The organism is Pseudomonas sp. NFIX10 (assembly GCF_900111955.1).
In the GTDB taxonomy this organism is placed as follows: domain Bacteria; phylum Pseudomonadota; class Gammaproteobacteria; order Pseudomonadales; family Pseudomonadaceae; genus Aquipseudomonas; species Aquipseudomonas fluorescens_AA.
In genome coordinates this window covers 1-57,671 of sequence record NZ_FOKH01000002.1, presented here as the reverse complement: position 1 = coordinate 57,671, position 57,671 = coordinate 1, and the positions used below count along the sequence as shown (strand labels likewise).

Sequence of the window (57,671 nt, the reverse complement as noted above, 5' to 3'; positions counted from 1 at the left end):
GTCGCTGATAAGATTGCGGCTTGTCTTTGCCCACCTGTTGAACATCTTGTGACGACCGCCGACCTCTCTCCCGATCTGCCTGCGCAAGGCCCCGCCGAAGCGGACAAACCCTGGTTCGTCTACTTGGTGCGGGCCGCCAATGGCTCGCTGTACTGCGGCATCAGTGATGACCCGGTGCGGCGCTTCGCCAAGCATCAAAGCGGCAAGGGCGCGCGCTTCTTCCTGTCCAGCCCGGCGGTGGCCCTGGTGTATACCGAGGCCTGTCGCGACAAGGGCGAGGCCCTGCGCCAGGAGCGACTGATCAAAAAGCTCAAGAAAAGCGCCAAGGAATGCCTGGTGGCCAGTGCGCTGTCGCTTCATCAGCCTGGTTGATAGGCCTTTATCAGGCCGGTAGGCTGGCCCGGTCAGGCGCGCTAAGCTGCAAGACTTCATTCCTGCAGTGGCGAATCTCATGTCAGAGCTGATTCTTCATCATTACCCAACGTCTCCTTTCGCGGAAAAGGCCCGGCTGTTGCTGGGCTTCAAGGGCCTGTCCTGGCGTTCGGTGAGCATACCGCCAATGATGCCCAAGCCTGACCTGACGGCACTGACAGGCGGCTATCGCAAGACGCCGGTATTGCAGATTGGCGCGGACATCTATTGCGACACGTCCCTGATCGCCCGACGGCTGGAGCAGGAAAAAGCCTCGCCGGCCCTGTTCCCCGAAGGCCGGGAAATGCTGGCTGCGTCCTTTGCCGCCTGGGCCGACTCGGTGGTGTTTCAGCATGCGGTGAGCCTGGTGTTCCAGCCTGAATCGGTGGCGGTGCGTTTCGCCAAGCTATCGCCTGAAGCCATCAAGGCGTTCATCAGCGACCGCGCCGGGCTGTTCAGTGGCGGTACGACCACGCGCTTGCCTGTCGAGCAGGCCAAGCACCAGTGGCCGACGATCATGGCGCGCCTGGAGCAGCACTTGCAGCGCGAGGAGGGCGATTTCCTGTTGGGTGATCCGTCGATTGCCGACTTCGCCATGGCCCATCCGCTGTGGTTCCTCAAGGGCACCCCGGTGACCTCGCCGCTGGTGGACGCGTATCCGGCCGTTTCGGCATGGTTGGCACGGGTGCTGGGTTTCGGCCATGGTGCGTCGAGCCAGATAAGTGCCGAAGAAGCTTTGGACGTTGCCCGCAACGCGACACCGGCCGCGCTGCCGGATGAGTCATTCGAAGAGCCGAACGGGTTCACGGCAGGGCAGCAGGTGACCATCGCCGCGACGGACTATGGCGTTGATCCGGTGGCAGGGGAGTTGTTGTTTGCGGGTAGCGAAGAGTTGATTCTGCGTCGCGAAGATGAGCGTGGCGGGGTGGTGCATGTGCACTTTCCGCGGTTCGGGTTTCGGATCGAGGCTCGCTGAGCGACGAATGACCTGTGGGAGCGAGCTTGCTCGCGATGGCGGCGACACATCCAGCATTGATGCACGCCGATCCAACGCTATCGCGAGCAAGCTCGCTCCCACAGGGGATTTGCCACGATGACTAGATGGCAGACAAGGCCTTGAGAATATTCTCCGGCTCGTACCCACGAATCAACGTGCCATTCACATCGAGAATCGGAATTCCCCGGCCGCCCAGTGCCTCGTAGGCCTTGCGTGCTTCGGCATCTTTCTCGATATCGAACTCGCGAAACGGCACGCCTTTCTCATCCAGGAACCGTCGGGTGGCCTTGCAGTAGCCGCACCAGTCGGTGGCATACAGCACCACGCGGGCATTGCTGCGAATCTGTTCTGAAACCATCTGCGACGGGTTGAACACCCGCTCGATCTTGCCCCAGTTCTGGTAAGCCACCACCACCAGCAGAACCAGCAGGCATTTCTTCAGCACCCCGGCGAGCATTTAGTTACGGCGCTTGAGCTGATCAGTCAAGGACGTCGGCAACCCCTTGATGATCAACGTACCGGCTTCCTCGTCATATTCGATCTTGGAGCCCAGCAAGTGCGCTTCGAAGCTGATGGACAAGCCTTCGGCGCGGCCGGTGAAGCGACGGAACTGGTTGAGGGTGCGTTTATCCGCCGGGATTTCCGGCGACAACCCGTAGTCCTTGTTGCGGATGTGGTCGTAGAAGGCTTTCGGGCGATCTTCGTCGATCAACTCGGACAGTTCTTCCAGGCCCATGGGCTCGCCGAGCTTGGCCTGGCTGCTGGCGTAGTCCACCAGGGTCTTGGTTTTTTCCCGGGCATCGTCTTCCGGCAAGTCTTCGCTTTCGACGAAGTCACTGAAGGCCTTGAGCAGGGTGCGGGTCTCGCCGGGGCCATCGACGCCTTCCTGGCAGCCGATGAAGTCGCGGAAGTACTCCGAGACCTTCTTGCCGTTCTTGCCCTTGATGAACGAGATGTACTGTTTCGATTGCTTGTTGTTCTGCCATTCCGACACGTTGATCCGCGCCGCGAGGTGCAACTGGCCCAGGTCCAGGTGGCGGGACGGGGTCACGTCCAATTCATCGGTCACCGCCACGCCTTCGCTGTGGTGCAGCAGGGCGATGGCCAGGTAGTCGGTCATGCCCTGCTGGTAATGCGCGAACAACACGTGGCCGCCCACCGACAGGTTGGACTCTTCCATCAGTTTTTGCAGGTGTTCCACCGCCACTCGACTGAACGCGGTGAAATCCTTCCCGCCGTCCAGGTACTCCTTCAGCCAGCCGCTGAACGGATGTGCCCCGGACTCGGCATGGAAAAAACCCCAGGCCTTGCCTTGCTTGGCGTTATAGCTTTCGTTGAGGTCGGCGAGCATGTTCTCGATGGCCGCGGACTCTGCCAGTTCGGAGTCGCGGGCGTGGAGCACGGCAGGGGTGCCGTCGGGTTTTTTGTCGATCAGGTGGACGATGCAATGACGGATCGGCATGGATTTCTCGGCTGATGAAAGAGAGGAGGGCGTGCTCCCCGAAAAAGGCCCAGTGTACCGCAATCACTGGTTTTGGAACCCTGCAAAGGCCTTTTCAGGCCCGTCCGACTGCCTATATGCATTTTTTTAACGTTTTAGCGCAAGAAAGCTGACCAAATGGGTAGCTAGAGGCGGATATTTCAGAGGCGTTGTGCTAGTTTTGCCCGGTCTTACGCGAAGTCACTGCGTTAAGCGTGCATTCAGCATTTGTCAGGTCGAACCAAACCCGGTTTTCGGCATCTATTACCCCGATCCGTCGTGGTGATTGCCGAGGGTGCCTGATCCAGAGAGATCGGGCTCGATGGCTGACACTGCACTCTGCAATCCATATGAATTTGATAGGGAAGGAACACTACATGGCTCTTACTAAAGACCAACTGATCGGCGATTTGTCTGAAGCTGTAGACGCACCAAAAGCTACTGTGCGTGCTCTGCTGGACCAACTGGGCCAAATCGTGGCTGATCAGCTGGAAAATGGCGGCGAAATCACTCTGCCAGGTGTTGGCAAGCTGAAAGTCACCGAGCGTCCTGCCCGTACCGGCCGTAACCCTTCGACTGGCGCTGCCATCGAAATCGCTGCCAAGAAAGTGATCAAGCTGGTTGTGGCCAAAGGCCTGACCGACGCGGTCAACAAGTAAGATCGCTGTAAAAAAAACCGTGCCTCGGAGCGATCCGGGCACGGTTTTTTATTGCCTTGGAAAAGTGGTCTGTGGCGCTATGCCGATTCAGCCCTTGCGAACCCAACGCGACTGGCGCCACGCCTGTTGCTGCGCCTCGGTCTGGAAGGTCCAGGCCACGAAACGGCTCTGCTTCTGGCCCTGGGACATCTCCACCACGTGGCTGTGCAGCGCCCCGGCCTTTTTCAGCGCGGCCTGAATCGCCGGCAGGTTCGACGCCTTCGACACCAGGGTACTGAACCACAACACTTGCCCGGCCACCTGGGCACTCTCGCCGACCAGTTGCGTCACGAACCGGGCTTCCCCACCCTCGCACCACAACTCCGCGGCCTGGCCGCCAAAATTCAGCACTGGCAGCTTACGCTTCGGATCGGCCTTGCCCAGTGCCCGCCACTTGCGCTGGCTGCCCTTGGTGGCTTCTTCCAGGGAGGCGTGGAACGGCGGGTTGCACATCGTCAGGTCGAACCGTTCGCCATTCTCCAGCAGGCCTAGGAGGATCTGCTTGCGGTCGGCTTGCTGGCGTAACTGGATGGCCTTGCTCAAGCCGTTGGATTGGACAATGGCCTTGGCCGAGGCGATGGCGGTCGGATCGATCTCCGAGCCAAGGAAGTGCCAGCGGTAGTCGCTGTAGCCAATCAACGGATAGACGCAGTTGGCGCCAGTGCCGATGTCCAGCACCTTCACCGCCGCTCCCCGAGGGATTTCGCCGTCGTTATGACTGGCGAGCAGATCGGCGAGGAAGTGCACATAGTCCGCGCGACCAGGCACTGGGGGGCACAAGTAGTCGGCTGGAATGTCCCAATGGGCGATGCCATAGAAGGATTTGAGCAGCGCCCGGTTGAATACCCGCACCGCGTCGGGGCTGGCGAAGTCGATGCTTTCCTTGCCGTACGGATTGAGGATCACGAACTTGGCCAATTCAGGCGTGGACTTGATCAACGCCGGGAAGTCGTAGCGGCCCTGGTGACGGTTACGCGGGTGCAGGCTGGCCTTCTCTCGCGGCGCCACAGGTTTGGCCTCGATGGCGGGCTTGGGCTTCTGGCGGACAGGTTTTGGGGAGCGAGGGGCAGTCATGGGCGGGTCGATTCGGGGATGGCTCAAAAAGTGGCGGGTATTGTCCCACATCCAGCCTGGTCTTGATGACTGCACAGTTCAAATGTGGGAGCGAGCTTGCTCGCGATGGCGGCGACACATCCAGCATTGATGCAAGCTGACCCTCCGCTATCGCGAGCAAGCTCGCTCCCACAGGAGGGCAGCACGAGGAGGAAAGTGCCAGGCAGAAAAAAGGAGGCCGCCAGGGCCTCCCTCTTCAGTGACGAACCGCTGTTACAGGCTGGAGATCCGCCCATGCTGTTCGGCCAGCTTGCCCAGGGCCTGCTCGGCCTCGGCCAGTTTGGCCCGTTCCTTCTCGATGACTTCGGCCGGAGCCTTGTCAACGAAACCGGCATTGGACAGCTTGCCGCCGACCCGCTGGACTTCACCCTTCAGACGCAGGATTTCCTTGTCCAGGCGCGCCAGCTCGGCGGCCTTGTCGATCAGGCCGGCCATCGGCACCAGTACTTCCATCTCGCCGACCAGTGCGGTGGCGGACAGTGGCGCTTCTTCGCCAGCCGCCAGCACCGTCACCGACTCGAGCTTCGCCAGCTTCTTGAGCAGCGCCTCGTTTTCGTTGAGGCGGCGCAGGTCTTCGGCGCCAGCATTCTTCAGGAACAGGGTCAGCGGCTTGCCTGGGCCGATGTTCATTTCGGCACGGATGTTACGCAGGCCCAGCATGAAGGTCTTGAGCCATTCGATGTCGTCCTCGGCTGCCGGATCGATGCGGGTCTCGTTGGCCACCGGCCACGGTTGCAGCATGATCGTCTTGCCCTGGATGCCCGCCAGCGGTGCGATGCGCTGCCAGATTTCCTCGGTGATGAACGGCATGAACGGATGCGCCAGGCGCAGGGCCACTTCCAGCACGCGAACCAGGGTGCGACGGGTGCCGCGCTGGCGCTCGACCGGTGCGTTTTCGTCCCACAGCACCGGCTTGGACAGCTCCAGGTACCAGTCGCAGTACTGGTTCCAGATGAACTCGTACAAGGCTTGTGCGGCCAGGTCGAAACGGAACTGGTCCAGTTGGCGGGTCACTTCGGCTTCGGTGCGTTGCAACTGGGAAATGATCCAGCGATCGGCCAGGGTCAGCTCGTAGGTTTCGCCGTTCTGGCCGCAGTCTTCGCCTTTATCCAGCACGTAGCGCGCGGCGTTCCAGATCTTGTTGCAGAAGTTGCGATAGCCTTCGACGCGCCCCATGTCGAACTTGATGTCGCGACCGGTGGACGCCAGCGAGCAGAAAGTGAAACGCAGGGCATCGGTGCCGTAGCTGGCGATGCCCTCGGCGAATTCTTCGCGGGTGGCCTTCTCGATCTTCTTCGCCAGTTTCGGCTGCATCAGGCCGGAGGTGCGTTTCTGCACCAGGGTTTCCAGGTCGATGCCGTCGATGATGTCCAGCGGGTCCAGGACGTTGCCCTTGGACTTGGACATCTTCTGGCCCTGGCCGTCGCGCACCAGGCCGTGGACGTAGACCGTCTTGAACGGCACTTGAGGCGTGCCGTCCTCGTTCTTCACCAGGTGCATGGTCAACATGATCATCCGGGCGACCCAGAAGAAAATGATGTCGAAACCGGTGACCAGCACGTCGGTGGAGTGGAATTTCTTCAGGAACTCGGTCTGCTGCGGCCAGCCCAGGGTCGAGAAGGTCCACAGGCCCGAGCTGAACCAGGTGTCGAGGACGTCGTTGTCCTGCGCCAGGGCGACGTCCGGACCGAGGTTGTGCTTGGCGCGGACTTCGGCTTCATCGCGACCGACATAGACCTTGCCCGATTCGTCGTACCAGGCAGGGATGCGGTGGCCCCACCACAGCTGACGGCTGATGCACCAATCCTGGATGTCGCGCATCCACGAGAAATACATGTTTTCGTATTGCTTGGGCACGAACTGGATGCGGCCGTCTTCCACGGCGGCAATCGCCGGCTCGGCCAGCGGCTTGGTGGACACGTACCACTGGTCGGTCAGCCACGGCTCGATGATGGTGCCGGAGCGGTCGCCTTTCGGGACTTTCAAGGCGTGATCGTCGACGCTGACCAACAGGCCGGCGGCCTCGAATGCGGCGACGATCTGCTTGCGCGCTTCGAAGCGGTCCAGGCCGGCGTATTCGGCCGGCAGCGTGCCGTCGACGCTTTCGTTCAGCGTGCCGTCGAGGTTGAACACCTGGGCCGCCGGCAACACGTTGGCGTTCTTGTCGAAGATGTTCAGCAGCGGCAGGTTGTGGCGCTTGCCGACTTCGTAGTCGTTGAAATCGTGGGCCGGGGTGATTTTCACGCAGCCGGTGCCGAATTCAGGGTCGCAGTAATCGTCGCCGATGATCGGGATGCGCCGGCCAACCAGGGGCAGTTCGACGAACTTGCCGATCAGGGCCTGGTAGCGCTCGTCGTTCGGGTTCACCGCCACGGCGGCGTCACCGAGCATGGTTTCCGGACGCGTGGTGGCGACGATCAGGTAATCCTTGCCTTCGGCGGTCTTGGCGCCGTCGGCCAGGGGATATTTAAGGTTCCACAGGAAACCTTTCTCGTCGTGGTTCTCCACTTCGAGGTCGGAAATGGCCGTGTGCAACTTGGTGTCCCAGTTGACCAGGCGCTTGCCGCGATAGATCAGCCCGTCTTCATGCAGGCGCACAAAGGCTTCCTTCACCGCTTCCGAAAGACCGTCGTCCATGGTGAAGCGCTCGCGGCTCCAGTCCACGGACGAGCCGAGGCGACGGATCTGGCGGCTGATGTTGCCACCGGACTCGTCTTTCCATTCCCAGACTTTCTCGAGGAATTTCTCGCGGCCCAGGTCGTGGCGATTCTGGCCTTGGGCTTCGAGGCGGCGTTCCACCAGCATCTGCGTGGCGATACCGGCATGGTCGGTACCCGGTTGCCATAAGGTGTTGCGACCTTGCATGCGACGGAAACGGATCAGGGCGTCCATGATCGCGTTGTTGAAGCCGTGGCCCATGTGCAGGCTGCCGGTGACGTTCGGCGGTGGGATCATGATGGTGTAGGAATCGCCCGCGCCTTGCGGAGCGAAATAATTCTCGGACTCCCAGGTGTTGTACCAGGAAGTTTCAATGGCGTGCGGCTGGTAGGTCTTATCCATGCGCGGCGGGACCTTATTGGCATTTATTCAGGAAAAGCCGGGAAGTATAGCGGGCGGGGCTGGTGCAAGCCACAGGCGCAGAGAGTGTGAGCACTGCCGAGTCCTGTGGGAGCCGAGCTTGCTCGCGATAGCGGCGGCACATCCGACAATGATGCAGGCTGACCCGCCGCTATCGCGAGCAAGCTCGGCTCCCACAAGGTGTCCACTGTGAGGCAGGAAAACTACTCGTAGTGGCTCAGCAACCGTTCCATCCGCGCATCCAGCCGGCGCTTGATCTCGGTTTCGATGTGCGGGGCGAAGTCGTCGATGACGTCTTGCATGATCAACTGCGCCGCAGCGCGCAACTCGCGGTCCAGGTGCAGCAGGGCGTCGGGGCCCTTGGCTTCGGCCTTGGCGGCAGGCTCGGGTTCGGGCTGGCCGTGGATCGGATCGAACAGCAGGGGAATCTGCTCGTCATGCACCGGCTCGGGCACGACCGTGTCGGTCAACAGCGGTGGTTGCAGGTTGTCGTCGCCGAGCAGTTGGCGGATCGACTCGAGGTCATCCAGCAGGTGCGCGGGCTTTTGTGGCGATTTTGGAGTGTCCATCGTAGGGCTCAGAGTCGCTGTAAACGGTGGTCTTGCAGAGGATAGCCCTGTTCGCGGTAGAAACGGAAACTCTCCCGCGCGGCTTGTCGGATGGCCGGGTCTTCCACCACCACTTCCGCCACACGGGCGAAGCGCTGGGCAAAGGCCGGTACTTTCAGGTCGAGGTTGACCAACAGGTCCTGGTGCTGGCCGCAGTCATCTCCCAGCCCCAGCACGATCAGCCCCTCGGGTTCGCTTTCGGCCGGGCCGTGGGGCACGAAACTCTCGCCCTTGAACGCCCATAGGCGTGCGTCCAGGTCGTCGCGCTGGGCGGCATCGCTGCAATGCAGGTAGATACGGTGCCCCATCCGCCAGGCCTTTTCGACGAGCTTGCAAGCGAAATCCAGCCGCGCCGACGGATCGGCGCTGGGCAGGATATAGAAATCGACTTTGGTCATTGCGGTTCCTGAGCCGCCGCTGGCGCCACCCGAGGGCGACGCCAACGACGGTCATTGGTGTCAGGCCTTGGCGCGGTCCAGCAGGTACTGGGTCAGCAGGGGCACTGGGCGTCCGGTGGCGCCTTTGTCCTTGCCGCCGCTGGTCCAGGCCGTGCCGGCGATGTCCAGGTGCGCCCAGTTCAGGTTCTTGGTGAAGCGCGACAGGAAGCAGGCCGCGGTGATGGTCCCGGCTTTCGGGCCGCCGATGTTGGCGATGTCGGCGAACGGGCTGTCCAGTTGTTCCTGGTACTCGTCGAACAAAGGCAACTGCCAGGCGCGGTCGTCGGCTTGTTGGCCGGCGCTGAGCAATTGGCCGATCAGTTCGTCGTTGTTGCCCAGCAGGCCTGAGGTGTGGGCACCGAGGGCGACGACGCAGGCGCCGGTCAAGGTGGCGATGTCGATCACCGCTTGCGGCTTGAAGCGCTCGGAGTAGGTGAGGGCGTCACACAGCACCAGGCGGCCTTCGGCGTCGGTGTTGAGGATTTCCACGGTCTGGCCGCTCATGGTGGTGACGATGTCGCCCGGACGCGAGGCCGTGCCGCTGGGCATGTTCTCGGCGCAGGCCAGGATGCACACCAGGTTGATCGGCAGTTGCAGTTCGAGCACGGCGCGCAGGGTGCCGAACACGCTCGCGGCGCCGCCCATGTCGTACTTCATTTCATCCATGCCGGCGCCTGGCTTGAGGCTGATGCCGCCGGTGTCGAAGGTGATGCCCTTGCCGACCAGCGCGTAAGGCTTCTCGGACTTCTTGCCGCCGTTGTATTGCATGACGATCAGGCGTGGCGGCTGGGCGCTACCCTGGCCGACGGCATAGAACGAACCCATGCCCAGGTCCTTGATCTTCTTCTCGTCGAAGACTTCGACCTTCAGGCCCTTGAACTCCTTGCCCAGTGCCTTGGCTCGTTCGCCGAGGAACGTCGGGTGGCAGATGTTCGGCGGCAGGTTGCCCAGGTCACGGGTGAAGGCCATGCCGTTGGCAATCGCGGTGGCGTGGGTCACGGCGCGCTGGACTTCAGCCTGGGCGGCCTTGATGGTCAGCAGGGTGATTTTCTTCAGGGCGCGGGGTTCGGCTTTCTGGCTCTTGAACTGGTCGAACTGGTATCCGCCGTCCACCAGGGTCTCGGCCAGCAGGCGGTTCTTGCCATAGCTGTCGCGACCCTTGACCACCAGCTCGTCCAGCGCCAGGACGGCATCGGCACCGCCCAGGCCCTTGAGGGTGCCCAACACGCCGGCGATGATTTTACGGAACGGGCGGTCGCCCAGTTCGGCGTCCTTGCCCACGCCCACCAGCAGCACCCGATCGGCCTTGAGGTTGGGCAAGCTGTGCAGCAACAGGCTCTGGCCGACCTTGCCGGCCAGGTCGCCGCGCTTGAGCACGGCGCTGATGGCACCGCCGCTCAGGCTGTCGAGCTGGGTGGCGACGACGCCGAGCTTGCGGTTTTCACCGACGGCAACCACCAGCGTGGCGGTTTTCAACGTTTCTGGGCTGACGCTTTTTACAACCAGTTCCATGTCCGGATCCCTGAGTGAATGGTCAAGAGGCCAGGCGCCGACACAATGGCGCGCTGAGCGAGCTTCTTCTATATACAAAGAAGCGCCGGTGCTTGCCGGCGACAAAGGCCGCAGTTTGAACCCCGGCGCCCGGGCCTGACAAGCCTCGACGGCGCTAACTTTTGGCTTTAAGCACCGGTTTAAAGCGTGCGAAGTGACAGGCGCCTCCAATCACAGGATAATGCGGCTCTTTTTTCGGCGGTTCGCGTTGGCGGACCGGCTCGATACGTTTGCTTGTTTGGCCGCCTAAGGGTTTGTATGAAAAGTCGCCGAGCGGCGATCAGGCAAGGCGAAAACAGGCGAGGAAGCGGAGTTGACTGGCTGTCAATGAGCATTCCGAGCCTGTTTTCAACGCTGCATGATCGTCGCGCAGGCACTTTTCATACAAAACCCAGCCTGACAACCCTGGAGTGTCTGGTGTGATCGTCTTTCGTTATCTATCCCGCGAAGTCCTGCTGACCCTGAGCGCCGTGAGCGCCGTGCTGCTGGTCATCATCATGAGCGGACGCTTCATCAAATACCTTGCCCAGGCGGCCTCCGGTGCCCTGGATCCGGGCTCCCTGTTCCTGATCATGGGGTTCCGCCTGCCGGGCTTCCTGCAATTGATCCTGCCGCTGGGGTTGTTCCTCGGCATTTTGCTGGCCTATGGGCGCCTGTACCTGGACAGCGAAATGACCGTGCTGTCGGCCACCGGCATGAGCCAGCAACGGCTGTTTCGCATGACCCTGTTCCCGGCCACATTGGTGGCGCTGGTGGTGGCCTGGCTGAGCCTGAGCCTGTCGCCCCAGGGCGCCAACCAATTCCAGCTGCTGATCAACCAGCAGGACGCCATGACCGAATTCGACACCCTGGTGCCAGGGCGTTTCCAGGCCCTGCGCGACGGGACGCGGGTGACCTACACCGAACAGCTCTCGGATGACCGGATCGACCTGGGCGGCGTCTTCATTACGCAAAAGAACCTGTCTTCGGACACCAAGAAGGACCGTGGCATTTCCGTGCTGGTGGCCGAGAAGGGCCGGCAGGAAATCAACCCCGACGGCAACCGCTACCTGATCCTGCACAACGGCTATCGCTACGATGGCAAGCCGGGGCAGGCCGACTACCGGGCCATCAAGTACGACACCTATGGCGTGCTGTTGCCCAAGCCCGAGGTCAGTGACGAAGTCACCGATCGCGATGCGATGCCGACCGCCAGCCTGCTGGGCAACCAGGACATTCGTGCCCGCACCGAGCTGCAATGGCGCCTGTCGTTGCCGCTGCTGGTATTCATCGTGACCCTCATGGCGGTCCCGCTGTCGCGGGTCAACCCGCGCCAGGGCCGTTTCCTCAAGTTGCTGCCGGCGATTCTCCTGTATATGGCTTACCTGACCATCCTGATTTCCGCCCGCGGCGCCCTGGAGAAGGGCAAGATCCCGCCGACGCTGGGCTTGTGGTGGGTGCATGGCATCTTCCTGGCCATCGGCCTGGGGCTGCTCTATTGGGAACCGCTGCGCCTGAAACTGGCCAGTCGTCGCAGCGCGCTGGAGGTGGCCCGTGGTTAAACTCGACCGCTACATCGGCAGCAGCGTGTTCATGGCGATTCTCGCGGTGCTGGGGATCATCCTTGGCCTGGCGACCCTGTTTGCCTTCATCGATGAAATGAGCGACGTCAGCGACACCTATACCCTGACGGACGTGGCGAGCTACGTGCTGCTGACCGCACCTCGGCGCCTGTACGACATGCTGCCGATGGCGGCGCTGATCGGCTGCCTGATCGGCCTGGGCAGCCTGGCCAGCAACAGCGAACTGACCATCATGCGCGCCGCAGGCGTGTCCATTGGTCGGATTGTGTGGGCGGTGATGAAGCCGATGCTGGTGCTGATGCTGGTGGGTGTGTTGATCGGCGAATACATCGCCCCGGCCACCGAAAACACCGCCCAGGCCAACCGTTCCCTGGCCCAGGGCGGCGGTGATGCGCAAAGCGCCAAGCACGGCCTGTGGCACCGCCAGGGCGACGAGTTCATCCACATCAACTCGGTCCAGCCCAATGGCATCCTCTATGGCGTGACCCGCTATCGTTTCGACGACCAGCGGCACATGCTGTCAGCGAGCTTCGCCAAGCGCGCGAATTTCGCCGAGGACCACTGGCAACTGAGTGATGTCACCACCACCCTGTTCCATGACAAACGCACCGAAGTGGTCGCCGCCCCGCAAGAGCGTTGGGACGTGTCGATCAGCCCGCAGTTGCTCAGCACCGTGGTGATGGCGCCGGAGTCGCTGTCGATTACCGGTTTGTGGGGCTATATCCACTACTTGGCGGACCAGGGCCTGAACAATGGCCGCTACTGGCTGGCTTTTTGGGTCAAGGTGTTGCAACCGCTGGTCACCGCCGCCCTGGTGTTGATGGCCATTTCCTTCATTTTCGGCCCGTTGCGTTCGGTGACCCTCGGTCAACGAGTGTTCACCGGTGTGCTGGTGGGCTTCACCTTCCGTATCGCCCAGGATCTGTTGGGGCCGTCGAGCCTGGTGTTCGGTTTCTCGCCGCTGTTTGCGGTGCTGGTCCCCGCGGCTGTCTGCGCATTGGCCGGGGTCTGGCTGTTGCGTCGGGTGGGTTGATCGCACGCGTAGCGAGGGGGCTGTGAGGGCTGGGCTGTGTGGGAGCAAAGCTTGCTCGCGATACGGGCGATGCGGTCTTTCGGAAATCGAGGTGGCTGTTTCGCGAGCAAGCTTTGCTCCCACTCGCGCGGTGTATCAGGTACAATTCCCGGCTATTTTTCGGCGGGCCATGCCTGCAGCCTTTTTGAGTGTTGATCCGTGAGTGATTTGAGTCATATCCGCAATTTCTCCATCATCGCCCACATTGACCATGGCAAGTCGACGCTGGCTGATCGCTTCATCCAGATGTGCGGCGGCCTGGCCGAGCGTGAAATGGAAGCCCAGGTCCTGGACTCCATGGACCTCGAGCGTGAGCGCGGGATCACCATCAAGGCCCACAGCGTTACCCTCTATTACAAGGCTCGCGACGGCGTCACCTATCAGCTGAACTTCATCGATACCCCCGGCCACGTCGACTTCACCTATGAAGTCAGCCGGTCGCTGGCGGCCTGTGAGGGCGCATTGCTGGTGGTCGATGCCGGCCAGGGCGTCGAAGCCCAGTCGGTTGCCAACTGCTACACGGCCATCGAGCAGGGCCTGGAGGTCATGCCGGTGCTGAACAAGATCGACCTGCCCCAGGCCGATCCGGACCGCGTGAAGGAAGAAATCGAGAAAATCATCGGCATCGACGCCACCGACGCGGTCACCTGCAGCGCCAAGACCGGCCTGGGCGTGGATGAAGTGCTCGAGCGCCTGGTCACCACCATTCCCGCGCCAACCGGCAACATCGAAGATCCGCTGCAAGCGTTGATCATCGACTCCTGGTTCGACAACTACCTGGGCGTAGTCTCCCTGGTACGCGTGCGCCATGGCCGCGTGAAGAAGGGCGACAAGATCCTGGTCAAGTCCACCGGCAAGATCCACCTGGTGGACAGCGTCGGGGTCTTCAACCCGAAACATACCGCCACCGTCGACCTGAAGGCCGGTGAAGTGGGCTTCATCATCGCGGGTATCAAGGACATCCACGGGGCGCCGGTCGGCGACACCCTGACCTTGAGTTCCACCCCCGACGTCGATGTGCTGCCTGGTTTCAAGCGCATCCAGCCGCAGGTCTATGCCGGCCTGTTCCCGGTCAGCTCCGACGACTTCGAGGATTTCCGCGAAGCCCTGCAAAAGCTGACCCTGAACGACTCGTCCCTGCAATACACCCCGGAAAGCTCCGACGCCCTGGGTTTCGGCTTCCGCTGCGGGTTCCTGGGCATGTTGCACATGGAAATCATCCAGGAGCGCCTGGAGCGCGAGTACGACCTGGACCTGATCACCACGGCGCCGACGGTAATCTTCGAGCTGCTGCTCAAGAACGGCGAAACCCTCTACGTCGACAACCCGTCCAAGCTGCCGGACCTGTCGGCCATCGAGGACATGCGCGAACCGATCGTGCGGGCCAACATCCTTGTGCCTCAGGAGCACCTGGGTAACGTCATTACCCTGTGCATCGAGAAACGCGGCGTACAACACGACATGCTGTTCCTTGGCACGCAGGTCCAGGTGACCTACGACCTGCCGATGAACGAAGTGGTGCTGGACTTCTTCGACCGTCTCAAATCCACCAGTCGCGGCTATGCTTCGCTGGACTATCATTTCGATCGTTACCAATCGGCTAATCTGGTGAAACTGGATGTGCTGATCAACGGCGAGAAGGTCGATGCCCTGGCATTGATCGTGCACCGTGACAACGCGCACTACAAAGGTCGTGCATTGACCGAGAAGATGAAGGAGCTGATTCCGCGGCAGATGTTCGATGTGGCAATCCAGGCCGCCATTGGCGGGCAGATTGTGGCGCGTACAACCGTCAAGGCGCTCAGAAAGAACGTATTGGCCAAATGCTACGGCGGCGACGTCAGCCGTAAGCGCAAGCTGTTGGAAAAGCAGAAGGCCGGTAAAAAACGCATGAAGCAGGTCGGTAACGTGGAAATTCCACAGGAAGCCTTCCTTGCGGTGCTCAGGTTGGATAGTTAGGTCCTATGTCGCTAAATTTCCCGCTGTTGCTGGTTATCGCCGTATTTGTCTGCGGCCTGTTGGCGTTGCTTGATCTGTTGTTCCTGGCGCCTCGGCGCCGGGCGGCCATCGCCTCTTATCAGGGCAGCGTCAGCCAGCCTGATGGTGTGGTGATCGAAAAGCTCAACAAGGAACCGCTGCTGGTCGAATACGGCAAGTCGTTCTTCCCGGTGCTGTTCATCGTGCTGGTGCTGCGCTCGTTCCTGGTGGAACCGTTCCAGATCCCATCCGGCTCGATGAAGCCGACCCTGGATGTGGGCGATTTCATTCTGGTGAACAAGTTCTCCTACGGGATCCGCCTGCCGGTGATCGACAAGAAGGTCATCGAGGTGGGTGACCCGCAGCGCGGCGATGTCATGGTGTTCCGCTTCCCGAGCGACCCGAACGTCAACTACATCAAGCGCGTGGTCGGCCTGCCGGGCGACACTATCCGCTACACCGCCGACAAGCGTCTGTTCGTCAATGGCGAATCAGTGGCCGAACAATTGCTCGGCTCCGAGCCGGGTACGCTGGGCAGTGCCGAACTCTACCGGGAAAAACTCGGCGAGGCCGAACACCTGATCCGCAAGGAAATGAGCCGCTACCGCGCAACGCCGGACCGTTCGTGGACCGTGCCGGCGGGGCACTATTTCATGATGGGCGACAACCGCGACAACTCCAACGACAGCCGTTACTGGGATGATCCGAACATTCCCAAGGACCTGCTGGGCATGGTCCCGGACCGAAACATCGTCGGCAAGGCCTTTGCGGTCTGGATGAGCTGGCCGGAACCCAAACTCAGCCACCTGCCGAATTTCTCGCGGGTTGGCCTGATCAAGTAATCCCACACGGCGCTGTTGAACACAGCGCCGAATGCTTTTCTGGAGCCTGCACAAGGTTGCCCGGAGGCATGAAGCCAACGATAGTCAGGACGTCATTTTTGAACACAGCGTTAATTGTCCCAAGCCAACGGTGCCTTGCCACCCTGGCGGTGGAATCCAGCCACGAACTCAGCGTGGGTAAACCGTGAGCGTTTCTCTAAGTCGTCTCGAGCGTCAGCTCGGCTACACCTTCAAGGACCCGGACCTGATGCTCCTGGCCCTCACTCACCGCAGTTTTGCCGGGCGCAACAACGAACGCCTGGAATTCCTCGGTGATGCCATCCTCAACTTCGTGGCCGGCGAGGCGCTGTTCGAGCGCTTCCCGCTAGCCCGCGAAGGCCAGTTGTCGCGTTTGCGCGCGCGTTTGGTAAAAGGTGAGACCCTGGCTGTACTGGCCCGTGGTTTCGACCTGGGCGACTACCTGCGCCTGGGCTCCGGTGAATTGAAAAGCGGCGGTTTCCGTCGCGAGTCGATCCTGGCCGATGCCCTGGAAGCGTTGATTGGCGCGATCTACCTGGACTCAGGCATGGACATGGCGCGCGAACGCGTGCTGGCCTGGCTGACTTCCGAGATCGACAGCCTGACGCTGGTGGACACCAACAAGGATCCGAAGACCCGTTTGCAGGAATTCCTGCAGTCGCGCAGTTGCGAACTGCCACGCTACGAAGTGGTGGATATCCAGGGTGAGCCGCATTGCCGAACCTTCTTCGTCGAATGCGAAGTTGTCCTACTGAATGAAAAAAGCCGGGGCCAGGGTGTGAGTCGTCGTATTGCCGAACAGGTAGCGGCCGCCGCAGCACTGATCGCCCTGGGCGTGGAGAATGGCAATGACTGATACAACCGTCACCCGCTGCGGCTATGTCGCCATTGTCGGTCGGCCGAACGTGGGCAAGTCCACGCTGCTGAACCACATCCTGGGCCAGAAACTGGCGATCACCTCGCGCAAGCCCCAGACCACCCGCCACAACATGCTGGGCATCAAGACCGAAGGCGCCGTGCAGGCGATCTACGTCGACACCCCGGGCATGCACAAGGGTGGCGAAAAGGCCTTGAACCGCTACATGAACAAGACTGCCTCGGCGGCGTTGAAAGATGTCGATGTGGTGATCTTCGTGGTCGACCGCACCAAATGGACCGAAGAAGACCAGATGGTCCTCGAGCGCGTCCAGTATGTGACAGGGCCGTTGATCGTGGCGCTGAACAAGACCGATCGCATCGAAGACAAGGCTGAACTGATGCCGCACCTGGCCTGGTTGCAGGAACAGTTGCCCAATGCCCAGATCATCCCGATCTCTGCCCAGCACGGCCATAACCTCGACGCGCTGGAGCGGGTGATTGCCGAACACTTGCCGGAAAACGATCATTTCTTCCCTGAAGACCAGATCACCGACCGCAGCAGCCGTTTCCTCGCCGCCGAGTTGGTGCGCGAGAAAATCATGCGCCAGATGGGCGCCGAGCTGCCGTACCAGATCACGGTCGAGATCGAAGAGTTCAAGCAACAGGGCAAGACCCTGCACATTCATGCGTTGATCCTCGTCGAACGTGACGGCCAGAAGAAAATCATCATTGGCGACAAGGGCGAGCGCATCAAGCGCATCGGCACCGAGGCGCGCAAGGACATGGAGCTGCTGTTCGACTCCAAGATCATGCTCAACCTGTGGGTCAAGGTGAAGGGCGGCTGGTCCGACGACGAGCGTGCGCTGCGTTCGTTGGGTTACGGCGACCTCTGATTAGCTGACTGGATGTACCAAGAACCATTGTGGGAGCGAGCTTGCTCGCGATGAGGGCCTGATATTCAACATGGATGTTGACTGGCAGACCGCTATCGCGAGCAAGCTCGCTCCCACATTTGGTTTGGGGTTGTTGAAAAACTCTGCTCGTCTATTGAGAACTCTGATTTCCATGCCCCCAACCCAACCCACCGGCCAACCCGCCTACGTCCTCCACAGCCGCGCCTACCGCGAAAGCAGTGCCCTGGTGGACTTCCTCACGCCCCAAGGGCGGCTGCGGGCGGTGCTGCGGGGCGCGCGGGGCAAGGCGGGGACGCTGGCGCGGCCGTTCGTGCCGCTGGAAGTCGAATTTCGCGGGCGGGGCGAGTTGAAGAACGTCGGGCGCATGGAAAGCAACGGCGTCGCCGCCTGGCTCAACGGCGAGGCGTTGTTCAGCGGCTTGTACCTCAATGAACTGCTGATCCGCCTGCTGCCCGCCGAAGATCCCCACCCGGCCGTCTTCGACCATTACGCCGCCACGCTGCTGGCCCTGGCCGAAGGCCGTCCGCTGGAGCCGCTGCTGCGTTCGTTCGAATGGCGGCTGCTGGATGACCTGGGCTACGGTTTCGCCTTGAGCACCGACCTGCACGGCGAGCCCATCGCCGCCGACGGCCTCTACCGTTTGCAAGTGGATGCTGGCCTGGAGCGGGTCTACCTGCTGCAGCCGGGGCTGTTCAACGGCACCGAGCTGCTGGCCATGGCCGAGGCCGACTGGAGTGCGCCGGGCGCCTTGTCGGCGGCCAAGCGTCTGATGCGCCAAGCCCTGGCCGTGCACCTGGGCGGTCGGCCCCTGGTCAGTCGCGAGCTGTTTCGCAAGCCCTGATCAACCCGTATGCTGTGGGCCGACTATCTGTCCCTTCAGGAGCCTTTTTGTGAGCACCAGCAATCGCATTCTTCTCGGCGTGAACATCGACCATGTCGCCACCCTGCGCCAGGCCCGCGGTACGCGCTACCCGGACCCGGTCAAGGCCGCGCTGGACGCGGAAGAGGCGGGTGCCGACGGCATCACCGTGCACCTGCGTGAAGACCGTCGTCACATCCAGGAGCGCGACGTGCTGCTGCTCAAGGACGTGCTGCAAACCCGCATGAACTTCGAAATGGGCGTGACCGAAGAAATGATGGCGTTCGCTGAGCTCATCCGCCCGGCGCATATTTGCCTGGTGCCGGAGACGCGCCAGGAACTGACCACCGAAGGCGGTCTCGACGTAGCGGGGCAGGAATCGCGGATCAGCCTGGCGGTGGAACGCCTGTCGAAGATCGGTGCCGAGGTGTCGCTGTTCATCGATGCCGACGAACGGCAGATCGAAGCGTCCAAGCGGGTCGGCGCCCCGGCCATCGAACTGCACACCGGGCGTTACGCCGATGCCGAAACCCCCACCGAGGTGGCCGACGAGCTGCAGCGGGTCGCCGATGGCGTCGCCTTTGGCCTGGCCCAAGGCTTGATCGTCAACGCCGGCCATGGCCTGCACTACCACAACGTCGAAGCCGTCGCGGCCATCAAGGGCATCAACGAGCTGAACATCGGCCACGCGCTGGTGGCCCATGCGTTGTTCGTCGGGTTCAAGTCGGCGGTGGCGGAGATGAAAGCGCTGATCCTGGCTGCCGCCAAGTCCTGAGCCAGCCACTATCCCCTGTGGGAGCGAGCTTGCTCGCGATAGCGGACTGACAGTCATCAACACCAATGCTGAAGGTCAGGCCCTCATCGCGAGCAAGCTCCGCTCCCACAGAGGACGTGGTGACTTAATTAAAGCTGCGGGGATTCCTGGTTCGGCTTGCTCTTGTCCACGCCCGGCACGTGCAGGTTGCCCTCGGCCACCTGGTCGCCTTCGAGTTGCGGCTGCGTCACCCAGGTCAGGATGTCGTAGTAGCGACGGATGTTCGCCACGAAATGTACGGGCTCGCCGCCCCGGGCGTAGCCGTAGCGGGTCTTGCTGTACCACTGCTTCTGGGACAGGCGCGGCAGGATCTTCTTCACATCCAGCCATTTGTTCGGGTTCAACCCTTCCTTGGCCGCCAGTTTGCGGGCGTCGTCCAGGTGGCCGCTGCCGACGTTGTAGGCAGCCAGGGCGAACCAGGTGCGGTCGGGCTCCTCGATGCTTTCATCCAGTTGGTCCTTCATGTAGGCCAGGTACTTGGCGCCGCCCATGATGCTTTGCTTCGGGTCCAGGCGATTGGATACGCCCATGGCCTGGGCGGTGTTCTGGGTCAGCATCATCAGGCCGCGCACGCCGGTCTTGGACGTGACCGCCGGTTGCCACAGCGACTCCTGGTAGCCGATCGCGGCCAGCAGGCGCCAATCGACTTTTTCCTGCTTGGCGTAGGCCTTGAAGTGCTGTTCGTATTTGGGCAGGCGTTGTTGCAGGTGCTGGGCGAACGTGGTGGCGCCCATGTAGCCGAGGACATCGACGTGGCCGTAGTAGCGGTCCTTGAGGCGTTGCAGCGTGCCGTTCTTCTGCACTTTGTCGAGGTAGTTGTTGATCTCGTTGAGCAGGCTGTTGTCTTCGCCGGGGGCCACGGCCCAACTCTGGCTGCGGGCATCGCCCAGGTCGAAGGCCACGCGCACGTTGGGGAAGTACACCTGGTTCATCGCCACCTCGTTGGAGTCCACCAGGGTCAGGTCGATCTGCCCCTCGTCGACCATGCGCAGCAGGTCGACCACTTCAACCGCGTCGGACTCTTCGTATTCGATGCCGGGGTATTGCTGTTTCAGCTGCGCCAGCTGTTCGGCGTGGCTGCTGCCCTTGAGTACCATGATCTTCTTGCCCGCCAGGGCGGCCGCGTCGGTGGGGCGTGACTGGCCGTTGCGGTAGATGATCTGCGGGGTGACTTCCAGGTAGGCGTGGGAAAACCGCACCTGCTTCTTGCGCTGTTCGCTGCTGACCAGGCCCGCGGCCGCCAATACCGGACCGTTGGGTTTGCCGATCTGGTTGAACAGGTCGTCGAGGTTGTCGGCGGTCTCGATCTTCAGTTCCACCCCCAAATCGTCGGCGAAGCGCTTCACCAGCTCGTATTCGAAGCCGGTTTCACCGTTACGATCCTCAAAGTAGGTGGCGGGGCTGTTTCGGGTAACCACCCGCAGCACGCCATCCTCCTTTACGCGCTCCAGTGTGTTGGGTTTCTCAACACAACCACTGAGCACCAGGAAGAGTCCGGTTGCGATCAGCCATCTGGCATATCGCGGACGCAAAGCCGTTGGGGAAAACATCTGCGCAGTATACGCAAACGGCCCCTACCGCCATATCTCGACAGCAAAAGGCCAGTCTGCTAGCGGTTGCAAAACATGTCCGCAACACCGGCCGGCCGGGGTGTGGCAGGCTTTGCGCCGCTGAAAAATATCTCTGCGCGGACCTTGGCACGGGAGTCCAATACCGTCGTACGCGCAAAGACCGACATTCGGCCAGCACCGTGCGTGCCGTTTCGGGTGCCGTTGCCGGCGGTTTAGGCTAGAATGCACGGCCTCAAAGCACACCCCCTTCCCGAGGCTGTCCCGAAGATGTTGATCCTGCGCGGCGCTCCTGCCCTTTCTGCCTTTCGCCACAGCAAACTCCTTGAGCAACTGAGCCAAAAGGTTCCGGCTGTCAGTGGCTTGTATGCTGAATTCGCTCACTTCGCCGAAGTCACCGGCGGTTTGACCGGCGACGAACAGCAGGTGCTCGCGCGCCTTCTGAAGTACGGCCCCAGTGTTCCTGTCCAGGAGCCGGCCGGTCGCCTGTTCCTGGTGCTGCCGCGTTTCGGCACCATTTCGCCGTGGTCGAGCAAGGCCAGCGACATCGCCCGCAATTGCGGCCTGGCGAAGATCCAGCGCCTGGAGCGCGGCATTGCCTTTTATGTCGCCGGTGAGTTCAGCGAGGCCGAGGCCCAGTTGATCGCCGAAGGCCTGCATGACCGCATGACCCAGGTCGTGCTGGGCAACCTGGAGCAGGCCGCCGGTCTGTTCAGCCACGCCGAACCCAAGCCGCTGACGGCCATCGACGTACTGGGCGGCGGCCGTGCCGCACTGGAAAACGCCAACGCCGAACTGGGCCTGGCCCTGGCCGAAGACGAGATCGATTACCTGGTCAACGCCTTCCAGGGCTTGAAGCGCAACCCGCACGACATCGAACTGATGATGTTCGCCCAGGCCAACTCCGAGCACTGCCGCCACAAGATCTTCAACGCCAGTTGGGACATTGACGGCCAGAGCCAGGAAAAAAGCCTGTTCGGCATGATCAAGAACACCTACCAGATGCACAACGAAGGTGTGCTGTCGGCCTACAAGGACAACGCGGCGGTGATCGTCGGCAATGTTGCCGGTCGCTTCTACCCGAACCCCGAGACCCGCCAGTACGGTGCGGTCCAGGAGCCGGTGCACATCCTGATGAAGGTCGAGACCCACAACCACCCGACCGCCATTGCGCCGTTCCCGGGCGCGTCCACCGGTTCCGGTGGCGAGATCCGCGACGAAGGCGCCACCGGGCGCGGTGCCAAGCCCAAGGCCGGCCTGACCGGCTTCACCGTGTCGAACCTGCAGATCCCAGGCTTCGAGCAGCCGTGGGAAAAGCCCTACGGCAAGCCTGAGCGCATCGTCAACGCCCTCGACATCATGATCGAAGGTCCCCTGGGGGGCGCGGCGTTCAACAACGAATTCGGCCGTCCGGCCCTGACCGGCTACTTCCGTACCTTCGAACAGTCCATCACCACCCCCCGTGGTGAGGAAGTCCGTGGTTACCACAAACCGATCATGCTCGCGGGCGGCATGGGCAACATCCGCGCCGAACACGTGCAGAAAGGCGAGATCCTGGTCGGCTCCAAGCTGATCGTCCTCGGCGGCCCGGCCATGCTGATCGGCCTGGGTGGCGGCGCGGCTTCCTCCATGGCCACCGGCACCAGCTCGGCCGACCTGGACTTCGCTTCGGTCCAGCGGGAAAACCCGGAAATGGAACGCCGTTGCCAGGAAGTCATTGATCGTTGCTGGCAGTTGGGTGAACACAACCCCATCAGCTTCATCCACGACGTCGGCGCGGGCGGCCTGTCCAACGCCTTCCCGGAACTGGTCAACGACGGTGGCCGTGGTGGCCGCTTCGAACTGCGCAACATTCCAAACGACGAGCCGGGCATGGCCCCGCACGAAATCTGGAGCAACGAATCCCAGGAGCGTTACGTCCTGGCGGTCGGCCCGGCCGACTTCGAACGCTTCCAGGCCATTTGCGAGCGCGAACGCTGCCCGTTCGCGGTAGTGGGTGAAGCCACCGCCGAGCCGCAACTGACCGTCACCGACAGCCACTTCGGCAACAGTCCGGTGGACATGCCGTTGGAAGTGCTGCTGGGCAAGGCCCCGCGCATGCACCGTTCGGCGGTTCGCGAAGCGGAGCTGGGGGATGATTTCGATCCGTCCACCCTCGACCTCGGCGAGTCCATCGAGCGCGTGCTGCATCACCCGGCCGTGGCGAGCAAGAGCTTCCTGATCACCATCGGCGACCGCACCATCACCGGCCTCGTGGCCCGTGACCAGATGGTCGGCCCATGGCAGGTGCCGGTGGCCGACGTGGCCGTGACCGCCACCAGCTTCGACGTCTACACCGGCGAAGCCATGGCGATGGGCGAGCGCACGCCGCTGGCGCTGCTGGATGCCCCGGCCTCGGGCCGCATGGCGATCGGCGAGACCCTGACCAACATCGCGGCTTCGCGCATCGGCAAGATTTCCGACATCAAGCTGTCGGCCAACTGGATGTCCGCCGCCGGTCACCCGGGTGAAGACGCCCGCCTGTACGACACCGTCAAGGCTGTCGGCATGGAGCTGTGCCCGGAGCTGGGCATCACCATTCCGGTGGGCAAGGACTCCATGTCCATGGCCACGCGCTGGAACGACGAAGGCGTGGACAAGAGCGTGACGTCGCCGCTGTCGCTGATCGTGACCGGTTTCGCCCCGGTCACCGACATCCGCCAGACCCTGACCCCGCAACTGCGCATGGACAAGGGCACCACCGACCTGATCCTGATCGACCTGGGCCGTGGCCAGAACCGCATGGGCGCCTCGATCCTGGCCCAGGTGCATGGCAAGCTCGGTTCGCAAGCGCCGGACGTCGACGATGCCGAAGACCTGAAGGCGTTCTTCGCCGTCATCCAGGGCCTCAACGCCGACGGTCACCTGCTGGCCTACCATGACCGTTCCGACGGTGGTTTGCTAACCACCGTGGTGGAAATGGCCTTCGCCGGTCACTGTGGCCTGAGCCTGACCCTCGACAGCGTGGCCGAGTCCACGGCTGAAATCCCGGCCATCCTGTTCAACGAAGAACTGGGTGCGGTGATCCAGGTTCGCCAGGACGCCACCCCGGACATCCTCGCCCAGTTCAGCGCCGCCGGCCTGGCCGATTGCGTCTCGGTGATCGGTCAGCCGATCAACAACGCCCACATCAACATCACCTTCAACGGCGACACCGTCTTCGAAGGCCAGCGCAGTCTGTTGCAGCGTCAGTGGGCTGAAACCAGCTACCAGATCCAGCGCCTGCGCGACAACGCCGAGTGCGCCGAGCAGGAGTTCGACGCGCTGCTGGAAGAAGACAACCCGGGCCTGAGCGCCAAGCTCAGCTACGACGTCAACCACGACGTGGCCGCGCCCTACATCAAGAAAGGCATTCGCCCACAAGTGGCGGTCCTGCGCGAGCAGGGCGTCAACGGCCAGGTGGAAATGGCGGCAGCGTTCGACCGCGCCGGTTTCAACGCGATCGACGTGCACATGAGCGACATCCTGGCCGGTCGTGTCGACCTGAACGACTTCAAGGGCATGGTCGCCTGCGGCGGTTTCTCCTACGGCGACGTGCTCGGTGCCGGTGAAGGCTGGGCCAAGTCGGCGCTGTTCAACAGCCGCGCCCGCGATGCGTTCCAAGGCTTCTTCGAACGCACCGATAGCTTCACCCTCGGCGTGTGCAACGGTTGCCAGATGATGTCCAACCTGCACGAGTTGATTCCGGGTAGCGAGTTCTGGCCGCACTTCGTGCGTAACCGCTCCGAGCAGTTCGAAGCGCGCGTGGCGATGGTCCAGGTCCAGGAGTCGAACTCGATCTTCCTGCAAGGCATGGCCGGTTCGCGCATGCCGATCGCCATCGCCCACGGCGAAGGCCACGCGGAATTCGAAAGTGAAGAAGCCTTGCTCGAAGCCGACCTGTCCGGTTGCGTGTCGCTGCGGTTTGTCGACAACCACGGCAAGGTCACCGAAACCTACCCGGCCAACCCGAACGGCTCGCCGCGCGGGATCACCGGCCTGACCAGCCGCGATGGCCGCGTCACGATCATGATGCCGCACCCGGAGCGGGTGTTCCGCGCGGTGCAGAACTCGTGGCGTTCGGACGACTGGAACGAAGACGCGCCCTGGATGCGCATGTTCCGTAACGCCCGTGTCTGGGTGAACTGAGGCGGTGTACAAGCTCTGCTTCTTCGTCCCGGCCAGCCACGTAGATGAGGTCAAAAGCGCCGTATTCGCTGCCGGTGGCGGGCGAATCGGCGACTATGACCACTGTGCCTGGCAAGTGTTGGGCCTGGGCCAGTTCCGCCCTTTGGACGGCAGCCAGCCGTTCATTGGCGAGGCGGGGCAGGTCGAGCAGGTTGAGGAATGGAAAGTCGAGCTTGTGGTGGCCGATGATTTGATCGAAGGGGTGGTGAAGGCTTTGAAGCAGAGCCATCCCTACGAGACGCCGGCCTATGAAGTGTGGCGGTTGGAGGATTTCTGATCCTTCGCGCGTCGAATGAGGAACCCGCTGATTCAATCAGCGGGTTTTTTGTTTAAGAGCTAAAGCCATGCCCGCCAGCGCAAGCCGATTCCCACGTGGGTTCCAGTGGACCCGGAAACTGTGGGAGCGGGCTTGCCCGCGAAGGCGTCGGGTCAGCTTGCATTGGTGTTGCATGTACTGGCCTCTTCGCGAGCAAACCCGCTCCCACACGGGGTCGTCCTGGCCTGTCTACTGATGCCGGTTCTCGAGCCGGCAGGCTTCTTTTTCGATGTCGATGCATTCGACCGGTTCGCCCACACCTTTCTCGAACCGGCGGGCATTCATCAAAAGCCCGCCCTTGATACCGCCGATGAAGGCGAAGGCGCCTGGACGGTTGCCGGTATTCTCCCCTGACAGATCCACCGCCACGCTGTTGGGTCTGACCTCGTACACCCAACCGCCGTTTGCCGCTTCCGTGACTGCCCAGATCTTGGCGTCGCTATAGTCACGAAATGCCACGACGACCGATTGAACGGAAGGAGACTCCGGGCTGCTCGCCCAACGCAAGACCGGTGGTTGCGAGTTTCTTGCCCGTAACCCACTGGCCAGTGCGTCCGCTCCTTGCACAGGGTTGATCCTCGAGGAGCCCACCGCCCAGAGGGATTCCTTGTTTGTCACCCAGGCCAGGCCTTCTGGCGGGGTGATCTTGCCCCAATCGATGGGCGTCGCTGCGACTTCCAGCATCGTCTCGTGACCGGAGGGTTCGCGGTAGTCCGGGTTGGCGACGCAGTCGGACAGATCGGTTTTCTTGCAGGCCTGCTTGATAAAGTGCCCTTTGACCCCGCCGGGGTAGCTGATCTCTTCCTCGCCGATAATAGGCCCCCCCGATTCCTGCTGGTCGATGCCATGGGGGGCCTTGAACTCGAATACCCATTCATTGGCGAAGCTCTGGGCGATACGCTGGCTGCGCGTCGTACTGCTGTAGACCGAGCGCTGGGCCCCGGCCCCGTGCTTGAACCAGTTGTACATCCATGTGTCCTCGGGGAAGGTCACGGATTTGGGCAGCAAGCCGTCCCGGAAGGCCTCGAGGCCTTGATTGGTGGTGTCTCCCCGATAAAGCGTGTCCAGGTCGGTCCGCCAGCGCAATAAGGGTTGGGTCTTGCGGATGTCCACGCTGGAATCCGCCGTGACCTGCAGCCAGGCCTGGTACCAAGGTTCATCCTTCTGCGCCGAGTCCGGGGTCGTTGCCCACGCATTGGGGCTCGCCTGCCAGGTGCCTGCCAATACCATGGCGACAGTCGCCGCCCGTATAAAACCGCTGCTTCTACTCATGATGTGGACACCTCTCCTGAAACGAGGATGCCAATCGAATCACATACTTCATTACGACCTATTCTTCGAATTGACAGTTTAAGTACCGATTTCTCAGTGCCAAGGCAACGCTGGAATGTGCCTCGGTTCACTGCGTGAGAGAGAATAGATGACTGTGGTTGGCTGTAAGATATTATTTTGTAACAAGCATCTCAGTTGGATGCGGTCGCGAATATCAGGTTGTGTTTGTTGGTTGTTACTGGTCGGAATTATCCGTTACCTGTTATTTCTGACAGTTGTTAGCACTTGGTCGATGACCTTTAATCGAGGGTTTTGTCGAGGGATCGCGCTAGATAACTTTTCGGTTGGGTACAGGTTCGGGCTTGATGCAATAAGTACCGGCCTCATCGCGAGCAAGCTCGCTCCCACAAGAGGCAGGTGTCGATCACAGGTTTTGTGAACAACACCCAGCCACTGTGGGAGCGAGCTTGCTCGCGATAAATCGAAAGAAGAATACAAAAATCCCGGTAGAACACGGGGGGCTAGGCCCCGGCATCGACCTTGCGGCCATGCGTCAGGCTATCCAACGCCTGCCATAACCGCGGCGCCTTCTCCCCCAGCAGCAAGTGCCAGACGCCACCCTCCAACAAGCTCATACCCTGACACCCCAACCCTTTGAGCTGGCTTTCCGACAAGCCCTTGTCATCGGCCAGCCGCACCCGTAGCCGGGTCGTCGCCACGCACTCGAGTTGCAGGACGTTGTCCTGGCCTCCGAGGGCGTCCAGCCATTGTTGCGCTTCGGCGCTGGAAAGGGCGGCAGGCGTTGTCGGTGCAGGGGCATTCGGCACCGGCGCGGTGACCGGGCGAAGGGAGGAGGGCATCGCCAGGCGGATTTCATCGGCAATGCTGTCGGCCATCGGCCCCACCACCACTTGCAGGCTCCCGCCGTTACCGGGGCGCACCACGGCCATGGCGCCGAGGGCCTTGAGCTGGGCGTCGGACGCCTTGTTACGGTCCACCATGTCCAGCCGCAAGCGCGTGGTGCAGGCACCGATGGTGATCAGGTTGTCAGCGCCGCCCAAGGCCTGGATGTAGGCCACGGCCCGCTGGTTTTCGGCGATGGCCGGTTTGTCGTCTGCCGGCACCTCTTCACGCCCCGGGGTCTTCAGGTCGAAGCGGCGGATGCAGAAGTCGAACACCAGGTAATAGATTGCCGCGTAGGCCAGGCCCACCGGGACGACCAACCAGCCGTTGGTGGATTTGCCCCAGCCCAGGACCATGTCGATGAAGCCGCCGGAGAAGGTAAAGCCCAGGTGAATGTCCAGCAGATTGGTCACGGCCATCGACACACCGGTGAGTAGCGCGTGGGCCAGGAACAACAGGGGCGCGAGGAACATGAAGGCGAATTCGATCGGCTCGGTGACGCCGGTCAGGAACGAGGTCAGCGCCATGGACAGCAGGATCCCACCCATGACCTTGCGCCGCTGGGGCAAGGCATTGCGGTACATCGCCAGGCACGCGGCGGGCAGGCCGAAGAGCATCACCGGGAACATGCCGGTCATGAACTGGCCGCCCTTGGGGTCGCCGGCGAAATAACGGCTCAGGTCACCGGTGACCACCGCACCGGTGTCGGGGTCGGTGAAACTGCCGAAGATGAACCAGGCCATGTTATTGAGGATGTGGTGCAGGCCGGTAACGATCAGCAATCGGTTGAACACCCCGAACACGAAGGCGCCGAAACTGCCGCTTTCCATCAGCAAGGCGCCGAAACCGTTGATACCCTGCTGGATCGGCGGCCAGATAAGGCCGAACACCACGCCCAGCCCGACGGCGCTGAAGCCGGTGACAATCGGCACGAAGCGCCGGCCACCAAAGAACGCCAGGTACTCCGGCAGCTTGATGTCCTTGAAGCGGTTATACAGCGCGCCCGCCAGCAGGCCGCTGATGATCCCGGCGAGCATGCCCATGTTGATGCTGGCATCGAGCACCTTCAGGGTGGCAATCATCACCAGGTAGCCGATGGCCCCGGCCAGCCCCGCCGTACCGTTGTTGTCCCGGGCGAAGCCCACGGCGATGCCGATGGCGAAGATCATCGCCAGGTTGGCGAAAATCGCCTGGCCGGCATCGTGGATGATGGCGATGTTCAACAGGTCGGTGTCGCCCAGGCGCAGCAACAAGCCGGCGATGGGCAGGATCGCGATGGGCAGCATCAGTGCCCGGCCGAGGCGTTGCAGCCCTTCGATGAAATGCTGGTACATGGCGTCTCTCCCTTTATTGTTCTTCGAAGTGGCTCAGCCCAGGGGCCAGTGTCGATGGCAGGCACGGCGTACCGCGAGTGCGCTGCCCAGGTTCAGCAGTTCGCTGCTCAAGCGAGTGCACTGCGCGGCGTCGAGGTGGCGCACGCGGTCCTTGATTTCGCCGATCTGCGGCGGGCTGACCGACAGTTCGCGTACACCCAGGCCGATCAGTACGGGCGTGGCCAACGGGTCCGAGGCCAGGGCCCCGCACACGCCGACCCAACGCCCATGCCTGGCGGCACCGGCGCAGGTCTGGGCGATCAGCCGCAGCAGCGCGGGGTGCAGGGCATCGACCCGGGCGGCGAGGCCGGCGTGGTCGCGGTCCATGGCCAGGGTGTATTGCGACAGGTCGTTGGTGCCGATGGAGAGGAAATCCGCATGTTCGGCCAATTGTTCGGCCAGCAACGCGGCGGCCGGCACTTCGATCATCACTCCCAATTGCGGGCGTTCGCTCAGGCCCAGTTCGGTGCCAAGGGCATCGAGGCGTTGGCGGATGTGCAGCAGTTCGTCGACTTCGGTGACCATGGGCAACAGGATCCGGCAGCGGTCCAGCGGACGGGTTTGCAGCAAGGCACGCAGTTGCTGGTCGAGCAGATCCGGTCGCACCTGGGCCAGGCGAATGCCGCGCAGGCCCAGTACCGGGTTGGCTTCGGCCGGCAGCGGCAGGTAGTCCAGTTGCTTGTCACCACCGACGTCGATGGTGCGAATGATCACCGGCCTGTCGCCCATGGCATCGAGTACGGCTTGATAGGCCTGGCGCTGCTCTTCTTCGTCGGGGGCGGTGTGGCGGTCGACGAAAAGAAATTCGGTGCGCAGCAAGCCAACGCCATCGGCACCGTTGGCCAAGCTTGCGCCGGCTTCGGCGCTGGAGGCCACGTTAGCGGCGACTTCAACCTCCACGCCATCGACGGTTCGCGCCGGCGTGTGGGCGAGGGTCTGTTGTTGGGCGCGCAGGACTGTGCGTCGGGTCTGTGCTTGCCGCACTTGCGCCAGGCGCTCGGCGGTTGGCGTCAGTTCGAGGCGGCCACCGTCAGCGTCCAGCACCACCGATTGGCCTGGCGCCTGTGCAAGCAGTGCCTTGCCCAGCGCCACCAGGCATGCCAGGCCTTTGCCTCGGGCCAGGATCGCCACATGGGACGTCGCGCCACCCTCGACCATGCACACGCCGGCCACACCTTGGGCGCTGAGTTGCAGCAGGTCTGACGGGGTCAGTTCCTGGGCGGCGACGATGGCGCCCGCTGCGACGTCGAACTGCCAGGCCTCACCCAGCAACACCCGCAGGACCCGTTGGCGCAGGTCGCGCAAATCGTTGGCGCGCTCGGCCAGCAGCGTGCTGCCCAGTTGTTGCAGGACCTGGCATTGGGCATCGATGGAGCGGCTCCAGGCGTGGGGCGCCGCACTGCCTTGTTCGATGAAGAGGTCGGCGGCATCCAGCAGTACCGGGTCCTCCAGCAACGCCAGGTGGGCACTGAAGATCGCCTCTTCATCGCGGTGCCGCCTGGCCCGGGCGTGCTCCAGCGTGAGGTGGATCTCGCCACGGATCTGGGCCAGGGCTTCACTCAGGTGTTGTCGCTGCTCTTCGATGGCATGGCCGCCGATGTCTTCCGGCAATTGAATGCCGCTCAACCGAACCAACGGCCCAGTCACCAGGCCGGGTGCGGCACATACGCCGTGCAACACACCCGCTTCGGCAGTAGCCCGTGGTGGTTCGGGCGGCGGCGCGTTGGCATGGGCCTCTTCCACCAGGGCTGTGGATAAGGTCGCCAGCAAGGCTTGCAGCGCCGCCTCGGCATCGCTGCCCCGGCAACTGACGTGCACGTGCGCCTGTTCGGTGATGGCCAGCCCCATCATGCCCATGACGCTGTCGCAGGAGGCCGACTTGCCGCCGAAATGCAGCTGCGAGCGGCTCTTGAAGCCTTGCGCGGTCTGGCGCACCAGCGCCGCCGGGCGGGCGTGGAGACCGCCGCGATGGGCGATGCGGACCTGGCCGAACACTTCGATGCCGCCATCTGGGTCGTGATGTTCCGCCTGGCCGCCGGCCTTGGCGAGAATGTGCAGCAGCGGCTCGCCGACCTTCACCCCTTCGAGCGTGATGGGCCGTGCCTGGAAACGCTCGCCGTTGGTGATGACCAGCAGGCTGACCAGACTCTTGCAGCGCAGAGCCACTTTATCCACGTCATAACGCAGCAGCGGCTGGCCATGGCTGACCCGTGCACCTTCCTTGACCAGCATGGAAAACCCGTCGCCTTGCAACTCGACCGTATCCAGGCCCAGGTGCAGCAGCAGTTCGGCGCCATTGTCGGCCCGCAGGGTCACGGCGTGGCCGGTGCGGGCGACGTGGATTACTTCAGCGTCGCAGGGCGCGTAGAGGGTATCGTTCAGCGGGTCGATGGCGATCCCATCGCCCATGGCGCCGCTGGCGAACACCGCATCCGGGACATTGGCGAGGGTGAGCACCGGGCCGCTGAGGGGGGCGCTGAGGATCAGCTCTTTATTGTTGTTGGGCATGGGCTCGCTCTCTTCAGGCTCTTGTTTGAAAAGCAGTCGGATCAGTGGGTACGGGTGACCTTGCTCAGGTGCCGTGGCTGGTCCGGGTCCAGGCCTCGGGCCACGGCCAGGCTCGCGGCCATCGCGTAGAAGCTCTGGATCGCCAGGATCGGGTCCAGGGCCGGGTGCTCGGCGCGGCTCAAAGTCAGGTCGCGTTCGACAATGTCATCAGGTGCCGCCAACAGGACTCGGGCACCGCGCTGGCGCATGTCCGCGGCCAGGCTCAACACGCCGGCCTGTTCTGCACCGCGCGGGGCGAACACCAGCAGTGGGTAGTCGTGGTCGATCAGCGCCATGGGCCCATGACGAACTTCGGCACTGCTGAAGGCTTCGGCCTGGATCGCCGAGGTTTCCTTGAACTTGAGCGCTGCTTCCTGGGCGATGGCGAACCCGGCGCCCCGGCCGATCACCATCAACCGCTGACAGTCGCGCAGGGCGTCGACAGCGCTGTGCCAGTCCTGGCGGGCGGCCTCGCGCAGGCCCTCGGGCAGGGCGCCGCCGGCTTCGAGCAACTCTGCGTCGGCTTTCCAGTGGGCCACCAGTCGCGCACTGGCGCTGAGGGTGGCAATGAAACTCTTGGTCGCGGCGACGCTGCTCTCGACGCCGGCACACAGCGGCACGCTGAATTCACAAGCGGCTTCCAGAGGCGAGTCGGGGGCGTTGACCAGGGCCACGCTCAAGGCGCCACGCTTGCGCAACAGGCGCAGGCTGTTCACCAGGTCCGGGCTCTGTCCCGACTGGGAAAACCCGAACGCCACCTGGCCGCTGACCTTCAGCGGCGCCTGTTGCATGGTCACCACCGACATCGGCAGCGAAGCCACCGGGATGCCCAACTGCTGCATGGCCAGGTAAGCGAAATAGCTGGCGGCGTGATCGGAGCTGCCGCGGGCGACAGTCATTGCCACTTGCGGTGGCTGGCGCCGTAGGCGTCCGGCGATTTCCTCGAGGGCCGGGTCCAGTCGCTGCAACTGGCGCTCGACCGCTTCATGGGAGGCCAGGGCCTCTTCAAGCATTTTGGAAGTCAATGGCTTCTCCTTCGACCATCACGTCGGTCAGGGTCAGGGAACGGTCAAGGCGTACGCAGTCGGCCCAGGCGCCGGGTTGCAGGCGACCGCGCTCGGGCAGGCCGAGGTAGTCGGCGGGAAACTGGGACAGACGCTGGGAGGCTTCGGCGATGGGCAGGCCGATTTTCACCAGGTTGCGCAGGGCCTGGTCCATGGTCAGGGTGCTGCCGGCCAGGGTGCCATCGGCCAGGCGCACCCCGCCCAGGCATTTGGTCACGGTGTGGCTGCCCAGCTTGTATTCGCCGTCGGGCATGCCGGCGGCGGCGGTGGAGTCGGTGACGCAGTACAGGCACGGGATCGAACGCAAGGCCACGCGCATCGCACCGGGGTGCACGTGGAGCAAGTCCGGGATCAACTCGGCATATTGCGCATGGGCCAGGGCCGCGCCGACGATGCCCGGCTCGCGGTGATGCAACGGGCTCATGGCGTTGTACAGGTGGGTGAAACTGGTTGCCCCGGCGGCCAACGCCGCGACGCCTTCTTCATAACTGCCCAGGGTATGGCCGATCTGCATGCGCACGCCCCGGGCGCTGAGGGCGCGGATCAAGGCATCGTGACCGGCGATTTCCGGGGCGATGGTAATCACCCGGATCGGCGCCAGGGCCAGGTAGCGCTCCACCTCGGCCAGCAGCGCGGTGTGGGCGAAATTCGGTTGCGCGCCCAGTTTTCCAGGGTTGATGTAAGGGCCTTCCAAGTGCACGCCCAGGACCCGGGCGCCGCCGTTCGGACGCTGTTCACAAAACTCGCCGAGGGCCTGCAGCACGCTGGCGATCTCTTCGCTGGGGGCGGTCATGGTGGTGGCCAAGAGGGCGGTCGTGCCAAAACGCAGGTGGGTGCGGGCGATGGTCTCGAACGCCGCGGCCCCTTGCATGATGTCCTTGCCGCCACCGCCGTGGACGTGCAAGTCGATAAAACCGGGCAGCAGGTAGGGCAGGTCGTTGTTCGCCGGATCGCAGGGCTGGCCTTCAATGGCCACGACTCTACCGTGCTCATGGAGCAGGCGGCCGCGAACCCAGCCGTCACAGGTGAGGATGTTGTCTTCGGACATGGGAATTCTCTGCTCGTCTAGCGCCGCAGCTCTGCGACAAAGTCGTAGTAGTCGTTGCGGCAGTAGGTGTCGGTGACTTCGATGGGGGTGTTGTCTTCCAGGTAGCCGACCCGGGTCATCAGCAGCATCGCGGTACCGGGGGCGATGCCCACCAGGGCGGCGAATTCATCCGAGGCGTTGATGGCTTGGATGTGTTGCAGGGCGCGCACCACTGGCTTGCCGATGCTGTCGAGAAATGCGTAGAGGGAGTCGCCCACCGCTTGCGGCTTGGGAATGAGGCTGGCGGGCAGGGTGCTCATCTCGATGGCCATGACCGTGTCGTCGGCTTTGCGCAAACGCTTGAGCCGCGCGACCTTGTCGGTGGGCGACAGGCCCAGGCGGATCAGTTCTTCGTGGGTGGGCGGGGTGATTTCCCGCTCCAGCCATTGGGAACCCGGCACAAAACCCTTGAGCCGCAGCATTTCGCTGAAGCCGCTGAGGCGTGACAGCGGCTGTTCCAGGCGCGGGGTGATAAAGGTGCCCGAGCCCTGGTTGCGGCGGATCAAGCCTTGTTCGAACAGCACCTCCAAGGCCTTGCGCGCGGTGACCCGGGAAATGCCCAGTTGCTCGCTCAAGCTGCGCTCGGACGGCATCGCCTGCTCGGCTTTCCACTGGCCGGCATGAATCGCCGTCTCCAGGTTACGCGCCAATTGCAGGTACAGCGGCGTGGGTTGGGTGTCGTCAGGGCGCAGGGCCAGGATGTCGTTCATAGGGTGTCCGATGCGGTTGTCGAGGTGTTGTCGCTCGGTAAGTGGGGTGGAAGCTAATACCACTTGAATACCATGTCAACGCCGCTTGCCTGGGTTCTGGAGGTGTTGTTAGAGGGTTTTATCGGGGTGGGATTTAAGTGGTATTAGGGGGAGGGGATTCGAACGCAAAGATCTTCAACTGCGACAACGCCTACCGGATGAACTGGTATTCATCTGTAGGTAATTTCTGAAGATGGGATCTTTTGATTTTATTTTTCGATGCTGACAGGCGGTCGTCCGAGACTACCCGGGCTGACGCGCTGTTGTGGCGAGGGAGCTTGCTCCCGCTAGGGCGCGAAGCGGCCTCAAAACCTGACAACCCGGTGTGTCAGGAAAATTGAGTTGTCTGCTTTGGGGCTGCTGCGCAGCCCAGCGGGGATAAATCCCCTCGCCACAGATAAATTCCCTCACCACAAGGGCTACGGACGAATTTCGATCATCGTGCCATCCGGCACCAGGTTCCAGACTTCGCGCATGTCCACGTTGCGCATGGCGATGCAGCCATCGGTCCAGTCCAGCGTATGGAACAGCTGTTCAGGGTTTTCTTCCGAATCAGGCGTGCCGTGGATCATGATCATGCCTCCCGGCTCCACGCCTTCACGGCGGGCGCGGGCGGCGTCGCTGATATTGGGGTAGGAAATGTGCATCGACAGGTAGAAGCGGTCACTGGTCTTGCGCCAGTCGATCCAGTAGAAACCCTCGGGGGTGCGCTTGTCGCCCTCGATCAGCTTGGGGCCTTTCTTGGCGCCCTTGCCCAGGGAAATGCGATAGGTCTTGAGCGGCTTGCCGTCGTTGATCAATTGCAATTGATGGGCGGACTTGAGCACCAGCACTTTTTCGATGACCTTGCCGTTGTAGGTTCCCACCGCGGCGGCCTGGGACACAGCGGTGAACGACAAGCAGAACAGGACAAGCAACCAGCGCATTGAAACGATATCCCTAGAGGTGTCGCGGCTATATTCGATTGGTTTTTTCAGGTGTTGGCCGGCTGGGCCAGCGGCGGGATCGATTCGGATCGCACCGGGTAATCCTCCGCCCGGCGGTCGGCATAGAAATATTCCAGGGTGCGGCCCACTGTACGGAAAGCCAGCTCGTCCCAGGGAATGTCCGCTTCTTCGAACAACTTCACTTCCAGGCTCTCGGGCCCGGCGGCGAAGTCCTCGTCCACCAGTTCGGCGCGGAAGAATACATGTACCTGGCTGATATGCGGTACGTCAATCAGTGTATAGATGCTCAAGTTTCGCACCCGGGCGCAAGCTTCTTCGGCGGTTTCGCGCACGGCGGCCTGCTCGACCGTCTCGCCGTTCTCCATGAAGCCCGCCGGCAGCGTCCAGTAGCCGCGTCGCGGTTCGATGGCGCGTCGGCACAACAACACCTTGCTGCCCCAGGTCGGTACGCAACCAGCGACGATGTTGGGGTTCTGGTAGTGGATGGTGTGGCAGGTGTCGCAAACGAAGCGCAGGCGCGAGTCGCCTTCGGGTATGCGCTGGGTCACCGGGTTACCGCACTGGCTACAGAATTTCATGCTTGGGTTCCTGAATGCTGCGCCTATCTTGGCGTGCGTGGGCCAGTGCGGCAAGTTGTCGTTTCGCGACACGACGCGGTGCGGGGGTTGGGCCGCTTGAATGATTGGTGCATGATGCAAGGTAGCGAATGAATCGAGAAGTCTCATGCTGGACGAGCTACTGCATCGAGTAAGCAACCACACCCCACGCGACCTGCAGGCCGACCGACGTTTCCCTGAAGCCGCGGTACTGGTGCCGATCACCCGCAGTGACGAACCGGAATTGGTACTGACCCTGCGCGCCAGCGGGCTATCGACCCATGGCGGCGAAGTGGCGTTTCCCGGCGGGCGTCGCGACCCGGAAGACCCGGACCTGATCTTCACCGCCCTGCGCGAAGCCGAGGAAGAAATCGGCCTGCCCCCCGGCCTGGTGGAAGTGATCGGCCCTCTCAGCCCGTTGATCTCGCTGCATGGCATCAAGGTCACGCCGTATGTCGGGGTGATTCCGGACTACGTCGAATACCAGGCCAACGATGCCGAGATCGCGGCGGTATTCAGCGTGCCGCTGGAGTTTTTCCGCAAGGATCCACGCGAACACACGCACCGGATCGATTACCAGGGCCGCAGTTGGTATGTGCCCAGCTATCGGTTTGGCGAGTACAAGATCTGGGGGCTGACGGCGATCATGATCGTCGAACTGGTCAACCTGCTGTACGACGCCGAGATCGACCTGCACACCCCGCCAAAGAGTTTCATCAATACCTGATGCCCCGAGGATTCCCATGAAATACCGCCTGGGCGATGCCCGTGTCGACACCCACCCACAGAGCTGGGTCGCACCCAACGCCACGCTGGTGGGCAAGGTCCGCCTCGAAGAAGGCGCCAATGTCTGGTTCAACGCCGTGCTGCGCGGCGACAACGAGCTGATCCTGATCGGCAAGGACAGCAACGTGCAGGACGGTACGGTGATGCACACCGACATGGGGTATCCACTGACCATCGGCACCGGCGTGACCATCGGCCATAACGCCATGCTCCATGGCTGTACGGTGGGCGACTACAGCCTCATCGGCATCAACGCAGTGATCCTCAACGGCGCGAAGATCGGCAAGCACTGCATCATCGGCGCGAATTCACTGATCGGCGAAAACAAAGAGATTCCCGACGGCTCGCTGGTGATGGGCTCGCCCGGCAAGGTGGTGCGTGAATTGACCGAAGCCCAGAAGAACATGCTCGTGGCCAGCGCGGCGCACTATGTGCACAATTCCCAGCGCTATGCCCGCGACCTGGCCGAGCAGGAACCATGAGCGCCCCTGAACGCCCGGTGCCTTCGCCCTGCGTGAACATCTGCGCGCTGGACGATGACGACATCTGCACCGGCTGCCAGCGCACCGTGGCGGAAATCACCCGGTGGAGCCGGATGGACAACGACGAACGCCGCGGGGTCCTGGCGTTGTGTCATGAACGGGCCAAGGCCAGTGGGTTGGTGTGGATGTTGCCGGCCAGGCGGTGATGTCGGAGATGGAACACAACCCCTTGTGGGAGCGAGCTTGCTCGCGATGGCGGAGGCACATTCAACAGTGTCTCGCGCTGACCACCGCTATCGCGAGCAAGCTCGCTCCCACAGGGGATCATGGTGTTTGCTTGAATCCCACCCACCGATCCAACCCCACCACCCCCAACGCAATCCCGACAAATCCCGCCAGTATCCCCCCGGCATTGATGAACACCTGTGGATAACCCAGACTCGCCACGTCGATGAAAGGGTAGGGGTAGGCCGCCAGTAAATCCCCCCGCAGCAGGACATAGGCGAAGTAGACCAAGGGATAGATCATCCACAGCCCGATGTGGCCCAGGCGCAAGCGGCCTTTGGGCACCCACCGCCACCAATAGCCGATGTAGAGCAAGGGCACCACGTCATGCAGTAATTCGTCGGCCACGAACTGCCAGCCTTCGGGTTGCCAGAGGTGGCGCAGCAGCAGGTTGTAGGCCAGGCTGACCAGGGCGATGCTCACGGCGACGCCGCTGCGTACGCTGGGCTGCAGGAACCAGCGGCGGGCCGGGGCTGGACGAGGGGGCAGCTCCCAGGTCAGGACCACCGCCACCCACAGGTTGGTCAGCACCGTGAAGAAACTGAAGAAACTCACCAACCCGCCCAGCAGGCTCGCCCCCAGTTCCCAACGACCCAGCAGGATCAGATACAGCTGGATGCTCAACCCCGCCCAGGCCAGCAGCGCCGTGACCGACACGAAGCGCTGGCGCAGGGTGAGGCCAGGACCTCTATCCATCCCCACGGCGGCTCAGACCGGCCGTTTGGTGCGCATCAACTTGATGTACAGGCGCTCGACTTTCTCCCGCGCCCAAGGGGTCTTGCGCAAGAAGGTCAGGCTCGACTTGATGCTCGGGTCGCTTTTGAAGCAGCGGATATCGATGCGTTCAGCCAGGCCCGACCATTCGTAGTGCTGCACGAGGGCGTTGAGGATCTGCTCCAGCGTCACGCCGTGCAGCGGGTTGTTGTTGGGTTCGGTCATGGGAGGCCTTTGCGCAAAAAAGGGTAAAGCCGCGCACCTTAGCCGAGGTGCCCTCGTGGTGGAAGCATAGCCTTCATCGTGGGGCTCCAGGGCCAGGCGCACTGTTACCAAATCCGAGATGATCCATGTCAACAAAAGCCCTTTCTCAATCTGTAACAGAACATTATCCTTGCCGCTTGCTGAAACGCTTCTTGCTGTGTGCCAGAGCTGTCGAGCTATCCCCGATGCTCTGCCTTCAATCTTAAAAGACAGCGCTATCTCTACATCTGCGGCGAACTGCTTTTCTGTGGGAGCGGGCTTGCTCGCGAAGGCGTCGTGCCAGTCAACGATGAGGTCGACTGACCCACCGCCTTCGCGAACAAGCCCGCTCCCACCTCGTTTCTTCGCAATATCCGGACACTTTTAACTGAACCATGCCCCCAAAGGATCGTCATCTACAGTGAAACTTTGCGCGGGCCTCCTTAAAACATCACGGAGAATCACACTATGAGCACTGAGGGTGCTTTGAGTCGAAGCCGTCTGCTTCCGAGCCTGCTCGGCATTCTGCTTCTATTGATGGGCCTGGCCCTGCTGGCCGGGGGTGTCAAGCTGAGCACGCTGGGCGGCTCACTGTATTACCTGCTGGCCGGTATCGGCCTGGCGCTGACCGGCGTGCTGCTGATCATGGCCCGCCGCGCGGCCCTGGGCCTGTACGCATTGGTGCTGTTCGCCAGCACCGTGTGGGCGCTGTGGGAAGTTGGCCTGGACTGGTGGCAACTGGTGCCGCGTCTGGCGCTGCTGTTTGCCCTGGGCATCGTCATGTTGCTGCCGTGGTTCCGCCGCCCGCTGTTGACCGCCGACGCCTCGGCCATGGGTACCCGTGCGTTGGGCGCCGCCGTGGTCATCGCCGGTATCGCCGCGCTTGCCAGTCAGTTCACCAACCCGGGTGAGATCAAGGGCCAGCTGGACCGCGACAGCGTGCCAGGCATGACCAACACCGCACCGGCCATGCCGGACGGCGACTGGAATTCCTACGGGCGCAGCGCCCACGGCGACCGCTATTCGCCACTGGCGCAGATCACCCCCGAGAACGTCAGCAAGCTGAAAGAAGCCTGGACCTACCGCACCGGCGACCTGCCAGGGCCGAACGACCCGGGTGAAACCACCGCCGAGAACACCCCGCTGAAGGTCAACGGCATGCTTTATGTGTGCACGCCTCACAGCCAGGTGATTGCCCTGGAGCCTGAAACCGGCAAGGAAATCTGGCGTTTCGATCCGAAGCTTTCCACGCAAAAAGCGGAAAACTTCAAGGGTTGGGCCCACATGACCTGCCGTGGTGTGACCTACCACGATGACGCCGTCTACGCTTCCGCCGAGCAGAGCCCCACCGGCACCGCCAGCACCACACCGGCCAGTACCGTGTGCCCACGGCGGATTTTCCTGCCGACCGCCGACACCCGCCTGATCGCCCTCAACGCCGACACCGGCAAGATGTGCGAAGACTTCGGCGACAAGGGCCAAGTCGACCTGAGCGCCAACATCGGCGGCTTCACGGCCGGCGGTTACTACTCCACCTCGCCACCGGCGGTCACCCAGAACCTGGTGGTGATCGGCGGCCACGTCACCGACAACGTCTCCACCGACGAACCAAGCGGTGTGATCCGTGCCTACGACGTGCACACCGGCAAGCTGGTATGGAACTGGGACAGCGGCAACCCGGACGACACCACGCCGATTGCCGAGGGCCAGACCTACACCCGCAACTCGCCGAACATGTGGTCCATGTTCAGCGTCGATGAAAAACTCGGCATGCTTTACCTGCCGATGGGCAACCAGACCCCCGACCAGTTCGGTGGCCTGCGTACCCCGGAATCGGAAAAGTATTCCGCTGGCCTGACCGCCCTGGACATTGCCACCGGCAAGGTGCGTTGGTACTTCCAGTTCACCCACCACGACCTCTGGGACATGGACGTCGGCGGTCAACCGACGCTGATGGACATGAAGACCGCCGATGGCGTGAAACCCGCCGTCCTGGCGTCGACCAAGCAGGGCAGCATCTACGTGCTGGACCGCAGCAATGGTCAGCCGATCGTGCCGATCAAGGAAATCCCGGTGCCGCAAGGCGCGGTGGAGGGCGACCACACCTCGCCGACCCAACCGATGTCCGACCTGAACTTCGTGCCGCCGGTCCTCAAGGAACGCGACATGTGGGGCGTGACCCCGTTCGACCAAATGTTGTGCCGGATCGACTTCAAGTCGCTGCGCTATGACGGCATGTTCACCCCACCGTCGCTGCAAGGTTCGATCGTCTACCCGGGCAACTTCGGCGTATTCGACTGGGGCGGCATTTCGGTGGACCCGGTGCGCCAGATCGCTTTCGTCAACCCGAGCTACATGGCGTTCAAGTCGAAGCTGGTGCCAGCGGCGGAAGTGGCCGGTGGGCCGGGTCGCAAGAGCGAAACCGAAGGCGTACAGCCGAACAAAGGCGCGCCGTATGGCGTGATCCTCGAAGCGCTGCTCTCGCCGATGGGCCTGCCTTGCCAGGCGCCTGCCTGGGGTTATGTCGCGGCGGTGGACCTGACCAACAACAAGACCCTGTGGAAACACAAGAACGGCACCGTGCGCGACAGCTCGCCAGTACCGATCCCGCTGAGCATGGGTGTTCCGAGCCTGGGGGGCACGTTCACCACCGGCAGCGGCCTGGCGTTCCTCAGCGGTACGCTGGACCAGTACCTGCGTGCCTATGACGTGAAAAACGGCAAGCAGCTGTGGGAAGGTCGCCTGCCCGCCGGTGCCCAGACCACGCCGATGACCTACACCGGCAAGGACGGCAAGCAATACGTGCTGGTCGTTGCCGGTGGTCATGGCTCCCTGGGGACCAAGCAGGGTGATTATGTGATTGCCTACAAGCTGCCGGATTAAGCAAAACCGGCACTCATGAAAAAGGCGACACCTTTGCGGGTGTCGCCTTTTTTTGTGCCAATTTCACTCAGGTTGAGGCTGTATCCGGTTTTTGTGGCGAGGGGATAAATCCCCTCGCCACAGATAAATCCCTCACTACAGGGGGGCTGTACCCCGCCCAGTTTTACAACTCGATCTTCACCGCCTGGGAAGCCCGGGTTGCCTTGGCACGGGCCGCTTCGATGGATTCATCGCGGGCCAGGGCCACGCCCAGGCGGCGCTGGCCGTTGACTTCCGGTTTGCCGAACAGGCGCAGCGCGGTGTCCGGTTCGCTCAGGGCCACGCCCAGGTTGGCGAACGCGGTCTGGGTCGATTGGCCTTCCACCAGGATCACCGCCGACGCCGACGGGCCGAACTGGCGGATCAGCGGGATCGGCAGGCCGAGAATGGCGCGGGCGTGCAAGGCGAACTGCGACAGGTCCTGGGAAATCAACGTCACCAGGCCGGTGTCGTGAGGGCGTGGCGAGACTTCGCTGAACCACACCTGATCACCCTTGATGAACAGCTCGACGCCAAACAGGCCACGGCCACCCAGGGCCTCGGTCACCGCCTTGGCTACGCGCTCGGATTCGGCCAGGGCCGCCGGGCTCATGGCCTGGGGTTGCCAGGATTCCTGGTAGTCGCCTTTTTCCTGACGGTGGCCGACCGGTGCGCAGAAGGTGGTGCCGCCCACGTGACGTACGGTGAGCAAGGTGATTTCGTAGTCGAAATCGATAAAGCCCTCGATGATGACCCGGCCCTTGCCGGCGCGGCCGCCTTCCTGGGCGTAGTCCCAGGCTTTCTGCACGTCATCGCTGCCGCGCAGCAGGCTCTGGCCCTTGCCCGAGGAACTCATTACCGGCTTGACCACGCAGGGGAAGCCCAGGGTTTCCACGGCCTTGCGGTAGTCTTCGACGGTGTCGGCGAAGAAATACGGCGAAGTCGGCAGGCCCAGCTCTTCGGCGGCCAGGCGACGGATACCTTCACGGTTCATGGTCAGTTGCGCGGCGCGTGCGGTGGGGATCACGGTAAAGCCTTCGGCCTCCAGTTCCACCAGGGTGGCGGTGGCGATGGCTTCGATTTCCGGCACGATGAAGTGCGGCTTCTCGGCCTCGATCACCGCACGCAGGGCGGCGCCGTCGAGCATGTTGATCACATGGCTGCGGTGGGCCACTTGCATGGCCGGCGCGTTGGCGTAGCGATCCACGGCAATCACCTCGATGCCCAGGCGCTGCAGCTCGATTACCACTTCCTTGCCCAGCTCGCCGCTGCCACACAACAAAACGCGGGTCGCGGTGGGCGACAATGGGGTTCCGATACGGGTCATCTGAAGGTCCTCAAACAGGAGCGGATCATCGCGGGTTGCGCGCCGGGCGAGCTTCCCATGGGGAGAAAGCGCGGCATTTTACATGAACCGCGGGGTTTGGCTTCAGGTGGCGACGGGTTGCTTGCGCAAACGCCAGGCCATGATCAGCCAGACGGCCGTGACCCCGGCGAATTTCGAGGCCAGGGCGGTGATCACCACGCCTGGCGTCAGGGCATCGATCAGGCCGAAGAAAATGAAGGTGTCGAGGGGAATGCTCAGGGCTGAACTGATCCACAGCCGATCATGGAGCGGGCGCTTGGTGATCGTGAACACCAGCCAGTCGATGCACTCGGACACGGCGAATGCCGTGGCGCTGGCCAGGGCGATGGTCGGGTCCGAAGTGACGTAGGACAACACCAGCGCCGCCAGCATCGCCACGATGGCGCCATGGCCGAAACGGGTCTGCACCATGTCCCGCAGGATAAACACCAGCCCGCCCCAGGCCGACCAGATGATGTCCAGGTGCGGCGCGGCGGAAAACGCGAAGTTGATCAGCACGACGCTGGCGATGTAGGCGAGCAGAAAAAGCATGGGACGGAGTCTCTGGGGGAGGTCGGTAAAGCGCTCCAGGACAACGATAGCCCTTATGGTAAGGGCCATTTATCTGTGGAGAGGTACTTATCTGTGGCGAGGGGATAAATCCCCTCGCCACAGGGGGCTGTGTTTTCCGGGGGACAGGGTAGTTCAGCCGCCGCCGGTCTCTCAATCCTCCTCACTACCCTCCGCCTTCCAATACCCCACCGCCTTCACAAAGTTCTGGTCCAACCCTTTCTCCTCCAGCAACACCTTGCGAATCTGCCGCGACACCTTGCTCTCGGTCGCGACCCAGGCGTACAGCTTGCCGCCGGGCATTTCCAGCTGTTGCACGGTTCGCAGCAGGTTGTCCTGGCGGCCTTCGCGCAATACCCAGATCACGTGGACCTGCGCCGGGCTCTGGAGGATCTGTTGTTCGGCGCCGTTTTCCACTTCCACCACCACCAAGGCCCGTCGGTTCGGTGCCAGGCCTTCGAGGCGGCGGGCGATGGCGGGCAGGGCGGTTTCGTCGCCGACCAGCAGGTAGCTGTCGAAGATGTCCGGCACGATCATCGAGCCCCGGGGCCCGCCGATATTGAGGTATTGCCCGGGTGCGGCCTGGGCCGCCCAGGTCGAGGCCGGGCCGTCGCCGTGGAGCACGAAATCGATGTCCAGCTCCAGGGTGTCCAGGTCATAGCGGCGTGGCGTGTAGTCGCGCATCTCGGGCATCGGGCCCTGGGTCTTGCCCGCGCTGGGGTTGAAGTTATCCAGGGCGGCCTGTTCGTCGGCGTTCTGCGGGAACAGCAATTTCACGTGGTCATCCGTGCCCAGGCTGACGAACCCGGCCAGTTCCGGCCCGCCGACGGTGATGCGGCGCATGCGTGGGGTCAGGTCCACTACCCGCAACACTTGCAGGCGGCGACGCTTGATCTCGTGGCTGACGCGGTGAATGGTGTTTGGATCGTGTTCAGTCATTGCTTGACTCCGAAACAGAGGGACGGGCAGGGCCGTCGACGATGGCTTTGGCGGTGTCGTTGAGCAGGCCGCGCACCCGCAGGATTTCTTCCGGGCTCCAACGGCCTTGGTGCATCTGTAGCACATCACGCAGGTGACCCACCGCCTCGTGGATCTCGGCCGGCCGATCCTGGTCACGCAGGGTGCGCTTGCTAGTTTCGATGCGCATCCGCACGCCGTCCAGCGCTTCGGCCTGGTCTTGAAGGAATAGACGTCCGGCATCGGTCGCGCTGTAACACTTTTTTCCACCTTCGGCGTCGCCGCTGATCATCTTACCCATTTCAAGGTGGGTCAGGGTCGGGTAGATCACGCCGGGGCTGGGGCTGTAGGCACCGTCGAACATGGACTCGATCTGCCGGATCAGCTCGTAGCCGTGACAAGGTTTCTCGGCAATCAGGGCCAGCAACAGCAATTTCAAGTCGCCGGGGGCGAAAACCCGTGGGCCGCGACTGCCGCGCTCGCGACCGGGCGGGCGTCGTTCGAAGCCATCCTGACGACCCTGTTCATAAGTGGAAGGGGGATAAAGGACTGTCATGTGTTTGCTCTCTGTTCCGCATAAATAGAACCGAGATATATCTTTGACTTCAGATATATCTTCGCTTATATAGATATATCTTGAAGTGAAGATATATCTTCGTTGGGTCCTACAAGAAGTGAAGTGTGACCTTACCTGAATCCCTTAAGTTTGCGGGACGAAACCGGGTGGGTATCAGGAAGTATTAACCGTAACTAGTGGGAATGTGGGAATGTGGGAATGCTCTTACATTAAAAGTTACGTTTTATCGAAAATTGCGTATTTTTCCTTGTGTTGCATGTTCGCTTTACTACAAGTCTATGCGAACTTTCCTGCTTATTTTTAATTAAAGAGCGACGATCATGCACCGGCGTTGAAGGGGCACGCCAAGCTGTATTTGGCCTGCAACTTCAGCCCTTCCCTCTTTATTGCTATGAACAGGTGTTAACAATGCTCATGAAAATCGTAACCGCAGCTTCCCTGACCGCCGCGGCCCTGAGTTCTTCGCTGGCGTTCGCTCTCGATGATGCGCGTTCCTCCATCCACATCACTGCGAACATCCCGACCGAGCAGTTTCACGTGCAACCACGTGACGGGAACTGGGGTAAGAATGAGACCATGACCTACAACACGGTCAACGGCACCCTGACTTCGCTGCGTCAGACCTACGACGTAAAAAACACCAACGGTTCGGTCAACGCCTACATCGAAAACGGCCCGGCTGCGCTGTACAACGGCCGCGATGCCATCGACCTGACCACCACTTTCAACGGCGTCACCCTGACCGCCATGTCCCAGGAAGTGGTTGACGATGCAACCTCCACCCCAGGGACCCAGGCCGAGATGGTCATCCTCCCAGCCCGGCCTCTCCCTACCCAAAACGGCCTGTACACCGCCGACATGACCGTCATCTTCGACGCCGTGCCGCGCCCGTAAGGCCATTCGCTGCCCGGTGAGTCTCACCTTCCCCCGGGCCTGGCAGCAGGCCGACCGGTTCTCCCCGACCGGTCGGCCCGCATCTGAAATACCCCGATAGCTCGCTGATTATGAGAGTCCGTTGATGTTACCGATGACACCCATCGCGGGTGCGCTCGCGCTGTTGATGTGCGCCGGCGCATTGGCCGCGCCGACTGCCCCCGGTACGACGCCGAGAAGCCTGCTGTCCCAGGCCAAGGGCCTGCCGACGGAGTTTGAAGCTCATTTCTTCGATGTGCCGCTGGCCGTGCGTATCGAGCTCAATCAACAGTATCTCGGTGAAGCCATGGTGGTCCTCACGCGCGATGATCGTATTACATTGCTTGAGTTCAACGACACCCAGGACAGTACCGTCAAGGCCGTCGAGCGCGAGCTATGGGAGCAACGACTCAAGCAGGGATTAGTATTGGGTGCCTGTGAAACCAACTGCACCGCTGGATTGTTGGCCGTGCATTACAGCCTCGAAAACTCGCTGGTCACGATTCTGACCCGCGACGTCGAACGTGGCACCGAAACCCAGCGTTACTACGAACAACCGGAAGGCGGCAGCCTTGGCCTGATCTTCAACAACCAGCTCAATCTCAATGGCGGCCAGGAACAGGACACGGGCGGGCGCTATGGCCTCAACGCCAGTTCCAGTATCGGCAACTGGAGCCAGTCGCTGGACCTTCAGCTTTCCCGCCTTGGCGGGCCGGACGACAAGCTGTATCACGCGGTCCATGAGCTGTTCACCCAGCGGGAAATGGAAGGCAATTTCTTCCGCCTGGGCTACTTCACTCCCAGTTCCGATGGCTTGAATCGTCAGATCCGTTCCTTCGGCGCCAACCCGGATACCGCCCTGGGGCTGATGTTCGGCAGCTCCGACAGCCTGGCGATCGACAATCCCAAACCCAGCGTCTACCCCATTTATGTCACCGCCAGCCGCCAGGCGTCGGTGGAGATTTATCGCAATGGCCTGTTGATCAACACCCAGGCCGTCAGCGCAGGCTTGCAGAGCCTCGATACCCGGCCGTTGCCCGGCGGTATCTATGAAGTGGAAGTCCGCTTGATCGAGGACGGGCAAACCACCGCCACCAGCCAGGAGCTGGTCTACAAGCCGAACAACTGGAGCAACGCCGAGGACCGCTGGCGTTACAACCTGTTCGCCGGCCGGGAAACCCGCCTGTGGAGCAACTGGGATGACCAACCTTCCGGTTTCACGACGGCGGGGTTTGGCCTCAACTACCTGCTGCATCCCCGGGTGATCTTGGGCGCCTCCACCCGCAAGGTGCAGGACAAGATGCAGGTGGGCACCTCGGTGGACTGGACGCTTGCCAGCAGCACCAGCCTGTACGCCAACGTCTATCACACTGAGCAGTACGGCAACGGCATGGACTTGCAGGCGCTCTACAGCTACGGCCAGGGCAGCGTCGTCGCCAGCCACAACCGTAGCTGGCTGGACACCCGTAACACCTACGAAACCCTGCCGGACGGCACGCGCATCCGTCAGCGCAACGTCTACGTCGGCCAGACCAGCAACTCGTCGTTGTCGGTCAATCATCGCTTGAGCAACAAGACGTCCATCAACGGACGGCTGGCCTACAGCGAAGGCAACGTTCAGGGCACCGGCCTGGACCTGGGCTGGACCCAGCGCGGCAAGCTGCGCGGCAGCGATGCCAACTGGCGGGTGTCGCTGTTCGATCGCCCCGGCACGTCGAGCACCAACGACCGGCGTAATCGCGGCGTGGACCTGAGCCTCAGCGTGGCCTTGGGCGGCCCGGGCGAATACTGGTCGGGCAGCATCGGCACCCGCACCTCCCGCGAGGGCGACCGGGACAACAATGCCTCGCTGACCTATCGCCGCGACCTCCAGGACCACGTGTTGCAAAGCGTCTCCGCCACGGCGCTGGCCGATACCTATGGCGTGGGCCTGTCCGGCATCGCCAGCTTCAGCACCGAGTCCCTTTATGGCGACGGCTTCCTGCAGCGCTCGTCCTATAACGACAACCTCACCGGCGGCCTGAACCTGAGCAGCACCGTGGCCGTGGGGGCGCAGAAAGCCGTGTTCACCGGCCTGCCTCACGGTCGTGGCGCCGGCATGATCGTCGATGTGGAAACCGACCTGGACAACGTCGTTCTGCGCGCCGACGACCTGACAGGCGGCAGCACTACCCTGCATCCGGGCCGCAACTTCGTGCCGATCACCGCCTACCGCAACAGCCTGGTGACCTTCGACTTCGAAGGCGTCCATCCACCGGCGGCGAACATCGAGCCTGCTCGCACCCGCTATCACCTGAACAAGGGCGGTGTGGACTACCGCAAGGTCAGTGTGATGAAAACCGTGACCGTGCTCGGCCGTCTGCTGGACGAACAGGGCCAGCCGCTCAAGGGCCATCACGTGATCAACCACGCCAGCCGCGGCGTCAGCGAGGCGGACGGGTTCTTTTCCATGGAGATGAATGCCGCGTCCCCGACCCTGGAAGTGCGTTACGGCAACGAATTGTTCTGCCGCTTCCGCCTCGACCCGGAAACCGCCACCGAGGAAGGCGATGTGTTGATGATCGGCGACCTGCGCTGCACCCCGGACAGTTTGGCTGACAGCTCGCTGGCTGCGACTGACACTGCGAGGCAGCGTTCATGAGCTGCGGGAGCAAGGCTTGCCCGCGATGAACGATAACACCAACTCACCAGGAGACCGGGGCGCCTGCATCGCGGGCAAGCCTTGTTCCCACAGTGAAGTTTTTCCCCAACTTGCAGGGATTTGCATTGATGTATGAGGTTGTATAGATGAAACCCTTATCGGTAGCCGTGCGCAGCGTGGTTTCGTTGTTGTTGCTTGCTTGCGTGCCGGCGGCCAATGCAGCGAGTCAGGATATCAGCGCGATATTCAGGCCCGATGCTTCGAAGCCAAACCTGAATCAATTTACCAATACCACACCGGTTTCAGGTTACTGCACTTTCTATCCGGCAGATTGCGCTGCGACGAAGATATTCAGCATTCAGTTGCCTATTAGCTTCAATTCGAACAGCCCTATCCAGGCGAACCATACCGATTATAGGCAAGGGGCGACCTTCAAGGTGCCCGCCAACTGGCGTACCGCACAAGTGACTCATGCCGAAACGGGGGAAATCGAAACCGTCGAAGTACGCTTTTCAGGCATCGGGTCGAGGTATCGACTTCCAATGAACGTGCTTGACCTGATAGGTAATCCGAACATTGACCTTGCATTGGCTCATAACCGGTTGTGGGGTGGCTACGGCCATAGCTGGGTGAATCCCGGCACACCCTGCGGGTATACCGGCCATGGAGGCCTTAATGCGACTACATATCGGTTTTTCTGGAAAACCAGGGTCGAAGCTGCGTGCTCCAAAAAGGCCAGCTTTTTGATCCCCAGCTTTACCTACGATTATCTGGACTTTGCCTACGAACTACGCACCCCAAACCCTCTGAAAATGTCGAGCGGTCTATATACCGGGTCACTGACCTATAACATTGGGCCGGGTCAGGACCTCGACATGGGTGATGTCATGATCCCTTCCGACCCGGTCCTTACCTTTAATTTCAATCTGACCGTCGAACACACCCTCAAAGTCGAAGTGCCTCCCGGTGGCAACCGCGTGGAACTGGTGCCCCAGGACGGCTGGCAAGCCTGGCTCAACAGCGGGCGCAAGCCGGCGCGACTGTTCCGCGACCAGCGCTTCCATATCTCCGCCTCTTCCCGTTTCAAGATGGCGCTGGAGTGCGAGCACATCAGCGGCAATACCTGCGCGATTTCTGAAACCGGCACCGGCCACGCCGTACCGGTGGACGTCAGCGTGACCCTGCCCGATGGCTTGACGGACGCCGGTGGGCAGCCTGTCAACCGTCGCCGATTGCTGCGCGACGGCAGTGGCACCGAGTTGTTCCAGCCGGGCTTATATGTCGACCGCAGGCCAGGAATGCTGCACTTCGAGGTCGGCCGCAGCAGCGTCGAAGAGATGCTGGACGGCGGCGCCACGCGCTATAGCGGCAACGTCACGGTGATCTGGGATTCGGAAGTTTAAGGGCATGGATTGTCCAGCCTGAGGCGAAAGGACGGTGAGGTATCGATGAAACAGTTACCGATGGCAGTGCGTAGTGTGGTTTCAGTGGCGTTGTTGGCGTGCGCCTCGACGGCCAGTGCCGCGAACAAGGATATCACCGCAGTCTACAGGCCGGATCCTTCGAAGCCCAATGACAACACCTTCCTCAACACGACGCCACCCTCGGGGTATTGCCAGCTTTATGCAGCGCTCTGTGAAAGGGAGAAAATCTACAGTGTGCAATTCCTGCTCAAGGCCCAATCGAACGCACCCATCCAGCCGGGACACAGCGATTCGCGACAGGGGGCGATGTTCCATATGCCTGCCACTTGGCGTCCGGCGCTGGTGACGCATACGGGGACCGGTGAAACGGAAATCGTCCAAGTACGCATAGCCGGCATAGGGACGTACTACCAGCTCCCCGTCAGCGTAATCGATCTGGTCGGTGGCGGCGTGGATATGGGAACCGCCCATTCGAAGCTTTGGGGCGGCTCTCCTTGGAGGTATGCCCCTTCGCCCTGTCAATCCTCGGGGCACTCGGGTCTGAATACCCTCGTCTACATATTCTTCTGGAAGACGCCGGTCGAAGGGGTGTGTGCCAAAAGGGCCAGTTACCTGATTCCCAGCATGACTTACCACGGCTTGAACTTTGCCTATGAGCTGCGCACACCCAATCCATTGAGAATGTCGTCCGGTCAATACATCGGTTCTGTCTCCTATGGCGTTGGTCCGGGGCAGGACTTGGACATGGGCGACGTCATGATCCCCGATGACTCGGTGCTCACACTCAATTTCAAACTGGATGTGGAGCATGCCCTCAAGGTGGAAGTACCCCCCGGCGGCAACCGCGTGGAACTGGTACCCCAGGAGGGCTGGCAAGCCTGGTTGAGCAACGGTAGCAAGCCGACGCGGCTGTTTCGCGACCAGCGCTTCCATATCTCCGCGTCCTCGCGTTTCAAGATGGCAATCGAATGCCAAACCATCAGCGGCAACACCTGCGCGATCTCCGACACCGCTACCGGCCACGCCGTGCCGGTGAACGTCAGCGTGACCTTGCCCGAAGGGTTGACGGATGCCGGCGGGCAACCGGTCAACCGGCGCCCGTTATTGCGTGACGGCAGCGGCACCGAGCTGTTCCGGCCGGATTTTTACCTCGACCGTAGAGCCGGAACGCTGCACTTCGAGGTGGGCCAGAGCAACGTCGAACAAATGCTGGACTCCGGTGCAAAAGCCTACAGCGGTAACGTCACGGTGGTCTGGGATTCAGAAGTCTAAGCGGCCCATCGGCCCACAAATTTTTAGTGAGTTGCGTCAAATGCATGAGGTTCGAAAAGCGATGAAACATTTATTGGCATGGGTTGGGTTTTCTCTGTTTTGCGGCGTGGCCCAGGCCGGTCCGCAGATTGGGGTAGGGGTGGTCTACGACTATCTGGACAGCAACAAGACCACCTACATGAAACGGATATTCAACGGCGGCACGTCTACGGCGTTCGTCAAGGTCAACATCCTGGAGATTATCTATAACGAGGACGGCACCTACCAGGAAGTGCCGCTGAAAAACCAGGACAGTGCCCAGGCCAAGGATGGCCTGATGGCCAGCCCGGCGCGGCTGATCGTGCCGGCCAACGGTGTCCAGGGCACGCGGTTGTTGTTCATGGGCAACCGCGACAAGGAACGCTACTTCCGCGTGCGCTTCGTGCCGGTGGTGCCGGAGGCCGAAGACGAGTTCGCCGTCAGCAAGGAAGAGCGCGAGCAGTATAAAAAGGAGCGTGTGGGCGCTGGGGTCAAGGTCCTGGCGGGCTACGGCACAGTGTTTTTCGTGCGGCCCAAGGAAACCCGTTTCGAGTCGGTGATCGAGGACAGCCCCAACCGCTATCTGCTGCGTAACAAGGGCAACAGCGTGGTAGTGATCGATGAGTTCAAGGACTGCGAGGCCAAGAAAGACAACGAATGCCGCCCCACCACCAAGCACCACGTGATGGCCGGCCGTACGTTCTCCTTCGACAAGGAAGCGGGGCGGGAATATCGCTTCACGCTGATCGAAGGCAGCGAGAAGAAAAACGTCGAGATCAAAGGCTGACGGCTGCCGTCGCCGAACCGTCGTAGACGCCACAGGTATACAGATATGTTCAAGACACTGCTGCGCCCCCTTACTCTGACTGCGCTCACGTTGCCCTGGGTTCCGGCCTGGGGCGCGGTCGAGCGGGAGACTTTCGAAGTCTATGTGACCATCCCGACGGCCGACTTTCATGTGGTGCCTCTTGACCCGCAACTGGTCCAGCGCGAACAGCGCTTGCCCTTCAGCACCATCACCGGCGAGCTCAGCCCGTTGCGGGCCACCTATCAGGTGAAGAACAGCAACGGCTCCATCGGCGCGCGCCTCGGGGAGGAGGCGTACCTGTCCAATGGGCGTGATCGCATCGATCTGCGGGTGAAATTCAACGGCGTCGAATTGACCCTGGACTCGGCCCAGGTGGTCACCGCCATCGATGCCAGACCGGGGCGTCAGGTGCCACTGGAAATCGCCGCGATCAAACCTTCTGACGATTACAAGCCGGGTGACTACTACGGCACGGTGCACATGGTGTTCGACGCTACCGCGCCGTAACACCCAATAAAGGTCATCGAAACAACACAAAACCCTATGGCGAAGATCATTTGAACCAGCACCGATCCCTGTGGCGAGGGAGTGTCAGTGACGTTGGAGCAGGGTTTTGCTCCTGCGCTTTTTATTAATACAAACAGGTATCAAGCATGTTCAAGAAAGTTTTATCCGTTATTACTTTGGGAGCTGCCACTCTTAGTCCTTCGCTGGTACTGGGTGCCGATGATGCACGTTCATCCATCCATATCGAAGCGAACATCCCGACCCAACAGTTCCATGTCCAGCCACGGGATCCGGAGTTTGGTAAGGATGAATACATGTACTACAACCCCTTGACCTACAAATTCACCTCTTTGCGCCACACCTTTGACGTGAAAAATACCGACGGTTCGATCAACGCCTACATCGAGAATGCTAACCCGACAGGTGCCATCCATTTGAGCAACGGTGTAGATCATGTAAGCCTGAGGGCGATATTCAACGGCGTAGGTTTGAACGACCGACCCCAGGAAGTCGTGGACGATGCCACGTCCACACCGGGTACCCAGGTGGAAATGCGTATCGCCGTTGCAAACTCGCCTACTCGCCCACTCTCTCCGGGCACCTATAACGCTGACTTCACCGTGGTCTTTGACGCGGTGCCGCGAGTCAACCCCTGACTGTGGTGAGGGAGTGTTGTGTCAGCAATGTTGGGGCAAGGGACTGCTCCGAAGCTTTTTATTACTATAAAAAAGGTATCAAGCATGTTTAAGAAAGTTGCGTCCGTTATTGCTTTGGGAACCGCTCTGAGTCCAGCACTGGTGATCGGGGCTGATGATGCACGTTCAGCTATCCATATCGAGGCGAACATCCCGACTCAGCAATTTCATGTGCAGCCACGGGATCCGGAGTTCGGCAAGGATGAGGTCATGCATTACGATCCGGTCAATAAACGGTTCAGCCTTATACGCCAGACCTACGACGTAAAGAACACCGAAGGCTCGATCCACGGCTACCTCCAGGAGGGCCGGCCTTCGCTGACCAATGGCACCGACGAACTTCCCTTGCTGGTCAGGTTTAACAATGTCTCCCTCAATCACATACCCCAAGAAGTGGTGGACGACGCCTCCTCCACGCCAGGGACCCAGGCTCAACTGGTCATTCAGGTTTCGGCGGTTCCCCTCGATAGCCAGGTGGGGCTATACACCGGGGACTTGACCTTGATCTTCGACGCAGTGCCTCGGGTTAATCCCTGATTCTTGTGATGTGTGTTGCCTGTAACAGCGGGACGCAGGCAGCACTCCCGCATTTCCATGACCATAAAAAGAATTTCAACCATGTTCGAAAAATTTGTATCCATCGCTGCCCTGGGCATTGTGGCCCTGGGTTCTTCGCTGGCGTGGGCTGGCGATGACGCGCGTTCATCGATCCATATCAGCGCGAACATCCCGAACAAGCAGTTTCATGTACAGCCACGCAATCCAGACTTCGGTAAGGACGAAGTCATGCATTTCAATCCTGTGAACAGAATGTTGTCCCCAGTGCGCCAGATCTTCGATGTGAAAAACACCGACGGTTCGGTCCATGCCTACATTGAAGGGAATTCCTGGTTGTTCAACGGTACTTATGGAATCCACACTGTCACCATGTTCAACAACGTTTGGTTGGAAAAAGTGCCTAAGGAAGTGGTGGATGACGCTACGTCCACGCCAGGCATGACGGCTGAGATGCGCATCTTCGTCCCTCTCCCGGTTTCTCCCATGTTGTCCGGTTTGTTCACGGGGCATATCACCGTGATCTTCGACGCGGTGCCTCGGGTTAACTCCTGATCTGAGGGTAACCCCTGATCTTTGTGGCGAGGGGATTTATCCCCGTTGGGCTACGCAGCAGCCCTGAAAGCCGACACCACGGTGGATCAGGTTAATGGCGTGCTTTTTTAGGGGCTGCTGCGCAGCCCAGCGGGGATAAATCCCCTCGCCACAGGTACCTGCCCCATGTTGTCGTGACTCATTGACGCGCCACCAACGGCTTGCACTGGGTATGGCTTCCCGGTTGCAGGTAGGGCGAGAGAAACGGCGCCATGCCCTTGAGTACTTGTACCGGCAAGGCCGAGGTGAATTTGAAGTTCTGCGCCGACGCGCCCGGTACATAGGCGGTGAGGGTGCCGAAATGACTGTCGCCGATGTAGAACACGAAGGTGGCGGTGCGGTTGATCGATTTGGAACTGATCACTCGTCCGCCGGAGCCGACCGCTTCGATGCGGTTGTCGCCGGTGCCGGTCTTGCCGCCCATGGCCAGCGGCGTGCCGTCGGCCAGCTTGAAACTGCCGGCCACGCGTTTCGCGGTGCCGGCATCCACCACCTGGGACAGCGCGCCGCGCAGGGCCCGGGCCACTTCCACGGGCATCACGCGCTTGCCGTTATCCGGGTTGCTCACCAGCCGTGTCTCGTAAGGCGTGTCGACGGCAAAGTCGAGGCTGTCCACCCGCAACGCCGGTTGGCGGATGCCATCGTTGAGAATGGTGCCCACCAGTTCGGCAAGCGCAGCCGGGCGGTCGCCGGAACTGCCGATGGCGGTGGCCAGCGACGGCACCAGGTGGTCGAACGGATAGCCGACTTGCTGCCAGCGCTGGTGGATATCCAGGAAGGCTTCGATTTCCAGCATGGTGCGGATGCGACTGTCGCGGGCGCTCTTGTGCCGGCTCTTGAACAGCCAGCTGTAGACTTCCTGGCGCTCGAACTGGCTGGCCTTGACGATCTGGCTGAACTTGGCGTCGGGGTTGTTCAGCAGGTAACCCATCAACCACAAGTCCAGCGGGTGGACCTTGGCGATGAAGCCCTGGTCCGGCAGGTCATAGGCGCCGGGGCCATAGCTTTGGTAGAGCCGTTCGAGGCGTTCGTCGGTGAGTTTTTCGGCGCTCTTGGCTGACTTCAAATGGGCGCGCACGAAGCGGTTGAAGCTCTCCTGGCTGTCGTTGGGAAAGAAATAGCGGTGCACGGCGGCCAGGCGGATGGCGGTGGGGCGCATGCCGTCGAGGAATGTTTCCAGGCGCTGGCCGGTGTCCTTTTTCTGGTATTTCTTCCAGAACCTGAGCAGGAACGAGGTGCCTTCGCGGTCGGCGAATTGGGCCAGGTATTCCTGGCGGCGCGGGTCCTTGTCGTCCTTGAGCAGTTCGGAACTGTTGTTGGGCCCGGCATAGGTGGCATAGCGCACCAGGTCGCGCATCAGACGGATGAACGGCAGGTTGATCGACTCCCGCAGGGCGTCGCGCAGCGTCGGGTTGCGACCGTTGTCCTCGTTGCGGAAGTTGTGGAAGGTGTGCAGCCCGCCGCCGGTAAAAAAGGCTTCGCCAGGGCTGGCCGAGTAGGTCCGGTCCAGCGCGGCCTCGAGCATCGTCGGCAGGCTGCGGTCGGTGTTCTGGATCAGGTAGTCGACGGCCCAGCGGGAGAGGCGGTCCTGCTCGGCGACTTCGGTTTTCTTCAACGCCGCCGGGGTCTGCTGGGCATAACGGTCGTGCAGTTCGGCGATGATCTGCAGGTAGGTGGTGAGCACCCGCAACTTGGCGGTGGAGCCCAGTTCCAGCTTGCTGCCTTCGTTGATGTCGAAAGGCTGGTCGGTGCTGTCGGTCTGCACCCGCACGCGCGAGCCATCGGGGGTCAGTTCCAGCAGGGTGAAGCTGTAGCGCACCTGGGTGGTGCTGGTGGGGGTCAGCAGGCGTTCTCCCATCAGGCCGATCTCGGTCGCGAAGGCCGGGTCGGCCAAGCGCTTGAGGTAGTCGGTGGCCTGGGCCTGCAAATCGCTTTGCAAGGTGCTGGTGGCGGACAGGTCGAGGCGATCGAGGTCGTACAGCGGACGGTTGAGCAGGGCGGCGAGGCGACTGCGGGCGGCGCTGATGCCTTTGTTGGTTTCGTTGGGCTGCACGGTCGGGTCCTGGACCCAGTCGCGATAACTGACCTTGCTCGCCAGGGCCGCCTCGGCCAGCGCCGCGTCGATCACGCCGTTCTGTGCCAGCAGGCGGATGTGGCTATCGGTCAGGCGCGCCAGTTCATCGTGACCCTTGGACAGGTAATGGGACGGCCGGCGCTGGGCGATCATCAGCGACAGCATCTCGCGCAGGGCCAGGCCTTTTTCCGCCAGGCTCTGGGGATCGGTCGCGGTACTGGCCAAGCGTTCATTGGCCCGATTGAAGTCGGCGCCATACCAGACCCGCAAGCCTTCGGCCATGCCATGGACTTCACCATGCCCCGGCACGGCGGAAAGCGGCACGCTGTTGAGGTAGTCGCGAATGATCCGCTGCCGCGCCTCGAGGGTTTGCGGGCCGCCCTGGTAAGCGCGCACGCTGGCGGAAATCATCTGGCGGATTTTCTCCGCGCCGGACACGGTCAGGCCCTCAGGCGAGTGACGGTATTTCTCCAGTTGTGTGGCCAAGGTGCTGCCCCCGGCGGATTGCCCCGGCAGGCTCAACAGCTTGGCGACTTGCGACCAGGCCGCCATGCCGAAGCGCGGCCAGTCCACGGCTGGGTTGGCCAAGGGTTGCTTGGGGTCGAGCAGAAAACGGTTCTCGATGAACAACAGGCTCTGCACCACCACGGGCGGGATCGCTTCGAAGTTCGCATACAGCTGCTGCGGGTACTTGAACTGATAGACCGGCGCGGCACGGCAGTCAGTGATGGTCAGTCCAGCCTGGATCTTTTCCGCGTAGGGCACGAACAGGCCTTTTTCGACGTAGTCCATCAACGCCGGCGAAAACCGCGCCTGGGCCTGGATAACGTAGTCACGCTTGAGCAGGCGCGGCAGGAACTCCCCCAGCGCGCTGTAGCCCAAGCGCCGGTCGAACGGGCCTGCGCCAGGGTAGACGATGGCATCGCTGGGCCCCGGCTGCACCGAGTAACTCAGGGACGCAGCGTACTGGCTGAGCTCCCGGGCCTGAAACCGCGACGTGCGCATTTCCTTGGTCACAGCGAGGCCGACCACCACCACGATAATCAGCAACAACAACCAGAATGCCCGCCAGCCATGTCGTGCGCGGCGTTTTTTTTGAGGTAAAGGCGCTTCTTCCATACGTTCAGTCGGGACCACAGGTTCATTTGAATCGGTTTGCCACAAAGCGCCCATAGTCGACTGATCCATTAAGCAGATTGATCGGACTTGCTTGAAGCTTAGACGGTGGTTGGCGTGGGGGGAGGGGAAATTGTGGGCAAGCCCCTACACGAGCACTTGTGAGATGTCATTGGCTGAGGAGCTTTTGTGGCGAGGGAGATCCCGCCGCGTCTTCGACGCTGCGCTGTCGCGCAGCAAACAGGGATCCCTCTACAGTTGAAGAACGCGCGCGGGGC

The 57,671-nt window shown here is 61.9% G+C and carries 50 protein-coding genes (1 of these 50 running past the window's edge); 27 read left to right on the top strand and 23 right to left on the bottom strand.

Annotation, left to right across the window (positions count from 1 at the left end; all coding sequences use genetic code 11):
• The 3 genes from BM321_RS02110 to BM321_RS02100 form a co-directional block, all read left to right on the top strand.
• Positions 1–8 carry the 3' end of a nuclear transport factor 2 family protein gene (locus BM321_RS02110; RefSeq protein WP_092204097.1) on the top strand. The gene continues 463 nt to the left of window position 1, outside the view, so the window shows 8 of its 471 coding nt (coding positions 464–471); the start codon falls outside the window, past its left edge; the stop codon is at positions 6–8.
• Between the two features lie 40 nt (positions 9–48).
• Positions 49–372, top strand: a complete 324-nt coding sequence (locus BM321_RS02105; RefSeq protein WP_060740799.1) for a GIY-YIG nuclease family protein — start codon at positions 49–51, stop codon at positions 370–372.
• A gap of 79 nt (positions 373–451) precedes the next feature.
• Positions 452–1,387: a glutathione S-transferase family protein gene (locus tag BM321_RS02100; RefSeq protein ID WP_092441373.1), complete on the top strand. Its 936-nt coding sequence runs from the start codon at positions 452–454 to the stop codon at positions 1,385–1,387.
• A 121-nt stretch (positions 1,388–1,508) separates the two neighbouring features.
• Here BM321_RS02100 and BM321_RS02095 read toward each other — a convergent pair whose 3' ends face one another.
• Complete coding sequence (locus tag BM321_RS02095; protein WP_092441372.1) at positions 1,509–1,865, bottom strand: glutaredoxin family protein; 357 nt, start codon at positions 1,863–1,865, stop codon at positions 1,509–1,511.
• Positions 1,866–2,870, bottom strand: a complete 1,005-nt coding sequence (gene yejK, locus BM321_RS02090; protein ID WP_092441371.1) for a nucleoid-associated protein YejK — start codon at positions 2,868–2,870, stop codon at positions 1,866–1,868.
• Positions 2,871–3,265: 395 nt separating this feature from the next.
• Here yejK and BM321_RS02085 point away from each other — a divergent pair, with 395 nt between their 5' ends.
• On the top strand, positions 3,266–3,547 hold the full coding sequence (locus BM321_RS02085) for an HU family DNA-binding protein (protein ID WP_092331946.1): 282 nt from the start codon (positions 3,266–3,268) through the stop codon (positions 3,545–3,547).
• An 87-nt stretch (positions 3,548–3,634) separates the two neighbouring features.
• On the opposite strand, the gene rlmF is transcribed toward BM321_RS02085, so the two are convergent.
• The 5 genes from rlmF to BM321_RS02055 all read right to left on the bottom strand — a co-directional run bounded on the left by rlmF (position 3,635) and on the right by BM321_RS02055 (position 10,334).
• Positions 3,635–4,660 (bottom strand): 23S rRNA (adenine(1618)-N(6))-methyltransferase RlmF, encoded by a 1,026-nt coding sequence (gene rlmF, locus BM321_RS02080; RefSeq protein ID WP_092441370.1) that lies wholly within the window; start codon positions 4,658–4,660, stop codon positions 3,635–3,637.
• A 252-nt stretch (positions 4,661–4,912) separates the two neighbouring features.
• Positions 4,913–7,759: a valine--tRNA ligase gene (locus tag BM321_RS02070; RefSeq protein WP_092441368.1), complete on the bottom strand. Its 2,847-nt coding sequence runs from the start codon at positions 7,757–7,759 to the stop codon at positions 4,913–4,915.
• A 221-nt stretch (positions 7,760–7,980) separates the two neighbouring features.
• Positions 7,981–8,346, bottom strand: a complete 366-nt coding sequence (locus BM321_RS02065) for a DNA polymerase III subunit chi (RefSeq protein ID WP_092441367.1) — start codon at positions 8,344–8,346, stop codon at positions 7,981–7,983.
• An 8-nt stretch (positions 8,347–8,354) separates the two neighbouring features.
• Entirely contained in the window at positions 8,355–8,783 is a 429-nt protein-coding gene (locus BM321_RS02060) for a DNA polymerase III subunit chi (RefSeq protein ID WP_072408970.1), read from the bottom strand.
• Between the two features lie 60 nt (positions 8,784–8,843).
• Positions 8,844–10,334: a leucyl aminopeptidase gene (locus tag BM321_RS02055; protein ID WP_092441366.1), complete on the bottom strand. Its 1,491-nt coding sequence runs from the start codon at positions 10,332–10,334 to the stop codon at positions 8,844–8,846.
• 458 nt (positions 10,335–10,792) lie between these two features.
• Here BM321_RS02055 and lptF point away from each other — a divergent pair, with 458 nt between their 5' ends.
• The 8 genes from lptF to pdxJ all read left to right on the top strand — a co-directional run bounded on the left by lptF (position 10,793) and on the right by pdxJ (position 19,250).
• On the top strand, positions 10,793–11,914 hold the full coding sequence (gene lptF, locus BM321_RS02050) for an LPS export ABC transporter permease LptF (RefSeq protein WP_092331956.1): 1,122 nt from the start codon (positions 10,793–10,795) through the stop codon (positions 11,912–11,914).
• On the top strand, positions 11,907–12,968 hold the full coding sequence (lptG, locus tag BM321_RS02045; protein ID WP_092441365.1) for an LPS export ABC transporter permease LptG: 1,062 nt from the start codon (positions 11,907–11,909) through the stop codon (positions 12,966–12,968). The genes lptF and lptG overlap by 8 nt, the downstream gene beginning before the upstream one ends.
• A 198-nt stretch (positions 12,969–13,166) precedes the next feature.
• Positions 13,167–14,966 (top strand): translation elongation factor 4, encoded by a 1,800-nt coding sequence (lepA, locus tag BM321_RS02040; protein WP_060740809.1) that lies wholly within the window; start codon positions 13,167–13,169, stop codon positions 14,964–14,966.
• 5 nt (positions 14,967–14,971) lie between these two features.
• Positions 14,972–15,826, top strand: coding sequence for a signal peptidase I (gene lepB / locus BM321_RS02035; protein ID WP_092166276.1), 855 nt, complete (start codon positions 14,972–14,974; stop codon positions 15,824–15,826).
• 184 nt (positions 15,827–16,010) lie between these two features.
• The gene (gene rnc, locus BM321_RS02030) at positions 16,011–16,700 is read left to right on the top strand and encodes a ribonuclease III (protein WP_092166278.1); all 690 of its coding nucleotides are present in this window, start codon (positions 16,011–16,013) and stop codon (positions 16,698–16,700) included.
• On the top strand, positions 16,693–17,595 hold the full coding sequence (era, locus tag BM321_RS02025; protein WP_079303829.1) for a GTPase Era: 903 nt from the start codon (positions 16,693–16,695) through the stop codon (positions 17,593–17,595). Before rnc ends, era begins: the two co-directional genes overlap by 8 nt.
• A 172-nt stretch (positions 17,596–17,767) precedes the next feature.
• Positions 17,768–18,457: a DNA repair protein RecO gene (gene recO, locus BM321_RS02020; RefSeq protein WP_092441364.1), complete on the top strand. Its 690-nt coding sequence runs from the start codon at positions 17,768–17,770 to the stop codon at positions 18,455–18,457.
• Between the two features lie 49 nt (positions 18,458–18,506).
• Positions 18,507–19,250 carry a pyridoxine 5'-phosphate synthase gene (pdxJ, locus tag BM321_RS02015; RefSeq protein ID WP_060740813.1) on the top strand — a complete coding sequence of 248 codons (744 nt, stop codon included), beginning with the start codon at positions 18,507–18,509 and terminating at the stop codon, positions 19,248–19,250.
• Between the two features lie 128 nt (positions 19,251–19,378).
• Here pdxJ and mltF read toward each other — a convergent pair whose 3' ends face one another.
• On the bottom strand, positions 19,379–20,839 hold the full coding sequence (gene mltF, locus BM321_RS02010; protein ID WP_092441363.1) for a membrane-bound lytic murein transglycosylase MltF: 1,461 nt from the start codon (positions 20,837–20,839) through the stop codon (positions 19,379–19,381).
• 288 nt (positions 20,840–21,127) lie between these two features.
• Here mltF and purL point away from each other — a divergent pair, with 288 nt between their 5' ends.
• Positions 21,128–25,024, top strand: coding sequence for a phosphoribosylformylglycinamidine synthase (gene purL, locus BM321_RS02005; RefSeq protein WP_092331964.1), 3,897 nt, complete (start codon positions 21,128–21,130; stop codon positions 25,022–25,024).
• A 4-nt stretch (positions 25,025–25,028) separates the two neighbouring features.
• Positions 25,029–25,340, top strand: coding sequence for a YqfO family protein (locus tag BM321_RS02000; protein WP_092441362.1), 312 nt, complete (start codon positions 25,029–25,031; stop codon positions 25,338–25,340).
• Positions 25,341–25,568: 228 nt separating this feature from the next.
• Here the strand turns inward: BM321_RS02000 and BM321_RS01990 are convergent, their stop codons facing one another.
• The 8 genes from BM321_RS01990 to BM321_RS01955 all read right to left on the bottom strand — a co-directional run bounded on the left by BM321_RS01990 (position 25,569) and on the right by BM321_RS01955 (position 35,899).
• Positions 25,569–26,651, bottom strand: a complete 1,083-nt coding sequence (locus BM321_RS01990; protein WP_139230438.1) for a scabin-related ADP-ribosyltransferase — start codon at positions 26,649–26,651, stop codon at positions 25,569–25,571.
• 521 nt (positions 26,652–27,172) lie between these two features.
• Positions 27,173–28,888, bottom strand: a complete 1,716-nt coding sequence (nagE, locus tag BM321_RS01985; protein ID WP_092441359.1) for an N-acetylglucosamine-specific PTS transporter subunit IIBC — start codon at positions 28,886–28,888, stop codon at positions 27,173–27,175.
• Positions 28,889–28,921: 33 nt separating this feature from the next.
• The gene (ptsP, locus tag BM321_RS01980; RefSeq protein ID WP_092441358.1) at positions 28,922–31,435 is read right to left on the bottom strand and encodes a phosphoenolpyruvate--protein phosphotransferase; all 2,514 of its coding nucleotides are present in this window, start codon (positions 31,433–31,435) and stop codon (positions 28,922–28,924) included.
• A 41-nt stretch (positions 31,436–31,476) separates the two neighbouring features.
• A complete protein-coding gene (locus BM321_RS01975) occupies positions 31,477–32,499 on the bottom strand; it encodes an SIS domain-containing protein (RefSeq protein WP_092441357.1) in 1,023 nt (340 codons plus the stop codon).
• Positions 32,480–33,586 carry an N-acetylglucosamine-6-phosphate deacetylase gene (gene nagA / locus BM321_RS01970; protein WP_092441356.1) on the bottom strand — a complete coding sequence of 369 codons (1,107 nt, stop codon included), beginning with the start codon at positions 33,584–33,586 and terminating at the stop codon, positions 32,480–32,482. The genes BM321_RS01975 and nagA overlap by 20 nt, the downstream gene beginning before the upstream one ends.
• Positions 33,587–33,603: 17 nt before the next feature.
• Positions 33,604–34,335, bottom strand: coding sequence for a GntR family transcriptional regulator (locus BM321_RS01965; RefSeq protein ID WP_092441355.1), 732 nt, complete (start codon positions 34,333–34,335; stop codon positions 33,604–33,606).
• A 458-nt stretch (positions 34,336–34,793) separates the two neighbouring features.
• Positions 34,794–35,300: a L,D-transpeptidase family protein gene (locus BM321_RS01960; protein ID WP_072409000.1), complete on the bottom strand. Its 507-nt coding sequence runs from the start codon at positions 35,298–35,300 to the stop codon at positions 34,794–34,796.
• A gap of 47 nt (positions 35,301–35,347) precedes the next feature.
• A complete protein-coding gene (locus tag BM321_RS01955; RefSeq protein ID WP_092205380.1) occupies positions 35,348–35,899 on the bottom strand; it encodes an NUDIX hydrolase in 552 nt (183 codons plus the stop codon).
• 145 nt (positions 35,900–36,044) lie between these two features.
• On the opposite strand from BM321_RS01955, the gene BM321_RS01950 reads away from it, so the two are divergent.
• Genes BM321_RS01950 through BM321_RS01940 form a run of 3 tightly spaced genes read left to right on the top strand, consistent with a single transcriptional unit; the run spans position 36,045 to position 37,391 of the window.
• Positions 36,045–36,644 (top strand): CoA pyrophosphatase, encoded by a 600-nt coding sequence (locus BM321_RS01950; RefSeq protein ID WP_072409002.1) that lies wholly within the window; start codon positions 36,045–36,047, stop codon positions 36,642–36,644.
• Positions 36,645–36,660: 16 nt separating this feature from the next.
• Positions 36,661–37,185 (top strand): gamma carbonic anhydrase family protein, encoded by a 525-nt coding sequence (locus BM321_RS01945; RefSeq protein WP_072409004.1) that lies wholly within the window; start codon positions 36,661–36,663, stop codon positions 37,183–37,185.
• Positions 37,182–37,391 (top strand): DUF1289 domain-containing protein, encoded by a 210-nt coding sequence (locus BM321_RS01940; RefSeq protein WP_024619283.1) that lies wholly within the window; start codon positions 37,182–37,184, stop codon positions 37,389–37,391. Before BM321_RS01945 ends, BM321_RS01940 begins: the two co-directional genes overlap by 4 nt.
• Before the next feature lie 118 nt (positions 37,392–37,509).
• Here the strand turns inward: BM321_RS01940 and BM321_RS01935 are convergent, their stop codons facing one another.
• Positions 37,510–38,166: a Pr6Pr family membrane protein gene (locus BM321_RS01935; protein WP_092441354.1), complete on the bottom strand. Its 657-nt coding sequence runs from the start codon at positions 38,164–38,166 to the stop codon at positions 37,510–37,512.
• A gap of 12 nt (positions 38,167–38,178) precedes the next feature.
• Positions 38,179–38,409 carry a VF530 family protein gene (locus BM321_RS01930; RefSeq protein WP_003205228.1) on the bottom strand — a complete coding sequence of 77 codons (231 nt, stop codon included), beginning with the start codon at positions 38,407–38,409 and terminating at the stop codon, positions 38,179–38,181.
• A 486-nt stretch (positions 38,410–38,895) separates the two neighbouring features.
• On the opposite strand from BM321_RS01930, the gene BM321_RS01925 reads away from it, so the two are divergent.
• Entirely contained in the window at positions 38,896–41,310 is a 2,415-nt protein-coding gene (locus BM321_RS01925; RefSeq protein ID WP_092441353.1) for a glucose/quinate/shikimate family membrane-bound PQQ-dependent dehydrogenase, read from the top strand.
• 163 nt (positions 41,311–41,473) lie between these two features.
• On the opposite strand, the gene purT is transcribed toward BM321_RS01925, so the two are convergent.
• From purT to BM321_RS01905, 4 genes are all read right to left on the bottom strand, one after another.
• Positions 41,474–42,655, bottom strand: a complete 1,182-nt coding sequence (purT, locus tag BM321_RS01920; protein ID WP_092441352.1) for a formate-dependent phosphoribosylglycinamide formyltransferase — start codon at positions 42,653–42,655, stop codon at positions 41,474–41,476.
• Positions 42,656–42,757: 102 nt separating this feature from the next.
• A complete protein-coding gene (locus BM321_RS01915; RefSeq protein WP_092441351.1) occupies positions 42,758–43,225 on the bottom strand; it encodes a preQ0 transporter in 468 nt (155 codons plus the stop codon).
• Between the two features lie 171 nt (positions 43,226–43,396).
• The gene (locus BM321_RS01910) at positions 43,397–44,182 is read right to left on the bottom strand and encodes a siderophore-interacting protein (RefSeq protein ID WP_092441350.1); all 786 of its coding nucleotides are present in this window, start codon (positions 44,180–44,182) and stop codon (positions 43,397–43,399) included.
• Positions 44,175–44,756, bottom strand: a complete 582-nt coding sequence (locus tag BM321_RS01905; protein ID WP_092441349.1) for a PadR family transcriptional regulator — start codon at positions 44,754–44,756, stop codon at positions 44,175–44,177. Before BM321_RS01905 ends, BM321_RS01910 begins: the two co-directional genes overlap by 8 nt.
• A gap of 429 nt (positions 44,757–45,185) precedes the next feature.
• Here BM321_RS01905 and BM321_RS01900 point away from each other — a divergent pair, with 429 nt between their 5' ends.
• From BM321_RS01900 to BM321_RS01860, 9 genes are all read left to right on the top strand, one after another.
• Positions 45,186–45,671, top strand: a complete 486-nt coding sequence (locus BM321_RS01900) for a CS1 type fimbrial major subunit (RefSeq protein WP_092441348.1) — start codon at positions 45,186–45,188, stop codon at positions 45,669–45,671.
• Positions 45,672–45,795: 124 nt separating this feature from the next.
• Positions 45,796–48,330: a CS1-pili formation C-terminal domain-containing protein gene (locus BM321_RS01895; RefSeq protein WP_092441347.1), complete on the top strand. Its 2,535-nt coding sequence runs from the start codon at positions 45,796–45,798 to the stop codon at positions 48,328–48,330.
• Between the two features lie 146 nt (positions 48,331–48,476).
• Positions 48,477–49,733 carry a hypothetical protein gene (locus BM321_RS01890; RefSeq protein WP_092441346.1) on the top strand — a complete coding sequence of 419 codons (1,257 nt, stop codon included), beginning with the start codon at positions 48,477–48,479 and terminating at the stop codon, positions 49,731–49,733.
• 60 nt (positions 49,734–49,793) lie between these two features.
• The gene (locus BM321_RS01885; RefSeq protein WP_092441516.1) at positions 49,794–51,026 is read left to right on the top strand and encodes a hypothetical protein; all 1,233 of its coding nucleotides are present in this window, start codon (positions 49,794–49,796) and stop codon (positions 51,024–51,026) included.
• Between the two features lie 61 nt (positions 51,027–51,087).
• Positions 51,088–51,831: a molecular chaperone gene (locus BM321_RS01880; protein WP_175459488.1), complete on the top strand. Its 744-nt coding sequence runs from the start codon at positions 51,088–51,090 to the stop codon at positions 51,829–51,831.
• Between the two features lie 45 nt (positions 51,832–51,876).
• The gene (locus tag BM321_RS01875; protein ID WP_092441344.1) at positions 51,877–52,359 is read left to right on the top strand and encodes a CS1 type fimbrial major subunit; all 483 of its coding nucleotides are present in this window, start codon (positions 51,877–51,879) and stop codon (positions 52,357–52,359) included.
• A 146-nt stretch (positions 52,360–52,505) separates the two neighbouring features.
• A complete protein-coding gene (locus tag BM321_RS01870) occupies positions 52,506–53,015 on the top strand; it encodes a CS1 type fimbrial major subunit (RefSeq protein WP_092441343.1) in 510 nt (169 codons plus the stop codon).
• A gap of 84 nt (positions 53,016–53,099) precedes the next feature.
• The gene (locus BM321_RS01865; RefSeq protein WP_092441515.1) at positions 53,100–53,591 is read left to right on the top strand and encodes a CS1 type fimbrial major subunit; all 492 of its coding nucleotides are present in this window, start codon (positions 53,100–53,102) and stop codon (positions 53,589–53,591) included.
• Between the two features lie 81 nt (positions 53,592–53,672).
• Positions 53,673–54,164, top strand: coding sequence for an adhesin (locus BM321_RS01860; protein WP_092441342.1), 492 nt, complete (start codon positions 53,673–53,675; stop codon positions 54,162–54,164).
• Between the two features lie 178 nt (positions 54,165–54,342).
• On the opposite strand, the gene BM321_RS01855 is transcribed toward BM321_RS01860, so the two are convergent.
• Positions 54,343–57,450: a transglycosylase domain-containing protein gene (locus BM321_RS01855; protein WP_092441341.1), complete on the bottom strand. Its 3,108-nt coding sequence runs from the start codon at positions 57,448–57,450 to the stop codon at positions 54,343–54,345.
• Positions 57,451–57,671 lie beyond the last annotated feature (221 nt).

Bases quoted from the DNA above. Each gene is read 5' to 3' on its own strand.
- BM321_RS02100 (WP_092441373.1), top strand. From the start codon at position 452: ATGTCAGAGCTGATTCTTCATCATTACCCAACGTCTCCTTTCGCGGAA.
- BM321_RS02095 (WP_092441372.1), bottom strand. From the start codon at position 1,865: ATGCTCGCCGGGGTGCTGAAGAAATGCCTGCTGGTTCTGCTGGTGGTG.
- yejK (WP_092441371.1), bottom strand. From the start codon at position 2,870: ATGCCGATCCGTCATTGCATCGTCCACCTGATCGACAAAAAACCCGAC.
- BM321_RS02085 (WP_092331946.1), top strand. From the start codon at position 3,266: ATGGCTCTTACTAAAGACCAACTGATCGGCGATTTGTCTGAAGCTGTA.
- rlmF (WP_092441370.1), bottom strand. From the start codon at position 4,660: ATGACTGCCCCTCGCTCCCCAAAACCTGTCCGCCAGAAGCCCAAGCCC.
- BM321_RS02070 (WP_092441368.1), bottom strand. From the start codon at position 7,759: ATGGATAAGACCTACCAGCCGCACGCCATTGAAACTTCCTGGTACAAC.
- BM321_RS02065 (WP_092441367.1), bottom strand. From the start codon at position 8,346: ATGGACACTCCAAAATCGCCACAAAAGCCCGCGCACCTGCTGGATGAC.
- BM321_RS02060 (WP_072408970.1), bottom strand. From the start codon at position 8,783: ATGACCAAAGTCGATTTCTATATCCTGCCCAGCGCCGATCCGTCGGCG.
- BM321_RS02055 (WP_092441366.1), bottom strand. From the start codon at position 10,334: ATGGAACTGGTTGTAAAAAGCGTCAGCCCAGAAACGTTGAAAACCGCC.
- lepB (WP_092166276.1), top strand. From the start codon at position 14,972: ATGTCGCTAAATTTCCCGCTGTTGCTGGTTATCGCCGTATTTGTCTGC.
- era (WP_079303829.1), top strand. From the start codon at position 16,693: ATGACTGATACAACCGTCACCCGCTGCGGCTATGTCGCCATTGTCGGT.
- recO (WP_092441364.1), top strand. From the start codon at position 17,768: ATGCCCCCAACCCAACCCACCGGCCAACCCGCCTACGTCCTCCACAGC.
- mltF (WP_092441363.1), bottom strand. From the start codon at position 20,839: ATGTTTTCCCCAACGGCTTTGCGTCCGCGATATGCCAGATGGCTGATC.
- purL (WP_092331964.1), top strand. From the start codon at position 21,128: ATGTTGATCCTGCGCGGCGCTCCTGCCCTTTCTGCCTTTCGCCACAGC.
- BM321_RS01990 (WP_139230438.1), bottom strand. From the start codon at position 26,651: ATGAGTAGAAGCAGCGGTTTTATACGGGCGGCGACTGTCGCCATGGTA.
- nagE (WP_092441359.1), bottom strand. From the start codon at position 28,888: ATGTACCAGCATTTCATCGAAGGGCTGCAACGCCTCGGCCGGGCACTG.
- ptsP (WP_092441358.1), bottom strand. From the start codon at position 31,435: ATGCCCAACAACAATAAAGAGCTGATCCTCAGCGCCCCCCTCAGCGGC.
- nagA (WP_092441356.1), bottom strand. From the start codon at position 33,586: ATGTCCGAAGACAACATCCTCACCTGTGACGGCTGGGTTCGCGGCCGC.
- BM321_RS01965 (WP_092441355.1), bottom strand. From the start codon at position 34,335: ATGAACGACATCCTGGCCCTGCGCCCTGACGACACCCAACCCACGCCG.
- BM321_RS01960 (WP_072409000.1), bottom strand. From the start codon at position 35,300: ATGCGCTGGTTGCTTGTCCTGTTCTGCTTGTCGTTCACCGCTGTGTCC.
- BM321_RS01955 (WP_092205380.1), bottom strand. From the start codon at position 35,899: ATGAAATTCTGTAGCCAGTGCGGTAACCCGGTGACCCAGCGCATACCC.
- BM321_RS01950 (WP_072409002.1), top strand. From the start codon at position 36,045: ATGCTGGACGAGCTACTGCATCGAGTAAGCAACCACACCCCACGCGAC.
- BM321_RS01945 (WP_072409004.1), top strand. From the start codon at position 36,661: ATGAAATACCGCCTGGGCGATGCCCGTGTCGACACCCACCCACAGAGC.
- BM321_RS01940 (WP_024619283.1), top strand. From the start codon at position 37,182: ATGAGCGCCCCTGAACGCCCGGTGCCTTCGCCCTGCGTGAACATCTGC.
- BM321_RS01935 (WP_092441354.1), bottom strand. From the start codon at position 38,166: ATGGATAGAGGTCCTGGCCTCACCCTGCGCCAGCGCTTCGTGTCGGTC.
- BM321_RS01930 (WP_003205228.1), bottom strand. From the start codon at position 38,409: ATGACCGAACCCAACAACAACCCGCTGCACGGCGTGACGCTGGAGCAG.
- BM321_RS01925 (WP_092441353.1), top strand. From the start codon at position 38,896: ATGAGCACTGAGGGTGCTTTGAGTCGAAGCCGTCTGCTTCCGAGCCTG.
- purT (WP_092441352.1), bottom strand. From the start codon at position 42,655: ATGACCCGTATCGGAACCCCATTGTCGCCCACCGCGACCCGCGTTTTG.
- BM321_RS01915 (WP_092441351.1), bottom strand. From the start codon at position 43,225: ATGCTTTTTCTGCTCGCCTACATCGCCAGCGTCGTGCTGATCAACTTC.
- BM321_RS01910 (WP_092441350.1), bottom strand. From the start codon at position 44,182: ATGACTGAACACGATCCAAACACCATTCACCGCGTCAGCCACGAGATC.
- BM321_RS01905 (WP_092441349.1), bottom strand. From the start codon at position 44,756: ATGACAGTCCTTTATCCCCCTTCCACTTATGAACAGGGTCGTCAGGAT.
- BM321_RS01900 (WP_092441348.1), top strand. From the start codon at position 45,186: ATGCTCATGAAAATCGTAACCGCAGCTTCCCTGACCGCCGCGGCCCTG.
- BM321_RS01895 (WP_092441347.1), top strand. From the start codon at position 45,796: ATGTTACCGATGACACCCATCGCGGGTGCGCTCGCGCTGTTGATGTGC.
- BM321_RS01890 (WP_092441346.1), top strand. From the start codon at position 48,477: ATGAAACCCTTATCGGTAGCCGTGCGCAGCGTGGTTTCGTTGTTGTTG.
- BM321_RS01885 (WP_092441516.1), top strand. From the start codon at position 49,794: ATGGCAGTGCGTAGTGTGGTTTCAGTGGCGTTGTTGGCGTGCGCCTCG.
- BM321_RS01880 (WP_175459488.1), top strand. From the start codon at position 51,088: ATGAAACATTTATTGGCATGGGTTGGGTTTTCTCTGTTTTGCGGCGTG.
- BM321_RS01875 (WP_092441344.1), top strand. From the start codon at position 51,877: ATGTTCAAGACACTGCTGCGCCCCCTTACTCTGACTGCGCTCACGTTG.
- BM321_RS01870 (WP_092441343.1), top strand. From the start codon at position 52,506: ATGTTCAAGAAAGTTTTATCCGTTATTACTTTGGGAGCTGCCACTCTT.
- BM321_RS01865 (WP_092441515.1), top strand. From the start codon at position 53,100: ATGTTTAAGAAAGTTGCGTCCGTTATTGCTTTGGGAACCGCTCTGAGT.
- BM321_RS01860 (WP_092441342.1), top strand. From the start codon at position 53,673: ATGTTCGAAAAATTTGTATCCATCGCTGCCCTGGGCATTGTGGCCCTG.
- BM321_RS01855 (WP_092441341.1), bottom strand. From the start codon at position 57,450: ATGGGCGCTTTGTGGCAAACCGATTCAAATGAACCTGTGGTCCCGACT.